Here is a 57,671-nt window from a genome sequence, read left to right as displayed (position 1 = left end):
GCGTTGCTGGCGATGGTACTGAATCGCGAATTGGTTCTGTGAGAAAAGAAGAGGAATAGCCATGACTCACGACAATAAATTACAGGTGGAAGCCATCAAACGCGGCACGGTTATCGACCACATTCCCGCCCAGGTGGGCTTTAAGCTGCTGACCTTATTCAAACTGACCGCGACGGACCAGCGCATCACCATCGGCCTGAACCTGCCTTCCAATCAGCTTGGCCGCAAGGATCTGATCAAGATTGAAAATATATTCCTGACCGAGCAACAGGCGAACCAGCTGGCGATCTATGCGCCGCAGGCCACGGTGAATCAGATAGACGACTATAATGTGGTGCGTAAGCTGACGCCGACGCTGCCCGATCATATCGACGATGTACTAACCTGCCCGAATAGCAACTGCATCAGCCGCAGGGAGCCGGTTGTCTCCTCCTTCGGCGTTAAGCTGCGCGAAGGCGAAGTGCAGCTGAAGTGCAAATACTGCGAAAAAGAGTTTGAGCGGCAGGCAGTATTGCAGAATCACTGATTCCGGCCTTTAATGCTGATAATGAAAAGCGCGCCGGCGCCACACTCGGCGCGTATCGTTGATAGCCGTTGCCTGATACGTAGTGCCGTTCACTTAAGCCGGTTTTTAGGGGAAACACAGGGGGAGGTTCCCGTAGGGACGCCTCACCCCTGTGGTCGCCCCATGTATCTCGATGCTTAAACGATCGGCATTGTTGCCTGATACGGCGCTTTTTTGAATAATGACGCATTCGCGCTATTGATAAACCATGCAAGGAAATACTATGTCACGCACCATCAGCACCGAACGCGCGCCGGCGGCGATCGGCCCTTATGTACAGGGTGTCGATCTCGGCGGTATGATCATCACCTCCGGCCAGATTCCGGTAGATCCGAAAACCGGCCTGGTCGCCGATGACGTTACCGCCCAGGCGCGCCAGTCTCTGGCTAACGTTCAGGCCATCGTGGAAGCCGCCGGCCTCAAGGTCGCCGATATCGTTAAAACCACGGTATTCGTAAAAGATCTGAACGACTTCGCCACCGTGAACGCCGCCTATGAAGCCTTCTTTACCGAACATCAGGCGTCATTCCCGGCTCGCTCCTGCGTCGAAGTCGCCCGTCTGCCCAAAGACGTGAAAATCGAAATCGAAGCCATCGCGGTACGCCGCTAGCCCCATGATGGGGCGTCATGCCGAATGACGCACTATTTAGCGGCACCTTATTGACGGCGGGCCGTCTTCTGCCCGCCTCGCCACAGGCCGACGCGCCGCCTAAGTAAAAAAGCGCGTTAGGCCATATTCTCGCGTCCTTTCCCTTGCGCAGCTCTCCGATCCGTTTTCTCGCCTACCCTAAATTGGGCATGCGCGCAAAATCACGCACTAAGCCAGTGCGAAAAAATAACCGTAACCGGCGAATGCTGGTCACTTAAGCCGATTTTTAGGGGAAACACCGGGGGAGGTTCCCGTAGGGACGCCTCACCCTGGCGGTCGCCCCGTGTATCACGATGCTTAACCGATCGTCATTACCGTAACCGGCGCGCGTTTTTTCAATATGGCGCACTTTATGCATCATCCCGTTATCACTTTTTCAGCGTGATGCCAGAGGACGACAATGATAAAAATGACGCTTCCAACACCGCCTTACTACGACGAGATGCTCTCCGCGCAGGGCGAACAACGCCAACACTACAACTCCTATTGGCAATGGCTGCAACAGACAGATCAACAGGCGATCAGGCAAAAAAAGGAGCAGGCCGAACTGTTGTTCCACCGGGTTGGGATCACCTTTAACGTCTACGGCGAAGAGGGCGGCACCGAACGCTTAATTCCTTTCGACAGCGTCCCGCGCATTATTCCCGCCCACGAATGGCGCCGGCTCGACCTCGGCATTCGCCAGCGGGTACAGGCCTTGAATGCCTTTCTGTACGATATCTATCATCAGCAACATATTCTCAAGGCCGGTATTATCCCCAGCGAACAGGTGCTGGCGAACGAGCAGTATCAGCCCTGTATGCAGGGGGTGCATCTGCACAACAATATTTACGCCCATATCACCGGCATCGATATGGTGCGCAACAGCGACGGTAATTATTACGTTCTGGAAGATAACCTGCGCACCCCTTCCGGGGTTTCCTACATGCTGGAAAACCGCAAAATGATGATGCGGCTGTATCCGGATCTCTTCGCCAGACAGCATATCGCGCCCGTCGAACGTTATCCCAGCTATCTGTTGCAGACGCTGCGGGAAAGCACGCTGGTGGACGACCCCACCGTGGTGGTCATGACGCCGGGGCGCTTTAACAGCGCCTATTTCGAACACAGTTTCCTCGCCCAGCAGATGGGCGTCGAACTGGTGGAAAGCGCCGATCTGTTTGTTAAAGAAGGCGCGGTCTATATGCGCACCACCGAAGGCCCGTGCCGGGTGGACGTCATTTATCGCCGGGTGGACGATGCGTTCCTCGATCCGCTGGCGTTCCGCGCGGACTCCATGCTGGGCGTTCCCGGCCTGCTGTCGGTGTACCGCGCCGGCGGCGTGGTGCTGGCGAACGCCATCGGCACCGGCGTCGCGGACGACAAATCCATCTATCCCTACGTTCCCGAAATGATCCGCTTCTACCTGTCCGAAGAGCCTATCCTGGGCAACATCCCGACCTGGCAGTGCCGCGATCCCAAAGCGTTAAGCCATGTGCTCGGCAACCTGGATAGCATGGTGGTGAAAGAAGTGCACGGCGCAGGCGGGTACGGCATGCTGGTCGGCCCGCGGGCCACGCGTCGGGAAATAGAGGATTTCCGCCAGCGCCTGCTGGCGCAGCCGCACAACTATATCGCCCAGGAAACGCTGGCGCTCTCCACCTGTCCGACCTTTGTGGAGGACGGGCTGGCTCCCCGCCATATCGATTTGCGCCCGTTCGCGCTGTCGGGCGAAGAGATCCGCCTGATACCCGGCGGTTTAACCCGCGTCGCATTAACGGAAGGTTCGCTGGTGGTCAACTCCTCGCAAGGCGGCGGCACCAAAGATACCTGGGTCATGGAGGAGGATGAATAATGCTAAGCCGCACCGCCAGTGAACTCTATTGGATGGCCCGCTACCTGGAACGGGCCGAAAGCCTCGCCCGCGTTTTGGACGTGACCTACAAACTGTCCATGATACCGCGTCATAGCCAGCAGCAGCGCGATTTGGCGCTGCCGCTGAACCTGACCTATACGCATGAGCTGTTTCAGGAGCGCTATGCGCGTTTCTCCATGAACAACCTGCTGAATTTCTTCGCCCTGGACAGCCAAAACCCCAGCAGCATTTATAACTGTATCGAGATGGCCTGGAATAATGCCCACGCCGTGCGCGGCAGCCTCTCGTCGGAAATCTGGGAATGCATCAACACCACCCGCATAGATATTCGCAACCTGCGCTATCAGGGGGTGGATAAAATCGGCATCGACGCCTTCTTCGACTGGGTCAAGGAGCGCGCACACCTGTTCCGGGGCGCGATGTTCGGCACCCTGCTGCGCGGCGACGCGCAAAACTTCATTCGGCTCGGCACGCTGATCGAACGCGCCTACGCCACCGCGCAACTGCTTGATTTGAAAAACCAGCAGTTAAACAGCGACCCGGATCCGGTGCGCGAATACTACCGGCTGGATACGCTGCTGCGCGCGGTCAGCGCGCGCGAGGCCTACCACAGCATCTATCGTCAGCCGATCAGCCGTGAAACCGTGACCGAACTGCTGATATTGCGCGCGGATATGCCGCGTTCGCTGCACGCCTGCGTGGACGATCTGGTGCAGCAGTTGGAGGCCATCGGCAGCAAACGGGCCAAGGTTCCCCGCCGCCTTGCCCATCTGCTGAACGTAGAGCTGCGTTTTTGCACCATGGACGACATAATGAAAGAGGGTCTGGATGTCTATCTAAATAATTTCTTAATTAAAATCAATGAACTGGCTGACAGCATCCGTCACACCTATCTGGAGGCGCTATGAAACTGACCATCAATCACCTGACGCATTACCGCTATGATGAGGAAGTGAAGTTCAGCACCCAGTATCTGCGCCTGACGCCGCAGAGTTCGGCCCGCCAGCGGATTAAGGCGTGGAATCTGACGCTGCCGGCTTCGGCCGTCGCCACCACCGACACCTACGGCAACATCATGCACGTGCTGACCCTGGACGCGCCGCATAGCGACATCACCATCCACGCCCAGGGCGTGGTGGAGATCGCCGATAGCGAGGAACAAGCGGATTGCCGCAGCGAGGGCGATGCGCTTTCGCCGCTGGTGTTCCTGCGCGCAACGCCGCTGACGCAGGCGGATCGCCCTATCCGCGAATTCGCCCGGCGCCATTACCGGCCGCAGTCGCCCGCGGAGAGTCTGATGGCGCTGATGGCGGAATTGCGCGTGAAAATGCCGTATACTCCCGGCGCGACGCAGGTGCAGGATAGCGCGGCCGAGGCCTTCGCCATGCAAAAGGGCGTCTGTCAGGATCATACCCACGTTTTTCTCGCCTGCTGCCGCAGCCTGCAGGTCCCCGCCCGCTATGTCAGCGGCTATGTCTACAGCGCGGATACGCAACATGTGGCCATGCACGCCTGGGCTGAGGCGTGGATCGACGACCGCTGGCAAAGTTTTGATATCACAAATAATACCTGCCGGCTCAATCAGCATTTGCTGTTGGCGGTCGGCATGGATTATCTTGATGCCTGCCCGGTTCGCGGTACGCGGCTCGGCGGCGGATGTGAAGAGATGTTTTCCGAGGCTGAGGTACGCCTGTTTGAACGCCAACAGCAGGTACAGCAGCAACAGTAGATTTTTAACGAGAAGGTGGTTATGACGTACTGTGTGGCCATGCGTCTGTCCGACGGTTTAGTGTTTGCTTCAGATTCCCGCACCAATGCCGGGGTCGATCATATTGCAACGTTCAAAAAACTGCATGTTTTTCATGATGGCGGAAAACGTGTATTGGTGATCCAATCCGCCGGCAATCTGGCCACCACACAGAGCATCATCAGCCTGCTTGGCTCACGCATCGACGCGCAGGAAACGCCGAATCTGTTGCAGACCGACTCCATGTACGACGCCGCAATGCTAGTGGGAGAAACCATTCGCGAAGTGATCTGCCGCGACAGCCAATCCCAGCAGAACGGCAGCAATACCAATTTCGGCTGCAACCTTATTCTTGGCGGCCAGATTAACGGCGAAGAGCCGCGGCTGTTCCATATTTATCCGGAAGGCAACTTTATCGAAGCCACCAAAGACACCCCCTATTTTCAGATCGGCGAGAGCAAATACGGCAAACCGATTATCGATCGGGTGCTGAGCATGGACACGCCGCTTGAACAGGCGATGTGCTGCGCGCTGATCTCCATCGATTCGACCCTGCGCAGCAACCTGTCCGTGGGACTGCCGTTGGATGTGATGATTTACCGCGCGGGCAGTTTCGACGCCGGCGGGCAGCGGCGCATCACCGAAGACGACGACTACTTCGTCAAGATCCGCAAGGCGTGGTCGGAAGGGCTGCTGAATACCTTTCGTCAGCTTCCGCCTTTTCCGATGGCGGAACGCGAATAAAGACAGAGACAGAGACAGAGAATCGACTCTGTCTCAAAAAAATGAGCCAAATCAACCGCCTCTAATCGCATAAAAAATAACCGCCGAACAGCCTTTCAACTGAGTTCCGACTTCTTTGTTTTAGATCAATAAAACGCGTACTTTCTCACGCCAAGAACTACATATAGGGTCTATTATATTAAAAATACCCATATATAGTGGTTATCCACAACATCATCCACAGCGTTCCCCCTTGGTTCATCGCTGTGGTTTTCCTGTGGATAACATCAACAGAGGAACGGAACGTGAAACCAGTAGTGATTAAACGGGATGGCTGCCAGGTACCTTTTGATGAAATCCGCATCAAAGAGGCCGTAGAGCGAGCGGCGCAGGCCGCTGGCATCGACGATTCCGACTACTGCGCAACCGTGGCTGGCGCAGTCGCACAACAAATGCAGGATAAGCGGCGCGTCGATATTCGCGATATCCAAAATGCGGTTGAAAATCTGTTGATGTCCGGCAAGTACAAACAGCTGGCGCGCACCTATATCGAATATCGCCATGACAGGGATATCGCGCGCGAACGCCACGGCCGGCTGAACCAGGAGATCCGCGGGCTGGTGGAACAGAGCAACATGGCGTTACTGAATGAAAACGCCAACAAAGATAGCAAGGTCATCCCCACCCAGCGCGATCTGCTGGCCGGTATCGTAGCCAAACACTACGCCAAACAGTACATTCTGCCGCGCGACGTCGTGCTGGCCCACGAGCGCGGCGAGATTCACTATCACGATCTGGATTACTCCCCCTTCTTCCCGATGTTTAACTGCATGCTGATCGATCTCGACGGCATGTTGACCAAAGGGTTCAAAATGGGCAACGCGGAGATCGAACCGCCGAAATCGATTTCGACCGCAACCGCGGTAACGGCGCAGATCATCGCCCAGGTCGCCAGCCATATCTACGGCGGCACGACCATTAACCGCATCGATGAAATTCTGGCGCCCTTCGTCGCCGCCAGCCATGAAAAACATAAGGCCGTGGCCAAAGAGTGGAATATACCCCAGGCCGATGAGTACGCCCGCACCCGGACGGAAAAAGAGTGTTATGACGCGTTCCAGTCATTGGAATATGAAGTCAACACCCTGCATACCGCCAACGGCCAGACGCCTTTCGTCACTTTCGGCTTTGGGCTGGGCACCCGTTGGGAATCGCGCCTGATCCAGGAGTCGATTCTGCGCAACCGTATCGCCGGATTAGGCAAAAATCACAAAACGGCAGTGTTCCCCAAACTGGTATTCGCCGTTCGCGACGGGCTGAACCGTAAGCCTAACGATCCGAATTACAGCATCAAGCAGCTGGCGCTGGAGTGCGCCAGTAAACGCATGTACCCCGATATTCTGAATTACGATCGGGTGGTTGAAGTAACCGGCTCATTCAAAACGCCGATGGGCTGCCGCAGTTTCCTTGGCGTCTACGAAGAGGACGGCAAACAGATCCACGACGGCCGCAACAATTTGGGCGTCATCAGCCTGAACCTGCCCCGCATCGCGCTGGAAGCCGGAAGGGATGAAGCGCGTTTCTGGACGCTGCTCGACCAACGTTTGGCGCTGGCGAAAAAAGCGCTGATGACGCGTATCGCCCGCCTGGAAAACGTGAAGGCGCGCGTCGCGCCGATTCTGTATATGGAAGGCGCCTGCGGCGTACGCTTAAAAGCGGACGACAGCGTGGCGGAGATCTTCAAAAACGGCCGCGCCTCTATTTCGCTGGGCTACATTGGGATTCACGAAACCATCAACGCGCTGTTCGGCAGTGAGGTTCATGTCTTCGACGATGAAACGCTGCGCGCAAAAGCCGTGGCTATCGTCGCGCGCCTGAAACAGGCGACCGATCGATGGAAAGAGGAGACCGGCTACGGCTTCAGCCTGTACAGCACGCCCAGCGAAAACCTGTGCGACCGATTCTGCCGTTTGGATACCGCCGAATTCGGCGTGATCAAAGGCGTCACGGACAAAGGCTACTACACCAACAGCTTCCATCTGGATGTGGAGAAGAAGGTTAACCCGTACGAGAAGATCGACTTCGAAGCGCCCTACCCGCCCCTGGCGAACGGCGGCTTTATTTGCTACGGCGAATACCCGAACCTGCAGCATAACCTGAAGGCGTTGGAAGACGTTTGGGACTACAGCTACAGCCGCGTACCTTACTACGGCACCAACACGCCGATCGACGAATGCTATGAGTGCGGCTTCACCGGCGAATTCGAGTGCACCAGCAAGGGATTCACCTGCCCGAAATGCGGCAATCACGACTCGTCCCGCGTATCCGTTACGCGTCGGGTTTGCGGCTACCTCGGCAGCCCGGACGCCCGCCCGTTCAACGCCGGCAAGCAGGAAGAGGTAAAACGCCGCATCAAACATTTGGGCAACGGACAGCTCGGTTAATTTATCCAGCGGCATATTTCCGTCGCCCACGCCTCTCCGGCAAGCCGCCGCCGGAGAGGCCGCCTCGCTTGGGCGGGCGCGGCGCATTGAGAGATATCGCCATCAGCCGATCACGGTAGTAAAAACGCCATGAATTATCACCAATATTACCCGGTGGACGTGGTCAACGGTCCCGGAACGCGCTGCACGCTGTTTGTCTCGGGCTGCGTACACCAATGCCCCGGCTGCTACAACAAAAGCACCTGGCGGTTAAACTCCGGCCGGCCGTTTACTCAGGAATTGCAGGACCGCATCATCGCCGATCTGCAGGATACGCAGATTCCCCGGCAGGGCATTACCCTGTCCGGCGGCGATCCGCTGCATCCGCAGAACGTGCCCGATATCCTGCGGCTGGTACAACGGATACGCGCGGAGTGCCCCGGTAAAGATATCTGGGTCTGGACGGGCTACGTGCTCGCCGAGCTGAACGAAGCGCAACAGCAGGTGGTATCGCTGATTAACGTGCTGGTGGACGGCAAGTTTGTGCAGGATCTCAAAGATCCCGCTCTGATCTGGCGAGGCAGCAGCAATCAGGTTATCCACTACCTGCGCTAATCCCCGCCCGGCCGGTCCGCGCTTGCCCGCTATGCATTCTGCCTGCCCAGCGCGCGTAGCTGCCGGGATTCCAAAACCGTCACTCTCGCTTTGGGCTCGGGAGAAAAGGCCTGGTTTACCAGCGCCTGCGCCACCGTTTTCCCCTCGATAGCCCGCCATTTTCCCGGCAAAAGACGAAACAGCGGCGCGGCCAGGCTCTCCAGCAGACGCCGCTCCCGCCTCTGTCCTAATAGAATCGACGGCCTGGCCAGCGCCAGATGCTGCCATTCCTGCTCGCGCAGCGCCCTCTCGGTTTCGCCCTTGACCCGCGAATAAAAAAAGAGCGAATCCGCATCGGCGCCGAGGGCGCTGACCACCAGAAACTGTTTCGCGCCCAGGGCCAGGGCCGCTTTCGCCCCGCCCACCACCAGCGTACCGTCCACATGACGGAATGCCTGCCTGCTGCCCGCCGCCTTGATGGTCGACCCCAGGCAGCAAAACGCGATATCGATGGGGGCGGTAACTTGGGCAAGCGCCGCCAATAGATCCGCGTCATACGGATTCACCACGCGTTCCGACGGGGGCAGAGGCTTACGGGTCGGCGCATAAATCATTTCCACCCGATTGTTCGCCTTCAGAAGCTGCAGCAACTCATTTCCGACCAGCCCCGATGCGCCCAATAGCAATATCCGGCTCATACTTTTCCCCCTGTTGCGCTCTGCCGGCGGCTAACGCCGCCAGTGATGCTTTTTTCCGAATCCCAAACTGTTGTCCGTCATCTTCAATTCCGTCAGTTGTAAACGCCAGATAGGCGCATGCGCCGCTCTGGCGATCGGGAAACGCCGGTTATAATGCGCCCGAGCCTGTCGCTCCTCTTCCCCTTCCAGACGTAGCGCCCGCGCGCGAAACTGAACGCCTTTAATCAGCATGACGTTTTTCGGCTGGCCGCTCACCGTTCCGGCGATTTGCGGCTGCCGGGACATCAGCGCGCCGTGGCGCGTATCTGCTTCCGTCATCACATAAAAAGCCGCCTGACTTTCGTCATAAGTGTAGAAGCAACTCGCGCACCATAAATCCGAATTTTCACCCGCGCATAGCGTCAGCACGTGCTGCTTTTTCAAATAACGCGAGATGGTTTGCAGCGTATTCTCCATGTTCACCTACCCTCCTGTCTCATCGGGGATCGCAGGCGATATTCTGAACGCACCTGTCCGACGGATGCAAGATTTGAACCTGACGGGGCCGCCCTGCCGAACGGCGACGGGAATCACGCCTCAAGCGGCGTTAGCAATCGCTCGCGGCTATTTTTTACCGCGGTTCGCCGATTTCGACCGGCCGGATGCCTTACCCGGCCGGGAACTTTTCGCCATCGGCGGCCGTTTTTTCGCGGCCGGCTGCTGGGCGGCGGCCGGCACGGTAAAACGGGTCAACGCCGGGCGGGCGGCGGCGCGGCCTTTCGTTCCCTGGGCGGCGCGCTCCCCCGGCGCCGGCGCGGGGATCAGGCAGTCGGGCCGGCTGCCGATCAAACGTTTCAGCCCCATCGCGCTCAGCGCTTCGCGCAGCAGCGGCCAGTTAGCCGGATCGTGGTAGCGCAGCAGCGCTTTATGCAGGCGCCGCTGACGCTCGCCCCGCGGCACCACCACGTTCTCGCTTTTATAGTCCACTTTGCCCAGCGGATTCTTGCCGCTGTAGTACATGGTGGTGGCATTCGCCAATGGCGAAGGGTAGAAGTTCTGCACCTGATCCAATCTGAAGCGGTTTTTTTTCAGCCATAGCGCCAGATTGACCATATCCTCATCCCGGGTTCCCGGATGCGCGGAGATAAAATAGGGAATCAAATACTGCTCTTTTCCCGCCTGCTTTGAATAGTCGTCAAACAGCGTTTTAAAACGGTGATAGCTTCCCATTCCCGGCTTCATCATTTTCGACAACGGCCCGGCCTCCGTATGCTCGGGCGCGATCTTGAGATATCCGCCGACGTGATGCTCGGCCAGTTCCTTGATATAACGCGGATCTTTTACCGCCAGATCGTAACGGACGCCGGAAGCGATAAGGATCTTCTTGATGCCTTTCAGGCCGCGGGCGCGTCGATACAGCCTGATGGTCGGCTCATGGTTGGTATCCATATGCGGACAGATTTCAGGATAAACGCAGGAGGCTCGCCGGCAGCTCTGCTCGGCGCGCGGCGACTGGCAGCGCAGCATGTACATATTGGCCGTCGGGCCGCCCAGATCGGAGATAACGCCGGTAAATCCCGGCACATGGTCGCGGATCGCCTCGATTTCGCTGACGATCGACGCCTCAGAACGGCTCTGGATGATCCGCCCTTCGTGCTCGGTGATCGAACAGAAAGAGCAACCGCCGTAACAGCCGCGCATGATATTGATCGAAAAACGGATCATCTCGTAGGCCGGAATCACCGCCTTACCGTAGGAAGGGTGCGGAACGCGCTGAAACGGCAACGCGAACACGGCATCCATCTCTTCGGTGGAGAGCGGGATCGCCGGAGGGTTAATCCAGACGTAACGATCGCCATGCTTTTGCATCAACGCTCTGGCGCAGCCGGGATTGGTTTCATGATGCAATATCCGCGACGCATGGGCGTACATCACCTTATCGCCCTTCACTTTTTCAAATGACGGCAGCAGCACATAGGTTTTTTCCCACGGTTTAGGCTTCGGCGCCCGCACGGTGATTGGCTTCGCCCCATCCGTCCCGGCCATCCCCCCTTCGGCACAGGGGAGATCCTCGCCGTAGGGATTCATTATCGGTTCAATGCGTCCGGGCTTGTCGAGCCGGGTCGAGTCAACGCCCGTCCAGCCGGACAGCGCCGTTTTACGCATCACGGCGGTATTACGCACATCCTGAATATCGCCAATCGCCTCGCCGGCCGCCAGGCGATGCGTAACCTCGGCCAGCGGACGCTCGCCGTTGCCATAGACCAGCATATCCGCTTTGGCATCCACCAGCACCGAGCGCCGCACGGTATCGGACCAGTAATCGTAGTGCGCGATGCGCCGCAGGCTGGCCTCGATACCGCCGAGGATCACCGGAACATCGCTATACGCCTCTTTGCAGCGCTGACTATACGCCAGCGTTGCCCGATCCGGCCTCTTCCCCGCCACGTTACCGGGCGTATAGGCGTCGTCGCGGCGTAATTTCCGATCGGCCGTGTAGCGGTTGATCATCGAATCCATGTTGCCGGCCGTTACGCCAAAATAGAGATTCGGCTTGCCAAGACGCATAAAGTCGTCTTTCGACGTCCAGTCGGGCTGAGAGATGATGCCGACGCGGAACCCTTGCGCCTCCAGCATGCGTCCGACAATCGCCATGCCGAAACTCGGATGATCCACATAGGCATCGCCGGTAACGATGATGACATCGCAACTATCCCAACCCAGCCGCGCCATCTCCGCCTGCGACATGGGAAAAAACGGCGCCGTGCCGTAGCCCCCGGCCCAATATCGCGGGTAGGAGAATAGCGTGCGTTCTGGCTGGATCAGGCTGATTGGCATAAAAGTTCTTCGTCGTCGGAAAATGGGAATGACCACTCATACAAGGGGGCGAGCATTATACGCGGACGGAAATAACGCTGCCGCTCAGAGTGCTTGCGGCATGCGTCGGATCAATATTTGCCGCCGAAAATCGCGCATAACCGTGACGTCGCCCCGATTACGGCGGATATTTTCCCCCCCAAATCACTCCATCTCCGTCGCCGCCATTAGCGCCATCGTTCTCAAGAAAAACGGCGGTGATTCGGCCGGCCGCTAAAAACGACGTACTTCTCAACCGATAAATCGCAATGCGGCATGCCTGCGCGGGCATAAGCGGCCTTTTTAAGGGGAAAACGCTAATGCCGATGTCGCTTTTTGTGCCTTGAACTGAACATATTTCGTTATTAAGTTGCGTAGCTAAACCGATTCTTCTATTTTAGCAGGCATTTCCAATATCCCTGATAAGAGTAATTTATGGCACACAAAATTTGGGTGATGGGCGACGCGGTGGTCGATCTCATTCCGGAAGACGCCGAGCGTTATCTCAAATGTCCAGGCGGCGCGCCCGCCAATGTGGCGGTGGGCATCGCCCGCCTGGAAGGTCGGAGCGCGTTTATCGGCCGGGTAGGCGACGATGTGTTCGGCCATTTTCTGCGCGACGTACTGAATCGGGAACAGGTGGATACGCGTTACATGATTGGGGACAGCGCCCATCGAACCTCCACCGTGGTGGTCAGCCTCGACCAGGATGGCGAACGTTCATTTACCTTTATGGTTCGCCCCAGCGCCGATCTGTTTATACAACCGAGCGACCTGCCCGAGTTCAAAAAAGGCGAATGGCTGCACCTCTGCTCCATCGCCCTATCCCAGGAACCGTCGCGCGGCACGGCTTTTGAAGCGATGAGACGCATCAAGGCCGTAAACGGATGGGTCAGCTTCGATCCCAATATCCGCGAGGACCTCTGGTCCAGCGAACAATCGCTGAAAACCTGCCTCGACCAGGCGCTGGCGCTGGCGGACGTCGTCAAGCTATCGCGCGAAGAGCTGGCGTTTCTCAGCGCCACCGCCGACGTGGAGCAGGGCATCGAAGAACTGATGCAGCGCTATCCGATTAAATTGCTGTTAGTCACCATGGGCAGCGAAGGCGTATGGCTGCATGACCGCCGGCAACGGCAGCATTTCCCTGCGCCCTATGTCACCCCGGTGGACACCACCGGAGCAGGCGATGCCTTTGTCGCCGGCCTATTACAGGCGCTGGCCGAGTATGACGACCTGTCCCAGCCGGCTTCCTGGGACGGCGCGATCGAACAGGCGCAGCTGTGCGGCGCGCTGGCGACCACGGCGAAAGGCGCCATGACGGCCCTGCCTCTCGCCCGGCAGCTCAACTCGACGTCGCTGGCCCGGCCCTAACCTCCACTTCACGCCCGCTTAAGCATCCTGTTTTGTAGGCAGGATCACACTTACAGAAACAGGTTGGTAAATATCCTTGCCAACCTGATCCCCGCCCCTTATTTTCTCTCCGAAAAATCGGTTTAGCATTTTAGCAAAAACGGATTTTTAGCACACCAAAGGTCCCCCCCAAGGATAAGAGAGAATAAAAAATGAAACCAAACCGACTCGCCATAGCCATTGGACTTGTACTCTTCAGCCCCTTTTACGCCTCTGCCGCCGGCTCCGACAGCATCGAAGCCCGTCTGAACGCGCTGGAACAGCGTCTGCAACAGGCCGAACAGCGCGCGCAGGCGGCTGAAGCCAGAGCGGAAGCCGCGGAAAGCCAAACCCGGCAGTTAGCGGCCCGCACCACGCAAACCGAACAGAAAACCCAGCAGGTGGAGCAACGCACCACGGCGCTGGCCAGCCAGAAGTCATTCGCCGACGGGTTTGAATTCCACGGCTACGCGCGCTCCGGCCTATCGGTCAATGATTCCTCCACCAGCTCGAAAACCGATATCGGGCCGGGCATGTCCCCCGCCGGGCAGACCGGCGGCCATATCGGCCGTCTGGGCAACGAAGATGACACCTACGTTGAACTGAAGCTGGAGCACAAACAGAAACTGGACAATGGCGCGACGACGCGCTTCAAGGTGATGATGGCCGACGGCCAGCGCAGCTATAACGACTGGACGGCCTCCAGCAGCGATCTTAACGTGCGTGAAGCCTTTGTCGAACTAGGTTCGCTGCCGACCTTCACCGGCGCCTTTAAAGACACCACGCTATGGGCCGGTAAGCGCTTCGATCGCGACAATTTCGATATCCACTGGCTGGATAGCGACGTGGTATTCCTTGCCGGCACCGGCGGCGGGATTTATGACGTCAAGTGGGCGGATAGCGCCAAGAGTAACTTCTCGCTATATGGCCGTAGTTTTGGTTCGCCGGACGGTTCAAACAGCACGGTTAACGAAGATATTAAAAACTACGTCTTGACCGCCAACAACTACGTCGGCCCGTTCCAATTCATGCTTAGCGGCATGAAGGCGAAGGATAACGAGGCGCGTCCGAACACCAGCGCGGAAGTCACTAACGTCAATGCGGGCGATAAAGGCTATCACGCCATGATCGCCTACCATGGCGACAGCTTCTACGGCCTGCGCGACGGGACATCGAAAACCGCCATTCTCTACGGCCACGGCCTGGGCGGCGAAGTGAAAAACGTCGGTTCAGACGGCAACCTGACCAATGACGCCAATACCTGGCGCTTCGCCACCTACGGCACCACCGCGCTGAGCAAGACCTGGAGCTTCGCGCCATCCATTCTGGCGCAAACCAGCAAGGATCGCTATGTCGAAGGCGATAGCTACCAATGGATCACCTTTAACGCGCGGTTAATTCAGGAGATCACCGAAAACTTTGCGCTGGCCTATGAAGGCAGCTACCAATATATGGATTTGGATCCGAAAGGTTATACCACAGCCAGCCTGGGCAAGCTAAACAGCGTCAGCGGCGGCTTCTACAAGCTGACCTTCGCGCCGACGTTCAAGGTCGGCGATATCGCCAACTTCTTCAGCCGTCCGGAGCTGCGCCTGTTCGCCAGCTATATGGACTGGGATAAACGTCTGGATAACTACTCCAGCGAAGATACCTTTGGCTCCACCGGCTTTAAAGCAGGCGGCGAATGGAACTTCGGCGTCCAGATGGAAACCTGGTTCTAAAACGTCAGCGTAATACCGCAGCGCACGCCGGTTATCGGGCTTTCCGACAACCGGCGGCGAGGATACCTATCAAAGAGGAACAAAATGGACATTAACGCCACAGCGTCAGCGCTGATCCCCCTGCTGGGCGGGAAAGAAAATATCGCCAGCGCCGCCCACTGCGCCACCCGCCTACGGCTGGTGCTGAACGACGATAGCCTGGCCGATAAAAAAGCGATTGAGAATGTTGAAGGCGTCAAAGGCTGCTTTCACAATGCGGGGCAAATCCAGATAATTTTCGGCACAGGGCTGGTCAATAAAGTCTATGCCGAATTTATCAAAGCGGCCGGCGTCAACGAGTCAAGCAAGTCTGAGGCCGCCACGCTGGCGGCGCAAAAACTCAATCCGCTGCAGCGTCTGGCCCGCCTGCTGTCAAACATCTTCGTCCCCATTATTCCGGCGATCGTGGCGTCCGGTCTGCTGATGGGGCTGCTCGGGCTGATTAAAACCTACGGCTGGGCCGACGCCGGCAGCGCGATTTTCATCATGCTGGATATGTTCAGCTCCGCCGCCTTTATCATTCTGCCTATTCTTATCGGTTTCACCGCCGCGCGGGAATTCGGCGGCAACCCCTATCTGGGCGCGACGCTGGGCGGCATCCTCACCCACCCCGCGCTTACCAACGCCTGGGGGGTAGCCGGCGGCTTCCAGACCATGAACCTGTTCGGCCTGGAGATCGCCATGGTGGGCTACCAGGGCACCGTATTCCCGGTGCTGCTGGCCGTCTGGTTTATGAGCCTGGTGGAAAAACGCCTGCGCAAGGTGGTGCCCGATGCGCTAGATATCATTATCACCCCCTTCCTGACCGTAGTGATTTCCGGCTTTATCGCCTTGCTCATCATCGGCCCGGCGGGTCGCATGCTGGGCGACGGCATCTCCTTTGTGCTGAGCACGCTGATTTCCCATGCCGGTTGGCTGGCCGGTCTACTGTTCGGCGGTCTCTATTCCGTCATCGTCATTACCGGCGTTCACCACAGCTTCCACGCCATAGAAGCCGGGCTGTTGGGTAACCCGAACATCGGCGTTAACTTCCTGCTGCCTATCTGGGCGATGGCCAACGTCGCTCAGGGCGGCGCCTGCCTGGCGGTCTATTTCAAAACGCGCGATGCTAAAATCAAAGCCATCGCCGTCCCGGCCGGTCTTTCCTGCCTATTGGGGATCACCGAAGCAGCGATATTCGGTATCAACCTGCGCTTTATCAAACCGTTCCTGGCGGCGCTGGCCGGCGGCGCGCTCGGCGGAGCATGGGTGGTCTTCAATCATGTCAATATGACGGCGGTAGGCTTAACCGGCTTTCCCGGACTGGCGATCGTTCAGGCCGGTTCGATACTGAGTTACCTGTTCGGCATGCTCATCGCCTTTGGCGCCGCCTTTATCATTTCATTCCTGCTGAAATACAAAACGGATAGCAAATAATGATGGAAATCCACTTGTTAAAGCGTATGGCGCACGCCCTGATGTCTAACCCGGCCCGCATCGGCGACGATCCTCACCGTCCGTATTGGCATCTGTCGCCAAACGTGGGCCTACTCAACGATCCGAATGGATTTATCCATCATGAAGGGCGTTACCATCTGTTTTATCAGTGGAATCCGTTAGCCTGCGCTCACGGAGCGAAATTCTGGGGGCACTGGAGTTCCGCCGATCTGGTGCACTGGCGCCATGAACCTGTCGCGCTGGTGCCCGGCGAAAGTTACGAGACGCACGGATGCTACTCCGGCTCCGCCGTGGTTGATCAAGGCGCGATAACCCTGGTTTACACCGGTAATGTGAAATACGACGACGGCTCGCGCACGGCATTCCAATGCCTGGCCAGAGAGAACGCCGACGGCGAATATGACAAGCTGGGACCGGTGCTGGATCTGCCGAAGGGCTATACCGGCCACGTCCGCGATCCGAAAGTGTGGAAACATGACGCGCACTGGTACATGGTGCTGGGCGCGCAGGATAAACAGCTGCAGGGCAAGGTGCTGCTGTTTCGCTCAGGCGATCTGCGCCGCTGGGATAAAATCGCCGAGATTGCCGGTTCCCGGCTCGGCGGACTGGGTGATTTCGGCTATATGTGGGAGTGTCCGGACCTGTTCCGGCTGAACCAACGGGACGTTCTCATCTGCTGCCCGCAGGGCATTCCGGCGCAAGAAGAGCGTTATCTGAATACCTTTCAGGCGGGTTATTTTATCGGGGAGCTGGATTATCAAAGCGGTAATTACCGGCACCATGAATTCAATGAGCTGGATCTCGGCTTCGACTTTTACGCCCCGCAGACGACGCAAAGCGCGGACGGACGGCGCTTGATGTTCGGCTGGATGGCCATTCCCGACGAGAACGAGTTTTTCGTCCCCACCATTGAGCAGGGCTGGATCCACACCATGACCTGCCCGAGGGAGCTGACGCTACGCGAAGGCAAACTCTATCAGCAGCCCGCGCGCGAGCTGCAACAGCTGCGCACGCGGCCCACCTCATGGCAAGGCATCGCCAGCGCCGTGCCGCCGCTCCCGGTAAACAGCGCCGAGGTCATTCTCGCGGCCCAGGAGGAATTTCAGCTGGATATAGCCTCGCAGCTGGGCCTGTGCTGGGACGGAGAACGCCTGACCCTGACTCGGCGCAATCGGCGCACCGGCGAGCCGGAACAGCGCTACTGGCGCGGGGCGCTACGGCAATTGCAGATCTTGTTCGACCGTTCGAGCGTTGAGATTTTCATCAATGACGGCGCGGCGGCGATGTCCGCCAATTATTTCCCGGACGGGGAGGCAATGCTTGCTTTCAGCGGCGCGGGACGATTGACATTGCAGCACTGGCTGTTGGCGCCATGCGTGATAGAATAATATCCCTTTTTTCTGACGGCGGATGGCTCAAGCGGTGAAACAGACCAAACGCGTAACAATCAGTGATATCGCCGCGCTCTCGGGCGTATCCAAATCCACGGCCAGCGTGGTGCTTAATGGCCGCAGCAAAGAGTTCCGCGTTTCTGACGCCACCCGCGATCGCATTATGGCCATCGCCCACGAGCAGCGTTATCAGCCCAGCATTCACGCCCGTTCACTGCGTTCGACCCGCAGCAATACGCTGGGTCTGGTGGTGCCGGAAATGACCAACTATGGTTTCGCCATTATCTCGCGCGATCTGGAAATGCTGTGCCGCGAAGCGGGACTACAGCTCCTTATCGCCTGTACCGATGAAAATCCGAGTCAGGAGCTAATGGCGGTCAACAGCCTGATACAGCGTCAGGTTGACGGCATCATCGTGGCATCCAGCATGCTCAGCGACATCGAGTACCAGAAAATCAACCAGCAATTGCCGGTGGTGCAATTCGACCGGGCGATCGGCGAGTCCGAGCTGCCGCTGGTGATGACCGAGTCGGTGGAATCGACGGCCGAACTCGTCGAGCGCATCGCCCGCCGGCACGGCGATGAGTTCTATTTTATCGGCGGCCAGGCGCGCATCTCCCCGACGCGCGACCGTCTGGCCGGCTTTCGGCTGGGGTTGCAACGCGCAGGCGTGGAGTGCCGCCCTGAATGGGTTATTCATGGCGATTACCACCCTAGCTCAGGCTATGAAATGTTCGCCCGGCTCTGCGCCGAACTGGGCCGGCCGCCGAAAGCGCTCTTTACCGCGGCCTGCGGCCTGCTTGAAGGGGTACTGCGTTATATGAGCCAGCATAATCTGATGGAAAGCGATATTCATCTGTGCAGCTTCGACGATCACTACCTGTTCGACTGCCTACCGTTGAAGATCGACACCATCGCCCAGGATAGCGAACGTTTGGCGGGGAATAGCTTCGACATGATCAGCGCGTTGATTGAGGGGCGTTCTTTAACGCAGGATAAGCGCTATCTCCCGCCCATGCATATCCAGTGGCGGCACCCTGACTCGCGTCAATGAGCCAGGGCTTCCGGCGATGACTATCTCGCCTTCGCCGCCGATTCCGCGCCGACCAGACCCACTTTAAGGTATCCGGCTGCGCGCAGCGCATCCATCACTCTCATCATGGTTTCATAATCCACGCTCTTGTCCGCCTGGAAGAAAATGGTGGTCTCTTTATTGGCGCTGGTGGTGACATCCAACGCGTGGCCCAGCGACTGCTCATTGACGACTTCATCGCCGACATATAATTGCTTGTCGGCTTTCACCGTCAGATAGACCGGCTTTTCAGGACGAGGTTGAGGAGCCGCGGACGAAGCGGGCAGATCGACGCGGATATCAACGGTAGCCAGCGGCGCTGCGACCATAAAAATGATCAGCAGAACCAGCATGACGTCGATAAACGGCGTCACGTTGATATCATGCATTTCGCCGTCATCGCCTAAATCATCATGAAAATGTATCGCCATGGCTTATCCCACCCGCAATTTCTGCGTCGATGAAGCATTTCGTCCGTCGTTGCTGGCCGCGACATCAAGATCGCGGCTCAACAGCAGCAGTATCTGCGCGGCGGCGTCGCCGACCAGCGCTTTATAGCCGGCGATCCAGCGGGCGAACACGTTGTAGATCACTACGGCGGGGATGGCGGCCACCAGACCGATAGCCGTCGCCAGCAGCGCTTCGGCGATGCCGGGCGCGACCACGGCCAGGTTGGTGGTCTGCGTTTGCGCGATGCCGATGAAGCTATTCATGATGCCCCATACGGTGCCAAACAGCCCGATAAACGGCGCCACCGCGCCCACCGTCGCCAGATAGCCATTGCCGCGCCCCATCAGGCGGCCGGTCGCGGCGACGCGGCGTTTTAGACGGAACGCGGCGCGCTCTTTAATCCCTTCATCATGCTCCGAAAGAGCGGACAGCGACAGTTCGTTCTGCGCGTCGGCCAGCAGTTGCCGCGCCACGCTGCCGGCCTTGAACGCGCCGGCCGATTCCGCGGCGTCATCCAGGGTTTTGGCTTGCTCCAGCAGCTGGTACTCATTACGCAGGCGGCGTTTGGCGCCCATCAGTTCGACGCTTTTACTGAAGAAAATCGCCCAGGTGATAACGGAAGCCAGCAGCAGGCCGATCATCACGGTTTTCACCACCAAATCGGCGTGCTGGTACATACCCAGGACGGACAAATCCGTTCTCATCAGGCTTGTCGTGCCGGGCAGGGCGCTGGGCGGCAGGGAGAGGGCGGAGCCTGGAGCGGCGCTTTCAAGCACGGCCGGCGGCGCGACGGGGGCATTTTGCGCCGCCGGGGCGGCAACGGCCGAGGTCGGGGAATCGCCGGCGTTATCGCCGGACAACGGCGCGGCGGCCGGCGCGGCCAGCGCATTTCCACTTAGTCCCGCGGTTAAAAACAGGGCAATCAGCACGCTGCGGGAAAATGCGCTAAATGCGCCACGTTTTTTTTGCCAGGTTGATGATGCCTGCTGGGTAATGTTACTGACAGCCGTATTCACGCTGTGCCTCCACCGTTAATCCATCACAATGACACAATAAATCAGCCTGAAATGATATCAAACCCTGAATTAATTGATAGTTGTTCTCATTATTATTTATGCATCGCCAAAATGCCTTTGATAATGATAACAATTAATATTAATAGGAATAGCTGGTACACTCGGCGTACAAAAAACGTCCGGGAGAAAAAACGCCGTTTACGGCGGCCCGTCAGGGCAGAGGGCAAGACGCCCCACGTAAGTTTTTTGACATCGCGTCAGCGACAACCCATTGGGTGACCGCCAGAGATGGCGGGTCATACAAAAAGGCCATCCTCTCAGGGAGAAAATCCATGTCCACACCCCACGACGCCCCCAAAACCCCCTATCGGCCGGCGCCCCCGCAGCTGGTGCAGGTCAAAGCGATTCGGGACATTACGCCAGGCCTGCGGCGCATTACCTTCAGCGGCGAAAATCTGCATAGCTACCCGCCCGACTGCGAAGGCTGGCACCTGAAAATTCTGTTACCCCGCGCAGGGCAGCTGAAACCGGCCATCCCCACCCTCACCCCCCAGGGGCCGCAATGGCGTGAAGGCGACGTGCCGCCGGCGATCAGAACCTACTCGGTGCGGGCCATCCGGCCGGCGCAGCGCGAACTGGATATTGAATTCGCCATGCACGGCGAAGCCGGAGGGCCGGCGCTGACGTTCGCCCGTCAGGCGCGGCCCGGCGACTGGGTCGGCATCTCCAATCCCGGCGGCCCCAGCCCCATGCTGCCGGAGGCCGCCCACTACTTTATGGCCGGCGACCCCACCTCACTGCCGGCGATCGCCGCGCTGCTGGAAAAAATGTCGCCGGACGCGCGGGGCAAGGTCATTATTCGCGTGGATCGGGAAGCCGACGTTCAGGACCTGGAGAAACCGGCGGGGGTGGAGATCGTCTGGCTATGGGGCGATATCTCCCTAACTGAAAAAATGGTGGCGATATTCGCCTCCTGGGAATTGCCCGTTCAGGACGCCACATTCTGGATCGGCGGCGAGGATCGGCTGATCAAATCGCTGCGTCGCTATATTCGCCGGGAAAAAGGGGTCGATCGCCAGCGCATCTACGCCATTCCTTACTGGCGCCACGGCTACGATGAGGAGAGTTATCACGACCTGCGCCATGAGGTTATGGACAGCCAGGACTGAAACGCAAAGCGCGGCGATCGCCTCCATCATATAGACATCGCCGCGGATAGTTTTTCGGTTCGGAATAACCTCTCCTTTGTCCTCAGAACGTCAATTCAAGCGACGCGCCGATTGTTCGATCGGGTTTCACCTCGGAGAGGTATGTTCCGGTGCGCGTGCTGCCGTAGTAGTTCATCACGCTGTCGTTATTGTCGAACAGGTTCTGCGCGAACAGCGTGGCGCGGCCCTGTTTGAAGTTGTACGCCAACTGCAGGTTGCTTCTCCAGTACGAGGAGATGCGGCCACGCGCATCGTTGTCGGCGTTGGAATAGTAGGAGTCCGAGAAGGTGACGTTGCCGCTCAGTTCGAAACTCCGCAGGAAGCGCCAGGTAGCGCCGACGTTGGCGGTATAGCCCGGCGCGCGCGCCAGTCTGTTGCCCTCCAGGCTGCTGGCGGAAAAGCGCTCGATCTTGGATTTCAATAGCCCGACCGATCCGTTCATCTCAAACGACCAGGACGGCGTCCAGCGCGCGCCCAGTTCGGCGCCGTAGGTCTCCACCTTATCCGCGTTGAGGATCACCTCGGCGCCGTTGACGGTGGTAGGCAGCTGCATGTCCTTATAATCGTTATAGAAAATATTGGTGGTGAGTTCAACGTCGCTATCCTTCAACTGATGGCGGCTGAACAGCTCGTAGTTCCAGACGTATTCCGGGTCGTAGGTATAACTGATGAAGGGCTCATAAAACGTCATCCCGGCGCCGCCGCCGTTGTAGCCGCGCGCGATGCGCGCGCCATAGGTCTGCCCCGGCTGCGGCTTCCAGGCCGCTTCGACCTTGGGCAGAAAGACGTCGTAGGTCTTGTCGAAATCGATCGCCACGTTGCTGCTGCCGCCCACGCGCCTGCGCTCTTCATGCTCGAAGCGCCCGCCCAGCGTCACGTCGACCTGCGGCGCCACCGCGTAGGTGGCTTCGGCGAACGCCGAAAAGGTTTGAGTCTTGTCGTCGAAGGTGTTCATGCCGCCGTAGTAACTGGCCATATTGACGTACTCGTCCTGTTTGGCGTAGAAGTAGCGCAGCCCGACCAGCGCGCGCAGCCGATCGTCGCCGTCGCCGAAGTGCGCCAGCGGCTCCAGTTGGAACTCCTTGCCGTCGATCTCGGCGGCCTGTAGGCCGTCATAGGTGCGGCGATGGTTGTCGAAGTCCGTGTATATCAGCTTGTTTTCCAGTTTGAACGCATCAACGCCCTCCCAGGAGATATCCCAAATGCCGCTGGTGGACCTGGTCTCGAACACCGGCCGCCGCGCCTCATAGCGCGAGCTGGTGGTGGCCTCATTCTGCGGCGCTTCGGTATCATAATGATTTACCGCCAGCCTGGTGGTCAGATCCGGCAAGGCGGCGGGGTTGTACAGCAGTTTGAAACGCGAGGTCGTTATTTCCACCTCGCGCGGATCGCCGACCGGCGCATAGGCGACCATATCGGCGCTGCTGCGCCGCTGCTGGCGGTCGACGCTGACGCGGAACGCCAGCTCGTCGTCAACCAGCGGCCCGGACGCCATCGCCGCCGTCTGCGAATAGTGCCGGTTGCCGATGCCGCCCTTCACCGCCGATTCCCAGTGGAACATCGGATCTTTCGAGGCGATCACCATCGCGCCGGCGATAGAGTTTCGCCCCTGCAACAGGCTCTGCGGACCGCGGAACACCTCGACCCGCTCGATATCCCACAGCGACAGCGGACCGAAGCCGAGTTCGTTATAGCTGAGCGAACGGCCGTCGATCGTCACGTTCATACGGGGACGCGAACCGTTCAGAAAGGCGTGCGCGCCCTGCGCCGGCCCGGTGCCGTCGACGCCGCGGATAGTGGGAAGATCGTTGCCGATGCCGATATCGACGATGTTCGACGTCATCTTGAGCAGGTCCGACGCCGTAGAGACGCCCGGCACCGCTTCGAGCCGGCGGGCGTCGTAGACCTCCACGCTTGAGCCGGTGTCGTAAATCGAGCGGTTGCCCTTCTCGCCGGTGACCACGATGGTGTCAGTCTCCGACTGGGCCGCCGCCGCTCTGACCTCCTCTTCTTCGCCGGCGGCCCGGGCATCGGACACCGGCAGGGCGATGAATCCCAGCAGCAGGGCCGCGACCGAGCCGGCGCGGCGTAAACTCGCCGATTCTTTTTTACTCTCCGAACGCATGCATCGCCGAGCCGAATGTAACGTATTCATCAATAACTCTCCTTTAGCAAAAGTGCACAAAATCTGTTCTGCTCACATAAGAAAAGCGACCGTGATTTTCACTTTACAAACGGCATAGAGGATCCGGCGCCCCAGAGGCACGCGTCGCCATGCCAATGGGCAGGCTTAACCTGCTCTGGCGCCATCGCTTAATTATTAGTCTGCGCGGTCTATCCGCGATGGTCATATAAAACGAGAGACGCGCATCCCCATCAGGCGCCGGGCGTTGCGTCATTTGATGATAAAAGCGGTACAATTATTGTTACGAATAATAATATTTAGCATTAATTAATGCAAATCATTATCATTTAAGAAAAAGTTCAGAAGCGGCGCGATCGGGTCAGCAGCCAGAGCAGATAGAGCCCGCCGACAATACCGGTCATACGCCCGACGGGCGCCGCGACGGTCAAAGGAAGTAATTGCGTCGTCAGATCGGCCAGCAGCAACAGGCAGGCGCCCATCAGCGCGGCGCCGATCACGGGCAGCGCCCGCGAGCGGGTCAGCCGCGCCACCAACTGCGGGGCGGCCAGGGCGATAAAGGCCACCGGCCCGGTGGCGCCGGTGGCCAGCGCCGCCAGGAGCACCGCGCAGAAAATCATCGTCAGGCGGACGCGCTCCACGCGAATGCCAAGCTGGCGGGCGATATCGTCCCCCATCTCTATCATGGTGAGCCGTCTGGCCGACAGAAGAATCGGCGGCAGCAGCGCCAGTACGCCCGTCATGACCGGAATCAGATGCATCCAGGTGCGCGACTGCACCGAACCCGCCAGCCACAGGTTCGCCATCACCGCGTTATCCAGATCGCCCTTCACCAGCAGAAAGCCGTTCAGGGCGCTAAGCGTCGCCCCGACGCCGATCCCGGTAAGAATCAAGCGATGGCCTTTTACCATCCCGCCCTTCAACGACAGCAGATACACCAGCAGCGACGTCGCGATGCCGCCCGTTATCGCGGCGCAGGCGACGGCCATCGGGCCGGTGTTGAACAGAACGATTTGAATCAGCGCCCCGCTGGCCGCGCCGGTGGTGCAGCCGATAATATCGGGAGAGCCCAGCGCGTTGCGCGATACGGACTGGAAGATCGCCCCGGAAACGCCCAGCGCCGCGCCGACGAAAATGGCGGTCAGCGTTCGCGGCAGACGGACATTGCGAATGATGCGGGCGCCTGGGCCGCCATCGCCGCCCCCGAGGATCGCATCCAGAATTTGCGCCGCGCTGAGATTGAAGCGCCCCAGCGTGACGGAAAACGCGGCCAGCGCCAGCAAAAGCACCAGCATCACCGCGCACACCGCCAACGTTCGCGGGGAAACCAGCAGCGACACCCTTCCCCGGCGCCAGAGAATGCCGGCTACGCCGGGCGGCCGGCGGGAAGCGGGCGCGGCGTTCATAGCTGTGCGAGCTTCCATCGCCGCACCAGCGCCACGAATACCGGCCCGCCAATCAGCGCCACCATAATGCCGACGCTGATTTCCCCCGGATAACCCAGCAGCCGACCGAGAATATCGGCCGTTACCAGCAAAATCGCGGAGATCAACATGGAATAAGGCAGGATCCAGCGATAGTCCGACCCGGCCACGAAGCGCGCGAAATGCGGAGCGGTCAGCCCGACGAAGCCGATCGGCCCGGCGGCGGCCGTGGCGGCGCCCGCCAGGACGATAATGGCCAGCGCCGACAGCAGCCATACCCCGACCGCATTAACGCCGAGCGATTGCCCCAAATCCCTGCCGAGCGCCACCATATCCAGCGCTTTGGCCAGGGCCAGCGCCAGCAGCAGGCCGGCCGCCGCCAGAACCGATACCGGAATCAGCACCGGATAACCGCGCCCCTGCAGGGACCCCACGGCCCAGTGGCGGAACTGATTAAACACCGCCTCATCGCTGTTGACGGTAATCAGCTGAGTCAGCGCCAGCAGCACCACCGTCAGCGCCGCCCCCGCCAGCACCACGCGAATCGAATTGATTCCCCGCCAGCCGCCGCCCAGCAGATAGACGGCGCTGCCGACCAGCCCGGCGCCGGCCAGCCCGAACCACATATATCCGGCGACATCGGTGATCCCCAGAAAGGCGATCGCCGCGACGATCGCCACCATCGCCCCAGCATTCACCCCGAGGATGCCGGGATCGGCGAGAGGATTGCGAGTCAGCGCCTGCATGATGGCGCCGGAGACGCCCAGCGCGGCGCCCACCACCATCGCCAGCAGCGTGCGCGGCACCCGCAGATAGCGGACCAGCAGATGCTCGCTATTGCCGGGGTCGAACGCCACCAGCGCCTGCCAGGTCACCGGCGACGGAATGGGCCGCGCGCCGATAAACAGGCTCCATACGGCCAACGCCGCCAGCAGCAGCGCGCCGAACGCCAGCCCGCGGCGGCGAAATCTGAATTTACCGCGGCGGGAGCGGGTTGCGGAGTGAACAACGGAAGGCATGGCGTTTTTTATCCTGTAGCGCCGTCGCATCGGCTACGACGACGGCCCGACTCGCGCCGACCGGTCAAACTGTCTGACGATACCGTCGATAATCTCCCTGGCGCTGAAATAGTCGATGCGAAACGAATTAACGCCCAGCCCATAGACCTGTTTCTTTTTTACCGAGGGCAAATTGGCCAGCATCGGATCCCGCAGAAACGCCGCCGCTTTGTCGTCCCCCGCGCTGAGCAGAAACGTCGTGGAGGCGGTCAACTGGGTCAGATTTTCATACTGCGCCCAGATAAAATCCTGCCGCGGGGCGACGCTGCTTTGCCATGCCGGATCGGGCGCTTCCAGGCTAAAGCCGAGCGCGCTCAGCAGCCGGGCGTGAACCCCGTCGGAGGTGGCGATCGGGTTGCTGGCGCCGGGACCGTTGTAACTGATAATGTTCACCTTGCCCTGCGGCGGGGTGATTTTATCGCGAGCCGCGTTAACCTCGGCGTCGAATTCGGCGATGCGCACGTTGGTCTGCGCTTCAAGACCGACCGCCACGCTAATCTGCCGCGCCAGCGCCTGCCAGGTCTGGCCGCCGTAATCCAGCACGATGGTCGGCGCGATGGCGTTCAGCTCGTCGATCTGCCCGAGCGCGGAGTCCCCGCCCGTGGCGGCGACCACGATCAAATCGGGCGCGACGGCATAGACCGCTTCCAGATCCACGCTGCCCGCCGGCCACAGTTTTTCCACCCGGCGCGCTTGCGCCGTCTTGTCCCACTGGGCAAAGAACCGGCCGTTGGCCGCGGCGGCGCTGGCCGCCAGCGGCGCATCGATCGCCAGCAGCGTTCCGCTGATGGTCACCGAGGTGGACAAAATGCGCTTCGGCTGGGCGGGCAGAACGGTGGTGGTGCCGTCGGCATTGTGAAAGGTTCGCGGCCAGACGGCGCCGGCGTGCGCGGCCTGGACGATAAATCCCGCCAGCGCCGCCAGCATCAGCAGCAGACGTCCCGCATTCGCCCTGCTTTTCTTGTTATTCATCAATCTCCCGACCGCCATCCGCGCCTAAAACAGGCATAATAATAAATGCGAAATGATTCTCAATCGCTAAAAGCAAACTCGCCGCAGTATAATATTCACCCGCAGGCGCCGCAATAGCGCGCCCGCCAAGATGCGATGCAACCGGCGGAACGGATATCCCCCTGGAACAGGAGAAAAACAGGCATGGCAGCAAACCGACCGTTGTGTATCGGCATGTCAATCGCCGTCACCTGGCTGACCGGAAACGGCTGGCGGCGCGCCGACAGCCGGGTGGAAGACATTTATTCGCCCGACTTTTATATCGACCTGGCCAAACGGGCGGAAAACGCGAAACTGGATTTTCTGTTCCGTCCCGACACCCTGTTCATCGATCCGCAAAGCGCGGCGCGTTCGCCGTCCTTCAGCAGTCTCGATCCCAGCGTGCTGCTGGCGGCCATCGCCGGGGAAACCCGCCGTATCGGCCTGGTCTCCACCGCGTCGACGACTTTTTACCCCCCTTATATCGTTGCCCGGCAAATCCAGTCCCTCAACTGGATCAGCCGCGGCCGGGCGGGCTGGAACGTGGTTACCGCGCTGGACGGTCAGCGGAATTTCGGGCTTGACTCCATGCCGCCCTCCCGGGAGCGCTATGAAAAAGCCCTTGAGTTCACGGACGTGGTGCGCCGGCTGTGGCAAAGCTATCCGCACGACGCGCTGGCTATAGACCGGTGCAAGGGCGAGTATGCGCAGGCCGATAGGCTGCGCCCCATCGGCCACCGCGGCCGTTTTTTTAGCGTCGAGGGGCCGCTCAACGTGCCGGACGCGGGCAGCGGCGCCATTCCGCTGTTTCAGGCCGGCGCGTCGGATTGGGGACGCGATTTCGCCGCGCGGATCGCCGACGGCGTCTTCGCCGCCACGCCGGACAGCGCCGCCGGCGTCGAACTGCGCGCCGATCTGCGCCGGCGGGCGCAGGCGCACGGCCGGCGGCCCGATGCGATCCGGCTGCTGCCCGGCCTGAGCCTCTATCTGGGGAAAAACCGGCGCGAGGCGCGCGAGCTGTATCAGGAAACCCATGCCAATCTGGCGCTGGAGCGCCGATACGCCGGTATCAGGGAGATGCTGGGAGTCGACCTCAGCCGGCTGCCGCCGGACCAGCCCATCACGGCGCGGATGCTCCCCGCGCCGCTCGCCCGGACTCGCAGCCAGACGCATGCCGATTTACTACGGCGCCTGATCCTACGGGAACGCCTTACCGTCGGCGAGCTGCTGCAAAGGCCGGAAGTCATCGGCTCCGCGCACTGGCTGGTGGTCGGTACGGCGGAAGATGCCCTGCGGGAAATTATCGCTCGGACGCAAGCCGGCGCGGCGGACGGTTTTATCGCGCTGCCCGGCGGATCGCCGGCGTCGCTCGACTGTTTTTTCGACGACCTGCTCCCCCTTTTGGTGGAACAAGGCCTGTTCCGCCGCGACTACGACGGCGCCACCCTGCGCCAGCATTTGGGCATGGATCCGCCGTCTCAGACGCCAACCGACCGGTGACCGTCATGCGAATAGAAAACGTTTATTTTTTTACTGCGGAGAGATAACCGCTCCTAAATCTCAATAAACAATTAAACTTTATTGAGTTAATTATCATAAATAACAGTATGTTGCTTGGTTTCCCCTACGCGCCTTCCTCGCTGTCATTGCCGCGCGGACGGGAATGACAGAGAGGAAGGGAAGGAATGACGAATAGCCACGCAGGATGGCAAAGTCCGATAAGCGGCGATCGGAGGCGATCGGAGATGATGGTTTTGTCAGATCGAGATACTCGGGGCGACCACGGGGGTGAGGCTTCCCTACGGAAATCTCCCCCCGCGTTCCCCCGACAAAAACGCGCGCGTCTTTAAACGCCGCCGGCGGGGCCCGCAGAGCGAGCCCCGCGCGCGTTACAGCGCGGCGATAGTCGCCCGCTGCTCCAGCAGTTTCGCTTTCGCCGCCGCGTAGCCGTCAAGCTTGGCGCGCTCTTTGGCCACCACCGCTTCCGGAGCGCGCGCCACAAAGCCCTCGTTGGCCAGCTTGCTCTCGATACGGCCGATCTCCGTTTCGATTTTGGCGACCTCTTTTGCCAGACGATCCAGCTCCGCGGCTTTGTCAATCAGACCCGCCATCGGAATCAGCAGCTCGGCGCCGTCCACCAATTTGGCAACGGATACCGGGCCTTTATCGCCCGCCGGCAACAGCGTGATGCTATCCAGACGAGCCAGCGTCTGAATAAAGCCGCGGTTTTCCTGCGCCCGGCGCGCGGCTTCGGGAGCGGCGTCGCGCAGCAGCAGCTCGAGCGGTTTGCCCGGCGCGATATTCATTTCCGCGCGGATATTACGCACGGCGATTATCGCCTGCTTGATCCATTCCAGATCGTTCAGCGCCTGCGTATCTTCCTGCGCGGCGTCGAACTCAGGGAAAGGCTGCAACATGATCGTATCGGCGCTAATGCCTTTCAGCGTTTTCACCCGTTGCCAGATGGTTTCGGTAATAAACGGAATGATCGGATGCGCCAGACGCAGCAGCGCCTCCAGCACCGTGACCAGCGTATGGCGGGTGCCGCGCAGTTCCGCTTCGCCGCCGCCGTTCATCACCGGCTTCGCCAGCTCCAGATACCAGTCGCAGAACTGGTTCCAGGTGAATTCGTACAGAATATTGGCGGCGATATCGAAACGGTAGCCGTCCAGGGCTTCCCGGTACGCTTTCACCGTGCGGTTGAACTCCGCCAGAATCCAGCGATCGGCCAGCGACAGCACTTTTTCGCCGCCCTGCAGACCGCAATCCTGACCCTCGGTATTCATCAGCACGAAACGGCTGGCGTTCCACAGCTTGTTGCAGAAGTTGCGGTAACCCTCCAGACGCTTCATATCCCAGTTGATATCGCGCCCGGTGGAGGCCAGCGCCGCCAGGGTAAAGCGCAGCGCATCCGTACCATGCGGCTCGATGCCGTTCGGGAACTGCTTCTCGGTGCGCTTGCGGATTTTTTCCGCCAGCTGCGGCTGCATCATGTTGCCGGTGCGTTTTTCCAGCAGCGCCTCCAGCGAAATGCCGTCCACCATATCCAGCGGGTCGATCACATTCCCTTTGGATTTGGACATTTTCTGGCCTTCCTCATCGCGGATCAGCCCGGTCATATAAACGGTATGGAACGGCACCTGCGGCTTGCCGTTCTCGTCTTTGATGAAGTGCATGGTCAGCATGATCATGCGGGCGATCCAGAAGAAGATGATATCGAAGCCGCTGACCATCACGCTGCTGGGATGGAACGCCTTCAGCTCCGGCGTCTGTTCCGGCCAGCCCAGCGTGGAGAAAGTCCACAGACCGGAAGAGAACCAGGTATCCAGCACGTCTTCATCCTGATGCAGCGCCACGTCGTCGGAGAGATGATTGTCGCGGCGCACTTCCGCTTCGTCACGGCCGACGTAAACCTTGCCGCTATCGTCGTACCAGGCCGGAATGCGGTGTCCCCACCACAGCTGGCGGGAGATACACCAGTCCTGAATATCGCGCATCCAGCTGAAGTACATATTTTCGTACTGCTTCGGCACGAACTGGATCTGCCCCTGCTCCACCGCCTCTATCGCCACCTTCGCCAGCGGCGCGGTGCGCACGTACCACTGGTCGGTCAGCATCGGCTCAATCACCACGCCGCCGCGGTCGCCGTACGGCACGGTCAAATCATGCGCCTTGATCTCTTCCAGCAGCCCCATATCATCAAAAGCGGCGACGATCGCCTTACGCGCGGCGAAACGTTCAAGACCGCGGAACCGGGCGGGGATCTCGCCGCTGTAGACGGCGCTGGCTTCGCCGTTGGTATCGAAGACTTCGGCTTCCTGACGGATATCGCCGTCGAAGGTCAGAATATTGATCATCGGCAGTTGGTGACGCTTGCCGACCTCGTAGTCGTTGAAGTCATGCGCCGGCGTGATTTTCACGCAGCCGGTGCCTTTGGTCATATCGGCGTGTTCGTCGCCGACGATCTTGATGCGGCGGTTAACCAGCGGCAGAATGACTTCTTTGCCGATCAGGTCTTTATAGCGCGGATCTTCCGGGTTTACCGCCACGCCGGTATCGCCCAACACGGTTTCAGGACGCGTGGTGGCGACCACCAGATAATCCTTGCCGTCGGCGGTTTTGACGCCGTCGGCCAGCGGATAGCGCAGATGCCACATGGAACCTTTGGATTCGCGGTTTTCCACCTCCAGATCGGAGATGGCGGTGCGCAGTTTCGGATCCCAGTTCACCAGACGTTTGCCGCGATAAATCAAATCTTCGTTATACAGGCGAACGAATACCTCTTTCACCGCCTCGGACAGCCCTTCGTCCATGGTAAAGCGCTCGCGCTCCCAGTCCACGGAGTTGCCCAGACGGCGCATCTGGCGGGTAATGGTGCCGCCGGACTCGGCTTTCCACTGCCAGATTTTTTCAATGAAGCCTGCGCGGCCATAGTCGTGCCGGGTTTTACCCTCTTCCGCCGCGATCTTACGCTCCACCACCATCTGCGTGGCGATGCCGGCGTGGTCGGTGCCCGCCTGCCATAGCGTATTTTTCCCCTGCATACGCTGATAGCGAATCATCGTATCCATAATGGTTTGCTGGAAAGCATGACCCATATGCAAGCTGCCGGTAACGTTGGGCGGCGGGATCATGATACTGAAGCTCTCTTTGCTCACATCGCCGTTCGGCTTGAAGTAGCCTTGCTCTTCCCAGTGCTCGTAAAGAGGCTGCTCGATATCTTGCGGGTTATATTTCGTTTCCATTATGCTCAAAATTCAGTGAGTTGGCGGCTTAGCCGTGGTCAATTGAAAGCCGACGCTGCGATAGGCCTTGTAGCGGTCGCGCGCCAACTGTTTCAGGGATTCTTCGTAAGGGACAAAGTCTATCACTTCATGGAAAGCGGTGGCAAAATCTGCGAAATACGGCAACAGGCTGATAAGCAGGTCGCGCGGGGCGTTCCCCCGCCGCTCCGGCCATGCCAGTTCAACCGGCGCCCCCTGACGCGGCCCCTCGCCGGCCAAATTATGCGGCACGAACGCATGCGGATCGCGCCGCCACAGCGCCTCGTCCAGCCGTACCGCCTGCCGTTCATTCTCACAGGCGATCAGCACCCGCTTTCCCGCACGCCAACGTTCCGCCGCCAGATCGCATGCCAACGCCTCAAAGGCGCTGAGCTCATCGCTTTTTTCGTCATGTTCGAGAAGATAGAACGTTGCGTTTTTCATTATTTACACTATTGATAAGGGCCGGAAAAACCGGCCCGTTTATGCCGACGCCATTGATCGCGTCCGACGGATGACCGTTATTCTACGTCATTCAGTCCGGCGCGATTAAGCAGGAACTGCGACAGCAGCGCGACCGGACGCCCGGTCGCGCCTTTGGCTTTTCCCGAGCGCCACGCCGTACCGGCGATATCCAGATGCGCCCAGCTATATTTGCGCGTAAAGCGCGACAGGAAGCAGCCCGCGGTAATCGCCCCGCCGGGACGGCCGCCGATATTCGCCATATCGGCGAAATTGGACTCCAGTTGCTCCTGGAACTCATCGGTCAGCGGCAGACGCCACGCCCGGTCGCCGGACTGCTCGGAAGCGCCCAGCAGCTCGTGCGCCAGCGGATTATGGTTCGACATCATCCCGGTAATATGGTGGCCCAGCGCAATCACGCAGGCGCCGGTCAGCGTAGCGATATCAATCACCACCTCGGGGTCATAGCGTTCCACGTAGGTCAGCGCGTCGCACAGCACCAGACGGCCTTCCGCGTCGGTGTTCAGCACCTCCACCGTCTGGCCCGACATGGTGGTCAGCACGTCGCCCGGCCGGTAGGCGCGCCCGTCGACCATGTTTTCGCAGCCGGCCAGCACGCCAATAATATTCAGCGGCAGCGCCAACTCCGCCGCCATGCGCATCACCCCGTAGACCGTCGCGGCGCCGCACATGTCGTATTTCATCTCATCCATGCTGTCGGCGGGCTTGATGGACACGCCGCCGGAATCAAAGGTCAGCCCTTTGCCGACCAGCACAATCGGCCGGACATCCGGCGACGGATCGCCCTTATATTCGATCACCGACATCAGGGATTCATTCTGGGAACCCTGCCCGACCGCCAGATAGGCATTCATGCCCAGCTCTTTCATCTGCTGCTCGCCAATCACTCGGGTAATGATATTCTGGCTATAGGTATCGGCCAGCTGACGCGCCTGCGAGGCCAGGTAGGCGGCATTACAGATATTGGGCGGCATGTTGCCGAGATCTTTCGCCGCCTTGATGCCGGCGGCGATCGCCAGGCCGTGCTGAATAGCGCGCTCTCCGCTGGTCAGCTCGCGGCGCGTCGGCACATTAAACACCATTTTACGCAGCGGACGGCGCAGCTCGACTTTATTGCTTTTCAGCTGATCGAAGGTATAGAGCGACTCTTTCGCCGTTTCCACCGCCTGGCGCACTTTCCAGTAAGTATTGCGGCCCTTAACGTGCAGTTCGGTCAGAAAACAGACCGCTTCCATCGACCCGGTTTCGTTCAGCGCGTTGATGGTTTTCTGAATGACCTGCTTGTATTGACGTTCGTCCAGTTCCCGCTCTTTGCCGCAGCCAATCAGTAAAATACGTTCCGAAAGGATGTTGGGTACATGATGCAGTAGCAGTGACTGCCCCACTTTGCCTTCCAGCTCACCCCGGCGGAGCAAAGCGCTGATATAGCCGTCGCTGATTTTATCAAGCTGCTCGGCAATCGGGGACAAGCGGCGCGGTTCAAACACGCCGACGACAATGCAGGCACTGCGTTGTTTTTCCGGGCTACCGCTTTTTACGCTGAACTCCATGTACTCTCCTGAATCTAAAAGACAAAGACGGGATCAACGGCTAGAATGTGACACTCCGTAATACTTTCCCGCCGTTGCGTTAACATAATCTGTGTTAATCTTAACGACGTAACGAATCTGCTTCGATCAGTATAAGCAGGTTCTGATAAAACACCCCAAACACAGTATGTTGTAATACAGTTTTAGCTACGAAGGTTGCCACAAATGAGTATAAATGGCGAGTTAGCGAAGAAACTATCGGCTTTCCTGCAAAAAGACAAGTTTTCACAGGCGTAATTAAGCGTGATTATCACTCGATATCTGGTACGGGAAACATTTAAAAGCCAACTGGCCATCCTTTTCATTCTGTTACTGATTTTCTTTTGTCAGAAATTGGTGCGGATATTGGGCGCCGCCGTTGACGGCGATATTCCGACCAATTTGGTTATTTCCCTACTGGGATTAGGCGTGCCTGAAATGGCGCAGCTCATCTTGCCATTAAGTCTGTTTCTCGGGTTACTTATGACGTTCGGCCGTTTGTACGCGGAAAGCGAGATCACCGTGATGCACGCCTGCGGCCTCGGCAAAAGCGTGCTGCTTAAGGCGGCGCTGCTGCTCGGGCTGCTGACGGCGGCGGCGGCGACCGTCAACGCGCTATGGCTCGGCCCCTGGTCTTCACGCCATCAGGAAGTGGTGATGGCCGAGGCGAAAGCCAACCCGGGCATGGCGACGCTGGTGGAGGGGCAGTTCCAGTCAGCCCAGGGCGGCAACGCCGTACTGTTCGTCGGCAACGTCAAAGGTTCGGAATTCGAACACGTCTTTCTGGCCCAGTTGCGGCCCAGGGGCAACGCGCGCCCTTCCGTCGTCGTCGCCGATCGCGGACACGTCACGCAGAACGACGACGGCACCCAGGTCGTGACGCTGGACAACGGCGCGCGCTATGAAGGCACCGCGTTGCTGCGCGATTTTCGCATCACCGACTTTACCAACTACCAGGCGGTGATTGGCCATCAGTCCGTCACGCTCGATAACAGCGATGTCGAGCAGATGGATATGCCGACGCTCTGGCGTTCGGATAGTCATGACGCCCGCGCCGAATTCCACTGGCGTCTTACCCTTATCCTCTCCGTCCTGATCATGGCGCTGATGGTCGTACCGCTGAGCGTCATCAATCCGCGCCAGGGCCGGGTGCTGAGCATGCTCCCCGCCATGCTGCTCTATCTTATCTTCTTCCTGCTGCAAAGCTCGCTGCGATCCAACGCCGGCAAAGGGAAAATAGACCCGATGATCTGGATCTGGACGACAAACCTGGCATATATCGGCATCGCCGTGCTGTTGAATATCTGGGATACCGTGCCGATGCGCAGAATACGCGCCCGTTTGACACTGAGGGGGGCGGCCTGATGTTTGGCGTACTCGACCGCTATATCGGTAAAACGATTTTTACCACCATTATGACGACGCTGTTCATGCTGGTGTCGCTTTCCGGCATCATCAAGTTCGTCGACCAGCTGCGCAAGGTCGGCCAGGGAAGCTACTCGACGCTCGGCGCCGGGCTTTATACGCTGCTCAGCGTGCCGAAAGATATCGAAACCTTTTTTCCGATGGCGGCGCTGCTCGGCGCGCTGCTTGGGCTGGGCCAGCTTGCGACCCGCAGCGAACTGGTGGTTATGCAGGCGGCGGGATTTACCCGCCTGCAAATCGCCTCCGCGGTCATGAAAACCGCCATCCCGCTGGTACTGATCACCATGGCGATCGGCGAGTGGGTTTCGCCAAAAGGGGAACAGCTGGCGCGCAACTACCGCTCGCAGATGATCTCCGGCGGCTCAATGATCTCGACGCAGAACGGCCTTTGGGCCAAAGACGGCAACGACTTCATCTTTATTGAGCGGGTGGTGAACGACAAGGAGCTCTCCGGGGTCAACATCTACCGCTTCGATAATCAAAACAAACTGCTCTCGGTGCGCTACGCCGCATCCGCCCTGTATGAGGATAACGCCTGGAAACTTTCCCAGGTTGATCAATCCGACCTGGTCGACGGCAAACAGATCGGCGGCAGCCAAACGCTGAGCGGCGAATGGAAAACCAACCTGACCCCCGACAAGCTCGGCGTGGCGGCGTTGGAACCGAGCGCCCTCTCCATCAGCGGATTGTACAACTACGCCAGCTACCTCAAACAAAGCGGACAAGAGTCGAGCCGCTACGTCTTGAGCATGTGGAGCAAAATCTTCGCGCCGCTCTCCGTCGCCGTTATGATGCTGATGGCGCTATCCTTCATCTTTGGCCCGCTGCGCAGCGTTCCCGCCGGTCTGCGCATCGTCATTGGCATCAGCTTCGGCTTCCTGTTCTACCTGCTCAATGAAATCTTCCGCCCCTTGAGTCTGGTCTACGGCATTCCGCCGGTATTAGGAGCCATTCTGCCCAGCGCCGTGTTTATGATAATCAGCATCGCGCTGCTGTTAAAACGCCGTTAGGCGAAGCCGAATGGCCAAAACCCAAGGCGCCGCTCGGCGCCTTTTTTGCGACCACGGCGCACCTACATCCTGAAAATAGGATAACACTTTGCCAAAGATGATTTTTTCAGCACTTAAACCGGCAGCGGATGGATTAGAGTTGCGCACGAGTCGGCAAACGGTATAATGCACCCGTTTTCCGCATACCCTTCGTGCCGAAGTGGCGAAATCGGTAGACGCAGTTGATTCAAAATCAACCGTAGAAATACGTGCCGGTTCGAGTCCGGCCTTCGGCACCAACAGTATGTAAATAGGCCTCAACTGAGGTCTTTTTTTATGTCTGAAATCCAGTAGTTATCTCCCTTTCCCGCTATATTAACTCTCTCAGGGTCAACCGACTTCAATGTACATCTACCAACAGTTGTTGGTACAGATGATGGTATTTCCGGTTCGATAATGCATATACCAACAGGGAGGGCCTAAACATGGCGCTTACTGATATCAAAGTCAGAACAGCCAAGCCTGCCGATAAGCAATACAAGCTTACCGACGGCAACGGCATGCACTTGCTTGTTCACCCTAATGGCTCAAAATACTGGCGCCTACAGTACCGCTTCGGCGGTAAACAGAAGATGTTGGCGCTGGGTGTTTATCCTGATGTCTCTCTGGCCGATGCACGAGCGCGGCGTGATGAAGCGCGTAAGCTACTGGCGAACGGCAGTGACCCTGGTGATAAAAAGAAATCTGATAAGATTGAACAGAGCGAGGCGTTGACCTTTCGAGACGTTGCCATTGAATGGCATGCCACCAATAAAAAGTGGTCGGAAGAGCATAGCCGTCGCGTACTGAAAAGCCTGGAGGATAATCTCTTCTCGGTTATCGGCGAACGCAACATCGCTGAACTCAAAACCCGTGACCTGTTAGCGCCTATCAAGGCGGTTGAACAGTCTGGACGTCTTGAAGTCGCCTCACGCCTTCAGCAACGCACCACCGCAATAATGCGCTATGCGGTACAGAGCGGATTAATCGACTACAACCCGGCACAGGAAATGGCAGGGGCAGTGGCGTCCAGCAATCGGCAACATCGTCCTGCACTGGAACTAAAACATACTCCCGAACTGCTTCAGCGCATCGATAACTACACTGGCAGGCCGTTAACCCGTTTGGCGGTCGAGTTGACGCTATTGATCTTTATCCGCTCCAGCGAACTGCGCTTTGCCCGTTGGTCAGAGATCGATTTTGAAACTGCAATGTGGACCATCCCTCCTGAGCGTGAGCCCATCGAAGGTGTAAAACATTCTCATCGTGGCTCTAAGATGCGCACTCCGCACTTGGTACCACTGTCCCGACAGGCGCTGGTTATCCTGAAGCAAATACAGCAATTCAGTGGCGGCCATGAACTGATCTTTATTGGCGATCACGACCCACGTAAGCCAATGAGTGAAAATACAGTGAATAAGGCGCTGCGGGTAATGGGGTATGACACCAAGGTTGAAGTTTGCGGCCACGGTTTTCGCACTATGGCTTGTAGTTCGCTGATTGAATCGGGATTATGGTCGAGGGATGCGGTAGAACGGCAGATGAGCCATATGGAACGTAACTCTGTGCGAGCAGCGTATATCCATAAGGCGGAGCATCTGGACGAACGTAAGCTGATGCTGCAATGGTGGGCGGATTTTCTGGATGCGAATCGGGAGAAGGCGGTGAGTCCGTTTGATTTTGGGAAGTTGACGGCGGATTAATATGTAGTAGTAGATGGCGAACAGATTACCTCCCTATCGGCATAACAGAAGCCACTGGGGTGCCTAAAAATTATTCGCTATTAAGAATAGTAAACGAAAACTGAGTTGCGTTGATATAACAGATTCCCAGTTTCCCCATCTTAGATTTATTCAAGCGTGGAAACTGGGCGCTTAATGTTAATCGGGATCTTACCCCTGAACAGGTATCTCTAACTCAAAGCCTCCCTGAATGATGAAGTCTCGAAGCAATTCAGCAGTCTTGATATTCACCTTAAAAAGAGGAATGGCTTGCCCTTCGAGTGCTTCGAAGTAGGACTTAGCTTTTTGCTTATCGATCGTTGGGGACGTCATGAAGCTAAAATCTGGCTCACCTAACTGGGATCGTTTTTTGCTATGAACTAGCTGATAATTAATCTAAAAAAATATCTCCTCCTGTCAAGACCACCTGAATGACCTCCCAGTGGGCAAATGTCATAAATAGCTGGTTTGAGATCCATCATTGCATGCGGTGACCGTTGCTGTAGACAGCCTGAGATTGGATTCTCCTGTCTTTAACTGCGAACCTCCCCAAAATTTCAGGGGAGGCTTATCACGCGGATTGTAAATTTACCGGCAGGTTAGCGACTGGAGGTAGTGTCGCCCTTTCTCTTCATCATACAAGCCTTCCCATTTTGCAATAATCAGAGGAGCAAGCGCGTTGCCGACGACATTCAACGCTGTCCGTCCCATATCCATTATTCGATCGACGCCTGCAATTAACGCCAGTCCTTCAAGAGGAAGCCCGGCGCTTGATAATGTCGCCAACATAATGACAAACATAAACCCCGGCACGCCCGCCGCGCCTTTGGACGTTACCACCATTGTCAGAACTAATAATATCAATTCTTGCAGCCCTAAGTGGATACCATAAAGCTGTGCGATAAAAAGCGTAGCATTGATGCCATGCAGGCGAGCGACATGAGACACGGTCATACCGGGTTCCATAGTCTGCTGAATAATGGCAATTTTTTCCTGCGGTGTACGACGCAGACGCCGCTCAGGTCCTGATAACACTTCAACCATCTTATTATTCTGACTGGTGTTAAACATAGTTCCAAAACTACCTCTTATTTTAAGAGAGGCGAAGTGTCTGGTGATCTATGGGGCTAATCTAGGGATGCTGATATTGTGCTTGCCACAGGTAGTGACGCTAATAAAATCATGCTATTTTAATAAGTGCTATTAACTTTTATTAAAGGGTGATGCTCATGGGACAACCAGCGAAACAGACGATCAGTGCTCAGATACCCGCCGAACTTGCTGCTGCGGTTGAAAGCCTGGCTATTGAACTGGATAGATCCAAAAGTTGGGTGATTAAAGAAGCGCTGACCGCAATGATTGAAGAGAGAGAACGGAGGCATCAGCGGGTTTTGAAAGGTCTTGCTGATGTCGATGCGGGAAGAGTCGTAAGCCATGCAGATGTGATCGACTTCGCCAACAAACTCAAAAAGTCATAATCAATGGAAATACGTTGGACGCAAAAGGCACAGGATGACCTGGAACGTATTTATGGGTTTGCCAGTCAGTACAGTCGGCAACATGCTGACGAGGTGTTAGATCGCTTGATCATCGGCACCACGGGGCTTGCTGACCACCCGAGAATCGGCGTATCTCAGGTAAGATATGAACCACGCGAGGTGAGAAAAATCTTGTTTGATGATTATGAAGTTCACTATGAAATTCAGCACGATACTATTTATATCGTCGATCTTTGGCATACACGAGAAAACCGTTAAATTTCGTTGTCTTCGATAGAAACCCCACCAAACTTTAAAAATTGCTTATCGTAGGAACAGCAAGCTCAATGAATAATTTGAGTACGTTAGCACTTCTCTCCATCTGTAACCCTGCCTTTGCTGCTGTACTTAAAGCAGCAAGATGAATACATAAAAACACTATTTTGTGTTTTTTACTCAATCGTGTGTTTTAATGGTGTGAGTTCTATATGGAGTATTGCACTATGCCGCAGAATAAGATCAAGCAACTTCGCACCCAGCTATCCATCACTCAACGTGAGCTGGCAGAAAGAGTGGGAACTAGCCAGCAGCAGATTCAGCGTATAGAGGCTGGTAAGGTTGCCGCCAAACTAGGCTTGGCGCAGGCGATATGCGCTGTTTTGAATAAGCCGTTAAGCGCAGTGTTTCCCGACGGTGATGAAGTGCTGAAGGAATTCCGTACCTATCGTAGTCAAGCTGATGAATATTTGAATCATTTTGCAGCCAAAGGCATTGAGATCGATAGCAGTGTTTGGTCTGTAAAACTCTATCTTAGGGGGCACCAAGATCCGCTCTGGTTAGCGATATCTGCGGCTGATAAACGTCGATTCTATGCTTATTTTCAGGAGAAAACGTATCCGGGAGTAGAACGCTTTTTTGTGTTCGACTCAGACCAGTATCGCTATGCGTTAAATACTCGTGAAGTAATATTTCACCAATTCCTATTTGAACCTGTTGCCCCCATTTACAGTAATGGAGATGAGAATAGGGATGAAGATTTCTATTATAATGTCCACATTACCCTGGAAAATGGTGGCCCGATTATCGGACTGAGTGTTGAGCCAGATGAACCTGAAGATGAAGATATTGAGGACATCGGTCAGTTAGGTTCATTCTTTGAGATATTGGAGTGTGACCCAGAGACAGCGGAACGTTATGTGATCACCGATATGGATGGTGAGGACGCCTTTATCCGCATTGGCTCAATCGCTATGGTGAAGGTTTCGCTTGATGCGTTAGAGCCTGTTGAAGATGGCGAAGATGAAGTTTAATTAATTGATTTATATCGTTTTTAAAATAAACGAGGCTGAGTATACAATCAAATAGCTCTTGTTTTTAACAATTATATTTATCAGTTGCTTACGTTGTAAAATTCGAGTCCGGCCTTCGCACCATTGTATGAAAATTAAGTCACCTTAGGGTGGCTTTTTTTATGTCCATAATCGTCCAGTAACGTCCATATCACACTGTAAAATAACGATTTTAATTCCACACTCCTCTCTGCGATTTTGTCTATTTTATCCACACTGGCCTTTTTTCGTCCATTGATACCCAAATGATTTGGGGGTCAAGATGAGGGGTCAAGATAAGGGTCAATTCACTTTGATTATGAGTTGCCCCCAAATTATGGCGCTGACCGACGTTGTTGCCCGTACCGCCAAGCCGCGCGAGAAAGCCTACAAACTCGCGGACGCGCATGGTCTGTATCTTTTGGTGAGTCCCAACGGCTCTAAGCGCTGGTATCCCCGGCGTGAAGCACTCGCAACGGTTATTCCACAAAAACTGTCATTACCAGGGATGGCCCACTAGGGCTGCATACTATGCGCGATCGTAACGCCACATTCGAACCGCGACTGGTGAAGAAAAACTTGACTGTATTGTGATAAAAGTCCGGCAGGACGGGCCGCGCCATCAACAAATCCGTATTCCTGACCCTGGGTGTCGTCTGCGCTTTCTCCTGCCACTTTCGCGGATGCCGCCGTTACGGCTCAAATCAGCCATCGGCTATTACTCCCCATTACAGGGAGTAAATATTACAGGGAGTAAATATTTCTTACTTCATTACGCCGCCAGCGCACTAAACCGGGCGGTATAGAATGGCGTCAATTTCAATGTCGAACCCCATTAGGTTCGATTGCGTCAGCGTACGCGCCGGCGGGGGGGCGCCGACATATTGCGCGTAGATGCCGTCGAATTCTTTGGCGTCGGCGGGGTTGCGGAGGAACACCCCGACCCTGACGGCGTTCTTCAGCGAGAGGCCGGCGGCGTTGGCCGCGGCCTCTAGGTTATCCAGCGCCATGCGTGCCTGGAAGGCGAAGGGCTTATCGCCATGGCGCACATTGGCGCGGTCGCGCGGCGTCTGTCCGGCTAGAAAGACGAGTTCTCCTGCCTGTAACGCGACGCTATAAGTGCCTGCGGGCAACGGCGCGCGGTCGCTGCTGAATGCCTTGATGCTCATTTCATCTCTCCTGATGCTCAGGCGCGGTAACGCGTGATAAGTTCGGCCAGCCGCTCGACGGCCTGCACGGCGGCGGCATGGTTCTGTGAAAAGTTCAGACGAATGCTGTCGGTGCGGTGCGGGCTGAATTCAGTCCCCGGGGTGACGGTGACCGCGGCCTGGGCGCGCAGATGGCGTACAAAGTCATGCAGCGACACGGCCAACGGCGGCAGCTGTGGGAAAAGGTAACTGCCGGCTTCCGGAGTACGCACTGTCACGCCCGGCACGGCGCGGAAGACGTCCAGCAGGTCGTCGCGGATGGCCTGGTGCAACCGGATGCGTTGCTCCATCCACCCTTCCGGCTCGGCGAACCAGGTGTTGAGTACGGCCTGCGAATAGCCCGGCGCGCGCAGCGAGACGATGGCCTGCAACTTTTCCATGCGCTCGATCAGGTGCGCCGCGCCAAAGGCCACGCCGAGACGGTAACCAGAGAGCGATTCGGTTTTCGAGGGCCCCATGATGGTCACCACGTTGTCCGCATTGATATCAGTGGCGCGCAGATGCGTGTAGTTCACGCCCGAGTACAGCAGGCGCGAATAGAGCTGATCGACGATCACCGTGGCGCCGTAGCGGTTAGCCAGCCCGGCGATCCGGGCGATTTCAGCGGCGGAGTAAATCACGCCGGTGGGGTTGTTGGGGTTGGAGAACAGGAAGGTCTTCGCGCCGGCTTTAAAAGCATTTTCCAGCTCATCAAGGCGAATACCTGCGCCATCCTCGGTGGTGAGGTAATCCATCTCCACCGGCACGATCTCGGCGCTGAGGAACTCCACCAACTTGCGGTTGGCGAAATAGTCTGGACGCATAATCGCCACTTTGTCGCCGGCCATCGCGCAGGAGGCTATCGCCAAAAACAGCGCCCCCTGCGTGCCCGGCGTGAGGATCAGCTCGCGTGCGCCGTCCAGCGATTTGCCGGTGAAAGCCGCCAGCCGCTCGGCCAGCACGGCCCGCAGCTCGCCGCCGCCGCGATACTCCGTATAAGCCTGACTGCCGCCGCGCGCCTCCCCGGCCACAAAGGCTTCGATGGCGCCCGGCGTGGGGGCGAAGGCGGTGGGATTGACATCGCCATGAGAAAAATCCACCGCCGTGCCCGCCAGCCTGTCGCCGATGCCATCGGCATCGCCGGCGGCCTGCCGCACCTCTTGTCCCGGTGCATGATCGGTTCCCAGTTTGGCGAATTTCTCTGCTATCGGATTCATAATACGTTTTCCTTCAGATGTTGTCTGGCTTCCCGCAAAGCGTCAGAGGGGAGGCAGGGATCCGGAAGGACAAAGTCGGCGGAAGCCAGCCAACCTTCCAGATAGTGAATGTCGGGGGCTCCGGCGCAGAAAGCCGGGTCCACCAGAAGTTGACGGTGCAGCGGGATATTGGTCGCAATCCCCTCCGCCCGCGTTTCGGCGAGCGCTACGCGCATGCGCGCTAGCGCTTCCTCGCGATCCTGACCATAGGCGATAAGCTTGCCGATCATGGCGTCGTAATGCGCGGGCACGGTGTAGCCCGAAAACACGTGCGAATCGACGCGAATGCCCGGACCGCCCGGCGCCACCCAGCACGTCAGGGTACCCGGCGAGGGCATGAAACTTACCGGGTGTTCGGCGTTGATACGGCATTCGATGGCATGCCCGCAACAGCGGATATCCGACTGCCGCCATGGCAGCGGCTCGCCGGCGGCCACACGAATCTGCGCCTGTACGATGTCGACACCGGCGGTCAGCTCAGTGACCGGATGCTCCACCTGCACGCGCGTGTTCATTTCAATAAAGTGGAAGGTTCCCTCCTCATACAGAAACTCGAAGGTGCCTGCGCCGCGATAGCCCAGCAAGCGGCAAGCCTGCGCGCAACGCTCGCCGATGGCCGCGATGACCGCCGGCTCAATGCCCGGCGGCGGCGACTCCTCGATGACCTTCTGATTGCGCCGCTGCATCGAACAATCGCGCGCCCCTAGCCATATCGCGCTGCCGTGATGATCGGCGAGCACCTGGATCTCCACATGGCGGGGATGCGTCAGATAACGTTCCATAAACACCGATGAATTACCGAAGGCCGCGCCCGCCTCGGCGCGCGTCATGTCCACCGCCGCCAGCACCTCGTCCTCGGCATCCACCCGGCGCATACCGCGCCCGCCGCCGCCGCCGGCGGCTTTGATCAACAGCGGAAAACCGATGCGCCGCGCCTCGGCAAGGATCGCGTCGGCGTCACCGGCAATCACCCCCTCGCTGCCCGGTACGCAAGGCACGCCGGCCTGCTGCATCGCCTGCTTGGCAAGCACTTTATCGCCCATGGTGCGAATGGTGGCGGAGGCCGGGCCGATGAAAACCAGCCCGGCCGCCTCCACCTGCGCGGCGAAATCGGCATTCTCGCTGAGGAAGCCGTAACCCGGGTGTATCGCCTGCGCACCGGTGAGACGGGCCGCCTCGATCAGCACATCGCCTTTCAGGTAGCTCTGACGCGCCGCCGCCGGGCCGATGCAGATTGCATCATCGGCCTGACGCACATAGAGCGCGTCACGGTCGGCTTCGGAAAATACCGCGACCGTCTCAATGCCCAGACCATGGCAGGCGCGCTGGATGCGCTGCGCGATCTCGCCGCGGTTGGCAATCAGGATCCTCGTGAACATGCCCTATCCCCTGGTAATGATGAACAGCGGCTGGCCCTGGCTCACCATCTCACCATCGGTGGCGAGCACCTCGGCCACACAGCCCTCACAGTCGGCCACGATCTGATTCATGATCTTCATCGCCTCGATGATGCCCAGCGGCGCACCGGGCGCCACCCGGGTTCCCGTCTCGCACAGCGGCGCGCCGCCGGCGCTGGCGGCGCGGTAGAAAACGCCATCAACCGGCGCGCACACCTGCCGCGCATCCGTCGCCGCAACGCAGGCGACATCATCCGCGACCGCCTGCGCCGTATCCGCCGGTACGGCTATCGGTACGCCGTCCTGCCGCTGGATGCGGATAACAAACTGCGACGTTTCAACCTCAAGCGTTTCGATGCCTTCCTCGGCCACCAGCTGCAATAGCGATTCAACCCGACTGAATTCCACCTGCATTTTCAGTTTTCCTCCGGCAATAGGGTGAACAAGGCCATACCGTAATCCACACGACTCCCCGGCGCGGCCAGCACCTCGCTGATGCGCCCGGCGTGCGGCGCAGGCACCGCCACGCGGCGTTCGCCAAGCTGCACATTCGCCAGCACCTGCCCGGCAGCCACAACGTCGCCCGCGCGCACCGGCGTTGCTACCGCTTCCAGTACGCCGAGCGCGCTGGCGCGCAGCGTGACGCCGGGCGCTACTGCCGCTACCGGTGCGCAAGCCTGAGCCTCGCCCATGCAAATTTTCACCCGTTCCCCCTCGGCGCCGATCTCCACTTGCCCGATGCCGAGGCGGCGCTGCGCGCGCGCCAGTTTGCGGATCGTTGCGATATCGCTCCATCCGTTTGCGGCACGCTCCGGCAGAGCGCCCAGCGCCGCCGCCACCATTTTCCGCAACATCTGACGTGTGCGCTCGGCCGGCTCATCGCGCCATTTCCAGGGCTCGCCCTCATCCATATAGGCGCGCCGCCCCATTTCCAACTGCAGAAAATGCACGCCGTGCGCCGGATCGGCATAGTGGCGCGTGATATAGCCGCCCTTGAAACGCGAGTTGGCCGACCACGTCAGACCGCTGTCACGCGCCACCTCTGCGCTGGCTTCAAGAATCGCCGGCGCGCAGGAGACTCCGTCGTTGTTCCCCAGATTAAGCGTGGTTAACACCCCGTCGAACAGCATGGGCAACTCGCTCTCGATGGAATGCGCCTCCCATACCAGTACCTGCCCATGCTGCGCCACCAGACGGGCGATTTCCTGCTGTAACGCCGTGTGATACGGCTGCCAGTACGTCTCGATGCGCGAGGCGATCTCGGCCTTGTCCGGCTCATCGGCGGCATCCGCATAGATCGGTTCGTCATGAAAGGTGAAGGTCGGGCACAGCGTGGTGGTCTTCCGCCCCGGATACAGGTTGCTGCCGTCGCAGGCGCGGTTCAGGTCGATCACATAGCGCGAGTAATTAGCCTGTAGCACCGAAGCCCCCAACCCGGCGGCCAGTTCATAAAGACGCGGCAGGTGCCAGTCGGTATCGGGTACGCGGCGGGCCTGCGGGCTCATGCGCGCGGCAAGTTCCGGCGGCAGGTATTCCCCGCAGTGCGGGATGGAAATAAGCAGCGGTGCATGCCCTTGTCTAAGGGTAAAGATGGGAGGAGTCATGTTCTTATCCTTGTGTCATAGATTTTAATTGGCTACGACGCTGCGCCCAGATACCGGCATCCACCAGATTGTCCGGCTGGCGCCCATGCAACGCATCGATCACCTGCCGCGCGCACTGGCTCGCCGTAGCGATCAACGCCTCACGCGAAGAACCGGCCACATGCGGCGTGAGCAACACATTGGGCAGTTCGCACAGCGGCGATTCCGGGGGCAGCGGTTCGCATTCGAACACATCCAGCCCTGCACCAAACAGCCGTCCGTTCCCCAGCGCCGCGACCAGCGCCGCCTCGTCAATCAGACCGCCGCGCGAGGTATTGACCACAATGGCGTCCGCTTTCATGCAGGCCAGCGCGGCCGCATCCAGCGTGTGGGCGGTATCGGCGCGCAGCGGACGGTGCAACGACACCACATCGGACTCGCGCAGCAGCGCCTCAAGGCTTGCCATGCGCTGCACGCCGAGCGCAGCGAATTCATCGGCGCCCGCGCGCGGCGACCACGCCAGCACACGCATACCCAGCGCCTGCGCGGCCATCCGCGCGAGTAAGCGCCCGGTGCGCCCCCAGCCGACAATGCCAAGCGTTTTGTCATAGAGCGAGAGCATCTCTGCGTCGTACTTGAAACGCCAATTCCCGGCCCGCGTCGCCGCGTCGGCCGCCGCCGCGCGGCGTGCCGTGGCGAGCATCAGCATCAGCGCGTGTTCAGCCACCGCGCGTACATTGGCGTCCGGCGTGTAGGCCACCGGAATGCCGGCGGCGTGGGCATGAGCGACGTCGATCTTATCGGTGCCGGTGCCATGATTGGCGATCAGTTTGAGGTTCGGCGCCGCGTCGATCAGTTGCGCCGGGAAACGATCGCGGACGATCACCGCGTCGGCCGTGCCGATTACCCCGGCCAGCGCCGCCAAACCCGGCTCCGGCGGGTACACCACATTGATGCCAGCCGCCTTGAGTAGCTCACAGCCGATCGGATGGATCGGCTGGGCAATCACACAGTTGCTCATCACGCCATCTCCTTCGCAGCGACCGCGCCGGCGCCGGCACGCTGCGCCAGCATCCGACCGAGGACGCCGGCGGCGTCGCGGAAATCATTCATATTCAGGGCCTCTTCAGGGTTGTGACTGCCATTCGCATTGCGCACAAACAGCATGGCCGTCGGGATGCCCCGGTTGGCGAAGACCGCGGCATCGTGGCCGGCGCCGCTGGGCATCACCCGATAGGGCGTCTTCAGCGCCGTCGCCGCATCGCTCAGCGTCTCCTGTAGCACAGGATCCATCACCGCCGGTTGACTGCCCGACTGCTCGCCAAGCATAAAGCTCACGCCGTATTCAGCCTCCAGCCCCTTAACCACGGCATGGATCTCGCGGTTCATCTGTTGCAGCGTTTCCGGATGGCGTGAGCGGATGTCGATGCAAAAGCGCACCTGTCCGCAAACCTTGCTGAAGTCAGCCTGCACCGCATCGGTGTTGACCTTACCCAGAGTCAGCGTCAACTCATGGCCCTGCGCTTCCATTTCCGCCCAGCGCTGCTGTAGACGAGCCACCAATCCGGAGAAAGCCACCACCGCATCCTGACGGAACAGACGCGGCGTGGCGCCGGAATGCGCATAACGGCCGATCACCTGCGCCTCGCGGTAGCGTAGACTGCCGCAAATGCCGCTGACCACGCCGAGCGGAACCCCATCGCCCAACAGGACCGGCCCCTGTTCGATATGCAGTTCGGTAAAGCTATCGATCCGCTCCGGCTGTAGATAGCCCTGCCCGACCACCGCCTTTTGCGGCTCGCCGCCCAGGCGCTCTATATGCTCTGCCAGGGTCGCGCCCGTATCCACACGGCGGCTCTGCAACGCGGAGGACTCCAGAATGCCGAAAGCCGCTTTACTGCCCACATAGGACACCGGGAACCAGGCGCTTTCCTCGGCGCGGATACCGACCACGCACACCGCGCGCCGGGGCCGCGCCCCGGCGCGCGCCCATGCCGAGAGGATCGCCATGCCGGCCACCACGCCGGCGGCGCCGTCGAAGTTGCCGCCGCAAGGCACCGAATCCAGATGCGAGCCGGTCATCACCACCGACGCCGCCGGATCCGAGCCCGGGTAGGTAATATAAAGGTTGAGCGCCGCATCGCGCTGAACCGTCAGTCCCAGTCGCCGCGCCTCGGCGGCCATCAATTCGTGCGCCCGCTGCTCGCCGGCGCCATAGGAGTCACGGGTGATGCCGCGCCCGTCGAAGCCGCAGTCCCGCAGCGCGGTAAAAAGTTTTTCAGCCAGTTCCATGTCCGGCGCTAAATTAAGATTGTTCAACACATTCACTCCAAAACGACGGCGGCGGGATCCCAGTGGCGCCCCGGCACCGCGGCGATGAGCTGCTGGGTGTAAGGCGCCTCCGGCGCATGAAAAATCTGCGACGGCAGGCCCTGTTCGACGATGCGCCCACGGTGCATGACCAGCAAACGGTCGCAAATGTGAGCCGCCACGCGCAGATCGTGCGTCACGAAGATCAGCGCCAGATTCATCTTGCGCTGTACATCGCGCAGCAGGCGCAGCACCTGGGCCTGTACCGACACATCGAGCGCAGACACCGATTCATCGGCCACAATGAGCTGCGGTTCCAGCGCCAGGGCGCGGGCGATACCGATGCGCTGCCGCTGTCCGCCGGAAAATTCATTGGGATAACGAGAAAAGGCGGAACCCTCCAGTTCCACCAAATCCAGCAGTTCGCGCGCCCGGGCTTCCGCATCCCGTCGCGACACCCCGTTGGCCATCGGGCCGTCGCAGAGGATCTTGCCCACCGTCTGGCGCGGATTGAGCGAGGCGAAGGGGTCCTGGAAAATCATCTGGATCGAAGAGCGGAGCGGGCGAAACTGCGATTCCGAGAGCCTGGCGATATCCTGACCGTGGAACAGCATCTGCCCGCTATCGATATCGGTAAGCTTTAGCAGGCAGCGGCCGATGGTCGATTTGCCCGAGCCTGATTCCCCGACGATGCCCACCGTCTCGCCGCGCATCACGTTGAACGACACCCCGTCGACGGCGTGCACCACGCGCCCTGGTTTGAACCAACCGCCGCCGCTGCGATAGGTCTTGCGCAGTTCGCGCACTTCCAATACCACCGGGTTCTGTCCCGACGGCATGTCATGCGCTTCGGCGCGGCCGCGCGGCACCGAGCCGATCAGGCGGCGCGTGTAGGGATGCCGCGGGCGATTGAGTATGGCGTCCGCCGGCCCCTGCTCCACCAGCAGGCCCTTTTCCATTACCGCGACATGATCGGCGATCTCCGCCACCACGCCGAAATCGTGCGTCACGAACATCACCGCCATGCCCTTTTCGCGCTGGATACGCGCAATTAATTCGAGGATCTGCGCCTGTGTGGTGACGTCCAGCGCGGTGGTCGGCTCATCGGCGATCAGCAGTTTCGGCTCCAGCGCCAGCGCCATGGCGATCACCACTCGCTGGCGCTGCCCGCCGGAGAGGCGGAAAGGCCAACTGTGGCGGATCTGTTCCGGATCCGGCAGGCCGACGAATTCCAGCAGCTCGAGCACGCGGCGATCCGCTTCGTCCCCCGGATAGGCTTTGTGCACGCGCATCACCTCGGCGATCTGATCGCCTACCGTCATCAACGGGTTGAGCGCCGAAAGCGGCTCCTGAAAAATCATCGCCATATCCTTGCCGCGCATGGCGCGCAGCGTTTCCTCTGATTGACGCAGCAGATCCACGCCGCCCAGCAGGATCTCGCCGCTCTCCGGCGTGAGATAGGATGGCAGCAGGCCCATGATGGCATTCGCGCTCATGGACTTTCCGGAGCCGGATTCGCCGACCACGCAGAGGATCTCCCCGGCATGGATGTCGTAATTGAGACCCTGCACGGCATAGGGGCGATCGCCGCCGCGCGGCAGCGCGATGGAAAGATTACGGATGGAAAGCAATGGCTCTTGGCCGTCGGCGCGCTGCGGCGCCGCAATTCCGTTATCACTCATGATTTAACGCTCCGCTCAGGCGCCGCGCTTACGCAGCTGGGGGTTAAGGGCATCGTTGAGACCTTCGCCGATAAGATTGATCGCCAGCACCGTGAGCATGATAAACAGACCCGGCCACAGGCTCATCCAGGGCGCTTCACGCAACATCGTGCGGGCGGCCCCGATCATGAAGCCCCAGCTCATATAGTTGCGATCGCCCAGTCCCAAAAAGGACAGCGAAGATTCCACCAGGATTGCCGTGGCCGTCATCAGCGAGGCGGTGACGATGATCGGCGAGGCGGCATTGGGCAAAATCTGCGTGAAGATGATACGCGCCGGCACCTGCCCGATGACGACCGAGGCCTGTACGAATTCACGCTGCTTTAGACTCATGAATTCGCTGCGCACCAGGCGCGCCACCGGCGGCCAGGAGACCACCGCGATGGAGGCGACGATGGAAAGCGTGGAAGGCTTGAAGATCGCCACCAGCACCAGCGCCATCGCCAGATGCGGAATGGTCTGAAAGAACTCGGTGAAACGCATCAACACATCGTCGAGCCAACGGCCGTAGTAGCCGGCGATGGCGCCGATGAAGATCCCCACCACCACCGCCACGGCGGTGGAAACGATGCCGATAAGCAGCGATACGCGCGCGCCATAGGCCAACCCGGCGGCCAGGTCGCGGCCGAGCATATCGGTGCCCAGCGGGTAATCCGCATTGGTGAAGGGCGGGATCAACGGATCGGCCACCATCATCCAGGGCGAATCGGTATAGAAGAACGAGGCGAAGAGCGCCATAAGGATCACCAGCAGCAGGATCACCAGTCCGACGGCGGCCCCACGGTTGGACAGGAAATGGATAAAGAATGTTTTCATGAGATCAACCTTACTGAATCCGAGGATCGATAAAGCGATAAATAAGATCGGTGATGAGATTGAAGACCACCACCATGGTTGAGGTCATCAAGAACACCCCGAGCAGGAGTTGATAATCGCGCTGGATCAACGAATCGAACATCAGTCGGCCGATGCCGGGCCAGCCGAATACCGTCTCGGTGAGCACCGCGCCGCCGGCCATCTGGCCGAGCTGGATGCCGGCGAAAGTCACCACCGGCAGCAGCGCATTGCGCAACGCGTGGCGACGGATAATCTCCCCCACCGGCACGCCCTTGGCGCGCGCCGTTTTGATGAAATCCTGGCCGAGCACCTCAAGCATCGAGGCCCGCACCAGCCGGGCGTACACCGACATAAAGAAACAACCCAGCGAAAGCGTCGGCAGGATCAAATGCTGAGCCACATCCTTGACGCGCGCCCAGCCATGCAGACCGCTGGCCACGGTTTCCATGCCGAAAGCGGGCAACCAGCCGAGTTGCAATGAAAAGAAGATGATGGCCAACAGCGCCAGCCAGAATTGCGGGGTGGCGTACACCACCAGCGCCAGCGTCATGATCACGCTGTCTAACCATTGATGTTTGCCGCGGTATCGCGACCGCGAGGCGACCACGCCGGCGAGCACGCCGAGGATCACCGAAAACAGGAAAGCGCAGACCATCAGCAGAAGCGTGGCCGGCAGCCGATCGAGGATCAGATCCAGCACCGGCAGCCCTTCCCGGTAGGAAAAGCCCAGATCGAAATGGGCCACTCCCTTAAGATAAGTGCCGAGCTGAACGTACAGCGGCTGATCCAGCCCGAACTGATGGCGCAACTGTTCGACATAGGCCGGATCGGAGGATCCGGACTCGCCGGCCAGCACGGCGGCGGGGTCCCCTGGTGCCAATCGGATCAACATGAAATTGATGATCACCACGCCAAGCACAACCAGGATCGCCTTTCCCAGACGAGCAACCAGGAAGGACAATGTATTCATATAATCAGATCCCCAAAGCAGTGACTCATGGCCCCGCGACGCCATACGCGTTACGCGCCGCGGGGAGTAATACAGGAACTATGCAATATCAGAACGATGCATGCCGCTTCGGCTTATTTGTCCATCCAGACATCGGCAAAGGTGTCGTTCACGCCGGTGGCGCTGGTGATCATGTTATGCACCTTTTGGCTGTACAGCGTGGGGATCACCAGTTCGAACAGATAGCCGTTGGCCACGTCCTCAACCAGTTGCTTCTGAATAGTGGAGTAAAGTCTCTGGCGCTGCTCGTCCGAGGTGGAGGCGGCCGCCTCATCCCACATTTTGTCGAGCGCCGGATTGCGGTAGCCCTGGTTGTTGACGAAGGCCGATCCCTTGACGATGTTGCGCGTCAGGTACAGGCGCGCCACGCCGAGCGCCGGGTCGCCGTACTGCGAGGTGTAGCTGAAGGTCAGGTCGAAGTCGAAGTTCGAAACGCGCTTGGCCCAGGTGCCGGCATCGGCCGACTCGATCTCGACTTGAAAACCAAGCTGCTGGAGACATTGGCGGGTGTATTCAGTAAGGCGATCCCATGCGGCGCCATACGGATAGGCGAGGATCTTGATCGGCGTTTTGGCGACATCGACGCCGGATTCTTTGATCAGCTCACGCGCCTTCTTGATATCGAATGGGTACTGGCGCACGTTCGGATCGTAGAATGGCGTAGCCGAGGAAATAGGGCCGGTAGCGACCTTGCCCAAACCGAAGAAGATATTCTTGACCACGAAATTACGGTTGGTCGCCATCATCACGGCCTGACGAACCTTGATGTTGTCAAAGGGTTTGCGATCGAAGTTCATCTGGATGTAGGCCTGCTTGGCGAACATCTCCCAGCCCTGGGTGGAGTACTGTACGCCAGGCAGCTTGCTCAGACGGGCGACATCGACGCCGTCGATATCGTTGGCGCTAACCATCTGCACGTCGCCGCGTTCAAAGGCCAGCGCTCGCGAAGCGGCATCCGGGATGACGTTGAAGACCACGCGGTCCAGATAAGGCTTGCCCTTCTGCCAGTAGTTGGGGTTGCGCTCAAGGATCACGTAGGAGCCTTTTTTCCATTCCTTAAACATGAAAGGGCCGGTGCCGATCGGATGCTGGTTGGCGGGATTACTCTTATAATCCGTGCCGTCATAGATGTGCTTGGGCACCATCGGCATATTGTCGCTGACAAAGGATTTCAGGAACGGGGCTAATGGCTCCTTGAGACGGATCTCCACCTTGGTCGGCGAGAGCGCCTTCACTGAATCGACGAATTGCTCGATAATCACACGCGCCCTCGGGTGTTCGGAACGCAGGAATTTATCGATGGAAAACACCACGTCATCCGCCGTGAAGGGCTCGCCATCGTGCCACTTGACGTCGCTTTGCAGCTCGAAAGTGTACACTTTGCCATCTTCCGAGATGGTCCAGGACTTAGCCAGACTCGGTATCGGCTTAAGATCCGGCGTCCAGCGCAGGAGGCTTTCATAAATTTTGCCGGCCACAAGCTGCGTCGGCGATTGCTGGTTGAGTCCCAACATCAGCGTGGGCGGCTCCGGCGTCACGACGGTGCGCAGCACCCCGCCGCGCACCGGTTCGCCAGCCTCACTCATGGCGCTCAGGCCGACACAGAGCGCCAGCGCGCCGGCCAATCCTTTCAGAAGGCCGACTTTGCGGCCTGGAAGATGAATGCTAGACATAATTGGGCTTTCTCATTAAAGGTTAAAGGAAGGAAAAAACATCATCAGCATCCGCACGGCCATTACGGCGCGCGGACCTCAATCCCTTCGGCCAACAGGGCCGTTCGGATGCTGGCGGCAAAGTTCGCCGCACCAGCCTGATCGCCATGGATGCACAGGGTGTCGGCGTCGATCGGCACACGTTTGCCGGACAGTGCCGTGACCGTGCCGGTACGCACCATCTGCAGGACCTGTGCAATAGCCTGATCGACGTCTTCGATCATCGCCTGGGGAAGATTGCGCGGCGTGATCGTGCCGTCGTCCTGATAGCTGCGGTCGGCATACACTTCGTAAACCACGGGCAGACCACGTTCGCGCGCGGCTTGCGCCATGTTCGCATTGGCCACGTACACCGGCAGCGTGGCGTCAATGTCATACACCGCCTGCGCCACGGCGCCGGCAATTTCGGGCTGGCGCGCCGTCATGCCGTAGAGCGCGCCATGCGTCTTCACATGGTGCAGGCCGCCGCCCTGGGCGCGGGCCACGCCATACAGCGCGCCCACCTGATAAGCCACCAGGGCGTACACCTGATTCGGCGCCAGCGCCATCTCGCGGCGGCCAAAGCCCTGAAGATCGGGCAGGCCGGGATGCGCGCCGATGGCCACATTGCAGGCCAGCGCGCGACGCACCGTTTCCAGCATCACATCGGGATCGCCGGCGTGAAGCCCGCAGGCGATGTTGGCCGAGCTGATGTATTGCATGAGCAGCGCGTCGTCGCCCATGTTCCAAGCGCCGAAACTCTCGCCCATGTCGCAATTGATATCGATTGATGCCACTGTCGCCTCTCCTAGGTGTTGCACTTCTGCCTATTGCATTGCCGCCCGTTGCGTCGTCAACGGGCGCCTTACCCCAATCCCGTTCAACGGCCCAGCGCTTGCGCCGCCTTCTCCGCCAGCGCGGCCAGCTTGCGGCAACGCGCCAGCCACAGCGTCTCCGCCGCATCCTGTTCGATGTGCGAAAAACGCAACGCCTCGCCGGGCACGCGCTGCGCCAGCGCCGGCAGATCCACGCCGGCCACCGTGGCAATCTTCGGGTAGCCCCCGGCGCTCTGACGATCCGCCATCAGGACGATAGGATTGCCATCCGGCGGCACCTGAACGGTGCCGAACACCGTCGCTTCGGAAACCACTTCCAGCGGGGCGCGCAGGCCTAAAGGGCGCCCCTGCAAGCGAAGTCCCTGACGATCAGACTCCGCCTGCATGACAAAATCATTGGCCGTCAGCGCCGACTGCGCCGCCGCATCGAAGGCCGCCCAATGCGACCCGCGCACCATGCGTAGCGTCGTCTCCTCTGACGGCGCGCTATCGGCGCCGACTTCCGGCGCCAGCAGCACCGGCAACGCGCTTTGCACCATACGCATTTCGATCGGCAGCCTGTCGCCGACGGGCGCAAATTCCACCGCATCGCCGGCGGCCAGCGCGCGCCCGTCAAGGCCGCCGAAGCCGGCGCGCAGATTGGTGCTGCGGCTGCCCAGCACCGGCGTGATGCTCGGTACGCCGCGTACCGCGATATACAGACGCGCGCCGCGCTGGCGCGGCCCTACTTCCAGCAGCGTGCCGCGCCGCAGTAGGATGGCGCGGTCATACGGCAGCGCTACGCCGGCGGCGCTTACCTGCATGCGCGCCCCGCACAGGGCGATCAAGGTATTTTCCGTAAAGCGCAGACTCGGCCCGGTGAGCGTACATTCGAGCACGGCGGCATCCGGCGCATTGCCCACCAGCGCATTGGCCAGGGCGTAAGCCCATTCGTCCATCGGTCCCCCGACCGGTACGCCATATTTCTGGAAACCGCGCCGCCCGCCATCCTGAAAAGTCGTCAGCAGCCCCGGACGCTCGATATGCATGACATTCATGGGCGCGGCTCCAGCAGGGTGACGAACTCCTCGGCGGATACCGGACGGAAACGGATGCGATCGCCCAGGCGCAGACGAACCGGCGGATCGTTGGCCAGATCGAACATATTCCACGGCGTGCGGGCGATAACCTGCCAGCCACCCGGCGAGGCGTTCTGATAAATCGAGGTCAGGCCGTTGGCGATCGCCACTGAACCGGCTTCCACGCGCGTGCGCGGGGTGGCCCGACGACCGATGCCGAGGCGATCGTCCACCGGACCTGAAAATGAATTGCCGGGCGAGAAAAAGAAGGCATACACCGTCATCTCGCGGCCGCTGTGCAGCGCGACCACTTCCTCGGCGGAAATACCGGCAAATTGCGCCACCTCGTCCAGATCCGGCCCGAACTCGCCGCCATAGCAGGCCGGGATCTCAATCTGTCGCGCAGCAGTTTGCATTACCATCAATTCCTCACTGAGTAGCTCACGCAGCAGCGTCATAAGTTGCAGCGAAGGCAAACCCCGCGCGCCGTCAAATACCTCCGGCCGGTACTGCACCGCCACCGTGGTAAAGGCCGGCACCACCTCTTCCACGCCGGGCAGCGCCGCTGCCGCCACCCGCGCCGTAACGGCATGAACCCATGCGATGATCTCGTCATCGAGATGCTCGCCGACGCGGATCAGCATGCAGCGCTCACCCACCGGCTCCAGCACACAGTCTTTGGCGCTGAATATATTCATAACGCCGCTCCTCAGTCCCGCACCAGCGTGGCGCAGGCTTCAACGATGAGTTCGCAGGCGCGTTCGAGCTGTTCATCGGCCAGCGCATAGCTCACGCGTAAATACGGCGCCAGCCCGAAAGCGGTACCCGGCACCACGGCCACGCCGACGCGATCAAGCAAGTAGCGAGTCATCTCTTCATCATTGGCGATGATGTCTCCGGCCGGCGTTTTCATGCCAATGGCGCCGGCGCAGTTTATATACAGGTAAAAAGCCCCTTGCGGCGCTTGCGGTACACGCAGCGCCGGAAGCGCCCGACGCAGAATACGCAGCGCCAGATCGCGGCGTACGCGCAGACGCTCGCGCCAGTCATCAAGAAAATCCTGCGGGCCATCCAGCGCAGCCTGCGCCGCCACTTGGCTGATGGAAGAGGGATTGCTGGTGCTTTGCGACTGTAGGAGCGCCATCGCCTTGATCAGCCATTCAGGCCCGCCCGCATAGCCCAGACGCCAGCCCGTCATCGCATAGGTCTTGGAGACACCGTTAATGGTCAGGGTACGATCGCGCATATCCGGCGCGGCCTGCGCAAAAGAGACGAATTCGCCCTCAAAGACGATCTCCTCATAAATATCGTCGGCCATCACCATCATCGCGGGATGCTGGCGCACCACGTCGGCCAGGGCGCGCAACTCGTCGGCGCTATACAAGGCTCCAGAGGGATTGCAGGGCGCATTCAGGATCAACCAACGCGTGGAAGGCGTCACGGCAGCGGCCAGCAACGCAGGCGTGAGTTTGAACTGAGCGGCTTCGTCCGGCGTTACCTGTACCGGCACGCCGCCGGCGATTTTGACCATCTCGGAGTACGACACCCAGTACGGCGCCACCACG

The 57,671-nt window shown here is 59.1% G+C and carries 50 protein-coding genes, 1 tRNA gene and 2 pseudogenes (2 of these 53 cut by a window edge); 25 read left to right on the top strand and 28 right to left on the bottom strand.

The window, feature by feature from the left end:
• The 9 genes from pyrB to nrdG form a co-directional block, all read left to right on the top strand.
• Positions 1–42 carry the 3' end of an aspartate carbamoyltransferase gene (pyrB, locus tag VSX58_RS08295; RefSeq protein ID WP_327617670.1) on the top strand. 894 nt of this gene lie to the left of the window's left edge, so 42 of the gene's 936 nt are visible here — the last part of the coding sequence; its start codon lies beyond the left edge, outside the window; the stop codon is at positions 40–42.
• Between the two features lie 19 nt (positions 43–61).
• A complete protein-coding gene (gene pyrI, locus VSX58_RS08290; protein WP_327617669.1) occupies positions 62–526 on the top strand; it encodes an aspartate carbamoyltransferase regulatory subunit in 465 nt (154 codons plus the stop codon).
• Positions 527–788: 262 nt separating this feature from the next.
• Positions 789–1,175, top strand: a complete 387-nt coding sequence (ridA, locus tag VSX58_RS08285; protein ID WP_327615177.1) for a 2-iminobutanoate/2-iminopropanoate deaminase — start codon at positions 789–791, stop codon at positions 1,173–1,175.
• A gap of 439 nt (positions 1,176–1,614) precedes the next feature.
• Entirely contained in the window at positions 1,615–3,048 is a 1,434-nt protein-coding gene (locus VSX58_RS08280; protein WP_327615178.1) for a circularly permuted type 2 ATP-grasp protein, read from the top strand.
• On the top strand, positions 3,048–3,977 hold the full coding sequence (locus VSX58_RS08275) for an alpha-E domain-containing protein (RefSeq protein WP_327615179.1): 930 nt from the start codon (positions 3,048–3,050) through the stop codon (positions 3,975–3,977). Before VSX58_RS08280 ends, VSX58_RS08275 begins: the two co-directional genes overlap by 1 nt.
• Positions 3,974–4,798, top strand: coding sequence for a transglutaminase family protein (locus VSX58_RS08270; protein ID WP_327617668.1), 825 nt, complete (start codon positions 3,974–3,976; stop codon positions 4,796–4,798). Before VSX58_RS08275 ends, VSX58_RS08270 begins: the two co-directional genes overlap by 4 nt.
• A 21-nt stretch (positions 4,799–4,819) precedes the next feature.
• On the top strand, positions 4,820–5,560 hold the full coding sequence (locus VSX58_RS08265; RefSeq protein ID WP_327615181.1) for a proteasome-type protease: 741 nt from the start codon (positions 4,820–4,822) through the stop codon (positions 5,558–5,560).
• 284 nt (positions 5,561–5,844) lie between these two features.
• On the top strand, positions 5,845–7,983 hold the full coding sequence (nrdD, locus tag VSX58_RS08260; RefSeq protein WP_327617667.1) for an anaerobic ribonucleoside-triphosphate reductase: 2,139 nt from the start codon (positions 5,845–5,847) through the stop codon (positions 7,981–7,983).
• Between the two features lie 129 nt (positions 7,984–8,112).
• Positions 8,113–8,577 (top strand): anaerobic ribonucleoside-triphosphate reductase-activating protein, encoded by a 465-nt coding sequence (gene nrdG / locus VSX58_RS08255; RefSeq protein ID WP_327615183.1) that lies wholly within the window; start codon positions 8,113–8,115, stop codon positions 8,575–8,577.
• A gap of 29 nt (positions 8,578–8,606) precedes the next feature.
• Here nrdG and VSX58_RS08250 read toward each other — a convergent pair whose 3' ends face one another.
• The 3 genes from VSX58_RS08250 to VSX58_RS08240 all read right to left on the bottom strand — a co-directional run bounded on the left by VSX58_RS08250 (position 8,607) and on the right by VSX58_RS08240 (position 12,071).
• The gene (locus VSX58_RS08250) at positions 8,607–9,254 is read right to left on the bottom strand and encodes an NAD(P)H-binding protein (RefSeq protein WP_327617666.1); all 648 of its coding nucleotides are present in this window, start codon (positions 9,252–9,254) and stop codon (positions 8,607–8,609) included.
• 30 nt (positions 9,255–9,284) lie between these two features.
• On the bottom strand, positions 9,285–9,716 hold the full coding sequence (locus tag VSX58_RS08245) for a YhbP family protein (RefSeq protein WP_327615185.1): 432 nt from the start codon (positions 9,714–9,716) through the stop codon (positions 9,285–9,287).
• A gap of 141 nt (positions 9,717–9,857) precedes the next feature.
• Entirely contained in the window at positions 9,858–12,071 is a 2,214-nt protein-coding gene (locus tag VSX58_RS08240) for a YgiQ family radical SAM protein (protein ID WP_327617665.1), read from the bottom strand.
• A gap of 453 nt (positions 12,072–12,524) precedes the next feature.
• Between VSX58_RS08240 and VSX58_RS08235 the strand changes: the two genes are divergently transcribed.
• From VSX58_RS08235 to VSX58_RS08215, 5 genes are all read left to right on the top strand, one after another.
• Positions 12,525–13,460, top strand: a complete 936-nt coding sequence (locus VSX58_RS08235) for an aminoimidazole riboside kinase (RefSeq protein ID WP_327617664.1) — start codon at positions 12,525–12,527, stop codon at positions 13,458–13,460.
• A 191-nt stretch (positions 13,461–13,651) separates the two neighbouring features.
• Positions 13,652–15,199 (top strand): carbohydrate porin, encoded by a 1,548-nt coding sequence (locus VSX58_RS08230; RefSeq protein WP_327617663.1) that lies wholly within the window; start codon positions 13,652–13,654, stop codon positions 15,197–15,199.
• Positions 15,200–15,283: 84 nt separating this feature from the next.
• On the top strand, positions 15,284–16,654 hold the full coding sequence (locus VSX58_RS08225; RefSeq protein WP_327617662.1) for a sucrose-specific PTS transporter subunit IIBC: 1,371 nt from the start codon (positions 15,284–15,286) through the stop codon (positions 16,652–16,654).
• Positions 16,654–18,063, top strand: a complete 1,410-nt coding sequence (locus tag VSX58_RS08220; RefSeq protein WP_327617661.1) for a glycoside hydrolase family 32 protein — start codon at positions 16,654–16,656, stop codon at positions 18,061–18,063. Before VSX58_RS08225 ends, VSX58_RS08220 begins: the two co-directional genes overlap by 1 nt.
• A gap of 34 nt (positions 18,064–18,097) precedes the next feature.
• Complete coding sequence (locus VSX58_RS08215; RefSeq protein WP_327617660.1) at positions 18,098–19,120, top strand: LacI family DNA-binding transcriptional regulator; 1,023 nt, start codon at positions 18,098–18,100, stop codon at positions 19,118–19,120.
• A gap of 20 nt (positions 19,121–19,140) precedes the next feature.
• Here the strand turns inward: VSX58_RS08215 and exbD are convergent, their stop codons facing one another.
• Together exbD and exbB are read right to left on the bottom strand one after the other, a co-directional pair.
• Positions 19,141–19,569, bottom strand: coding sequence for a TonB system transport protein ExbD (gene exbD, locus VSX58_RS08210; protein ID WP_327616007.1), 429 nt, complete (start codon positions 19,567–19,569; stop codon positions 19,141–19,143).
• A gap of 3 nt (positions 19,570–19,572) precedes the next feature.
• A complete protein-coding gene (exbB, locus tag VSX58_RS08205) occupies positions 19,573–20,604 on the bottom strand; it encodes a tol-pal system-associated acyl-CoA thioesterase (RefSeq protein ID WP_327617659.1) in 1,032 nt (343 codons plus the stop codon).
• 332 nt (positions 20,605–20,936) lie between these two features.
• Between exbB and VSX58_RS08200 the strand changes: the two genes are divergently transcribed.
• Positions 20,937–21,773 (top strand): siderophore-interacting protein, encoded by an 837-nt coding sequence (locus tag VSX58_RS08200; RefSeq protein ID WP_327617658.1) that lies wholly within the window; start codon positions 20,937–20,939, stop codon positions 21,771–21,773.
• An 82-nt stretch (positions 21,774–21,855) separates the two neighbouring features.
• Here VSX58_RS08200 and VSX58_RS08195 read toward each other — a convergent pair whose 3' ends face one another.
• The 4 genes from VSX58_RS08195 to fepB form a co-directional block, all read right to left on the bottom strand.
• Positions 21,856–23,967 carry a TonB-dependent receptor gene (locus tag VSX58_RS08195; RefSeq protein WP_327617657.1) on the bottom strand — a complete coding sequence of 704 codons (2,112 nt, stop codon included), beginning with the start codon at positions 23,965–23,967 and terminating at the stop codon, positions 21,856–21,858.
• 329 nt (positions 23,968–24,296) lie between these two features.
• A complete protein-coding gene (locus VSX58_RS08190) occupies positions 24,297–25,379 on the bottom strand; it encodes a FecCD family ABC transporter permease (RefSeq protein ID WP_327617656.1) in 1,083 nt (360 codons plus the stop codon).
• Positions 25,358–26,398, bottom strand: a complete 1,041-nt coding sequence (locus VSX58_RS08185; protein ID WP_327617655.1) for a FecCD family ABC transporter permease — start codon at positions 26,396–26,398, stop codon at positions 25,358–25,360. Before VSX58_RS08185 ends, VSX58_RS08190 begins: the two co-directional genes overlap by 22 nt.
• A 33-nt stretch (positions 26,399–26,431) precedes the next feature.
• Positions 26,432–27,409 (bottom strand): Fe2+-enterobactin ABC transporter substrate-binding protein, encoded by a 978-nt coding sequence (fepB, locus tag VSX58_RS08180; protein WP_327617654.1) that lies wholly within the window; start codon positions 27,407–27,409, stop codon positions 26,432–26,434.
• 183 nt (positions 27,410–27,592) lie between these two features.
• On the opposite strand from fepB, the gene VSX58_RS08175 reads away from it, so the two are divergent.
• The gene (locus VSX58_RS08175; protein WP_327617653.1) at positions 27,593–28,927 is read left to right on the top strand and encodes an NtaA/DmoA family FMN-dependent monooxygenase; all 1,335 of its coding nucleotides are present in this window, start codon (positions 27,593–27,595) and stop codon (positions 28,925–28,927) included.
• Between the two features lie 389 nt (positions 28,928–29,316).
• On the opposite strand, the gene VSX58_RS08170 is transcribed toward VSX58_RS08175, so the two are convergent.
• From VSX58_RS08170 to pepA, 3 genes are all read right to left on the bottom strand, one after another.
• Positions 29,317–32,172, bottom strand: a complete 2,856-nt coding sequence (locus tag VSX58_RS08170) for a valine--tRNA ligase (RefSeq protein ID WP_327617652.1) — start codon at positions 32,170–32,172, stop codon at positions 29,317–29,319.
• 12 nt (positions 32,173–32,184) lie between these two features.
• Positions 32,185–32,634 carry a DNA polymerase III subunit chi gene (locus tag VSX58_RS08165; RefSeq protein WP_327617651.1) on the bottom strand — a complete coding sequence of 150 codons (450 nt, stop codon included), beginning with the start codon at positions 32,632–32,634 and terminating at the stop codon, positions 32,185–32,187.
• A gap of 77 nt (positions 32,635–32,711) precedes the next feature.
• Positions 32,712–34,223 (bottom strand): leucyl aminopeptidase, encoded by a 1,512-nt coding sequence (gene pepA, locus VSX58_RS08160; RefSeq protein ID WP_327617650.1) that lies wholly within the window; start codon positions 34,221–34,223, stop codon positions 32,712–32,714.
• Positions 34,224–34,505: 282 nt separating this feature from the next.
• Here pepA and lptF point away from each other — a divergent pair, with 282 nt between their 5' ends.
• From lptF to VSX58_RS08140, 4 genes are all read left to right on the top strand, one after another.
• Entirely contained in the window at positions 34,506–35,606 is a 1,101-nt protein-coding gene (lptF, locus tag VSX58_RS08155) for an LPS export ABC transporter permease LptF (protein WP_327617649.1), read from the top strand.
• Entirely contained in the window at positions 35,606–36,676 is a 1,071-nt protein-coding gene (gene lptG / locus VSX58_RS08150) for an LPS export ABC transporter permease LptG (RefSeq protein WP_327617648.1), read from the top strand. Before lptF ends, lptG begins: the two co-directional genes overlap by 1 nt.
• A 193-nt stretch (positions 36,677–36,869) precedes the next feature.
• Positions 36,870–36,954: transfer RNA gene (locus VSX58_RS08145), tRNA-Leu, on the top strand.
• A gap of 186 nt (positions 36,955–37,140) precedes the next feature.
• Entirely contained in the window at positions 37,141–38,397 is a 1,257-nt protein-coding gene (locus VSX58_RS08140) for a tyrosine-type recombinase/integrase (protein ID WP_327617647.1), read from the top strand.
• Between the two features lie 606 nt (positions 38,398–39,003).
• Here the strand turns inward: VSX58_RS08140 and VSX58_RS08135 are convergent.
• A complete protein-coding gene (locus VSX58_RS08135; protein WP_327617901.1) occupies positions 39,004–39,459 on the bottom strand; it encodes a cation:dicarboxylate symporter family transporter in 456 nt (151 codons plus the stop codon).
• Positions 39,460–39,644: 185 nt separating this feature from the next.
• Between VSX58_RS08135 and VSX58_RS08130 the strand changes: the two genes are divergently transcribed.
• From VSX58_RS08130 to VSX58_RS08110, 5 genes and pseudogenes are all read left to right on the top strand, one after another.
• A complete protein-coding gene (locus tag VSX58_RS08130) occupies positions 39,645–39,893 on the top strand; it encodes a CopG family ribbon-helix-helix protein (protein WP_103808671.1) in 249 nt (82 codons plus the stop codon).
• 3 nt (positions 39,894–39,896) lie between these two features.
• On the top strand, positions 39,897–40,172 hold the full coding sequence (locus tag VSX58_RS08125; protein WP_327617646.1) for a type II toxin-antitoxin system RelE/ParE family toxin: 276 nt from the start codon (positions 39,897–39,899) through the stop codon (positions 40,170–40,172).
• A gap of 224 nt (positions 40,173–40,396) precedes the next feature.
• The gene (locus VSX58_RS08120) at positions 40,397–41,203 is read left to right on the top strand and encodes a helix-turn-helix transcriptional regulator (protein ID WP_327617645.1); all 807 of its coding nucleotides are present in this window, start codon (positions 40,397–40,399) and stop codon (positions 41,201–41,203) included.
• 355 nt (positions 41,204–41,558) lie between these two features.
• Positions 41,559–41,675, top strand: a pseudogene (locus tag VSX58_RS08115) (Arm DNA-binding domain-containing protein); the annotation flags it as partial.
• A gap of 11 nt (positions 41,676–41,686) precedes the next feature.
• Positions 41,687–41,806 (top strand): annotated as a pseudogene (locus tag VSX58_RS08110) (transposase); the annotation flags it as partial.
• Between the two features lie 203 nt (positions 41,807–42,009).
• On the opposite strand, the gene VSX58_RS08105 reads toward VSX58_RS08110, so the two are convergent.
• From VSX58_RS08105 to VSX58_RS08035, 15 genes are all read right to left on the bottom strand, one after another.
• Positions 42,010–42,390, bottom strand: a complete 381-nt coding sequence (locus VSX58_RS08105; protein WP_327617644.1) for a RidA family protein — start codon at positions 42,388–42,390, stop codon at positions 42,010–42,012.
• A gap of 17 nt (positions 42,391–42,407) precedes the next feature.
• A complete protein-coding gene (locus VSX58_RS08100; protein ID WP_327617643.1) occupies positions 42,408–43,625 on the bottom strand; it encodes a pyridoxal phosphate-dependent aminotransferase in 1,218 nt (405 codons plus the stop codon).
• Positions 43,622–45,043 carry an acetyl-CoA carboxylase biotin carboxylase subunit gene (gene accC, locus VSX58_RS08095; protein ID WP_433913808.1) on the bottom strand — a complete coding sequence of 474 codons (1,422 nt, stop codon included), beginning with the start codon at positions 45,041–45,043 and terminating at the stop codon, positions 43,622–43,624. Before accC ends, VSX58_RS08100 begins: the two co-directional genes overlap by 4 nt.
• Positions 45,044–45,046: 3 nt before the next feature.
• Positions 45,047–45,475 (bottom strand): acetyl-CoA carboxylase biotin carboxyl carrier protein, encoded by a 429-nt coding sequence (locus VSX58_RS08090; protein WP_327617642.1) that lies wholly within the window; start codon positions 45,473–45,475, stop codon positions 45,047–45,049.
• A gap of 2 nt (positions 45,476–45,477) precedes the next feature.
• The gene (hutG, locus tag VSX58_RS08085) at positions 45,478–46,665 is read right to left on the bottom strand and encodes an N-formylglutamate deformylase (RefSeq protein WP_327617641.1); all 1,188 of its coding nucleotides are present in this window, start codon (positions 46,663–46,665) and stop codon (positions 45,478–45,480) included.
• Between the two features lie 4 nt (positions 46,666–46,669).
• Positions 46,670–47,665: a hydroxyacid dehydrogenase gene (locus tag VSX58_RS08080; protein ID WP_327617900.1), complete on the bottom strand. Its 996-nt coding sequence runs from the start codon at positions 47,663–47,665 to the stop codon at positions 46,670–46,672.
• Complete coding sequence (locus VSX58_RS08075) at positions 47,665–48,966, bottom strand: Zn-dependent hydrolase (protein ID WP_327617640.1); 1,302 nt, start codon at positions 48,964–48,966, stop codon at positions 47,665–47,667. Before VSX58_RS08075 ends, VSX58_RS08080 begins: the two co-directional genes overlap by 1 nt.
• 2 nt (positions 48,967–48,968) lie before the next feature.
• On the bottom strand, positions 48,969–50,636 hold the full coding sequence (locus tag VSX58_RS08070) for an ABC transporter ATP-binding protein (RefSeq protein ID WP_327617639.1): 1,668 nt from the start codon (positions 50,634–50,636) through the stop codon (positions 48,969–48,971).
• Positions 50,637–50,651: 15 nt separating this feature from the next.
• Entirely contained in the window at positions 50,652–51,491 is an 840-nt protein-coding gene (locus tag VSX58_RS08065) for an ABC transporter permease (protein ID WP_327617638.1), read from the bottom strand.
• Between the two features lie 10 nt (positions 51,492–51,501).
• Positions 51,502–52,482 carry an ABC transporter permease gene (locus tag VSX58_RS08060; RefSeq protein WP_327617637.1) on the bottom strand — a complete coding sequence of 327 codons (981 nt, stop codon included), beginning with the start codon at positions 52,480–52,482 and terminating at the stop codon, positions 51,502–51,504.
• A gap of 113 nt (positions 52,483–52,595) precedes the next feature.
• The gene (locus VSX58_RS08055; protein WP_327617636.1) at positions 52,596–54,194 is read right to left on the bottom strand and encodes an ABC transporter substrate-binding protein; all 1,599 of its coding nucleotides are present in this window, start codon (positions 54,192–54,194) and stop codon (positions 52,596–52,598) included.
• Between the two features lie 62 nt (positions 54,195–54,256).
• The gene (locus VSX58_RS08050) at positions 54,257–55,009 is read right to left on the bottom strand and encodes a LamB/YcsF family protein (protein WP_327617635.1); all 753 of its coding nucleotides are present in this window, start codon (positions 55,007–55,009) and stop codon (positions 54,257–54,259) included.
• Between the two features lie 83 nt (positions 55,010–55,092).
• Positions 55,093–56,085 carry a 5-oxoprolinase subunit C family protein gene (locus VSX58_RS08045; protein ID WP_327617634.1) on the bottom strand — a complete coding sequence of 331 codons (993 nt, stop codon included), beginning with the start codon at positions 56,083–56,085 and terminating at the stop codon, positions 55,093–55,095.
• Entirely contained in the window at positions 56,082–56,804 is a 723-nt protein-coding gene (pxpB, locus tag VSX58_RS08040; protein WP_327617633.1) for a 5-oxoprolinase subunit PxpB, read from the bottom strand. Before pxpB ends, VSX58_RS08045 begins: the two co-directional genes overlap by 4 nt.
• 11 nt (positions 56,805–56,815) lie before the next feature.
• A protein-coding gene (locus tag VSX58_RS08035; protein ID WP_327617632.1) for a pyridoxal phosphate-dependent aminotransferase crosses the window boundary here: on the bottom strand, positions 56,816–57,671 show its 3' portion. Its footprint extends 374 nt past the window's final position; only the last 856 of its 1,230 coding nucleotides appear in the window; its start codon lies beyond the right edge, outside the window; the stop codon is at positions 56,816–56,818.

Origin of the sequence: Brenneria populi, assembly GCF_036016195.1 — a bacterium.
GTDB lineage: Bacteria > Pseudomonadota > Gammaproteobacteria > Enterobacterales > Enterobacteriaceae > Brenneria > Brenneria populi.
This window is presented reverse-complemented; position numbering and strand designations above follow the sequence as displayed.

What these genes read in the sequence shown, in the direction of transcription:
- accC (WP_433913808.1), bottom strand. Translation starts at nt 45,043, where the DNA reads ATGTTCACGAGGATCCTGATTGCCAACCGCGGCGAGATCGCGCAGCGC.
- VSX58_RS08280 (WP_327615178.1), top strand. Translation starts at nt 1,615, where the DNA reads ATGATAAAAATGACGCTTCCAACACCGCCTTACTACGACGAGATGCTC.
- VSX58_RS08190 (WP_327617656.1), bottom strand. Translation starts at nt 25,379, where the DNA reads ATGGAAGCTCGCACAGCTATGAACGCCGCGCCCGCTTCCCGCCGGCCG.
- VSX58_RS08090 (WP_327617642.1), bottom strand. Translation starts at nt 45,475, where the DNA reads ATGCAGGTGGAATTCAGTCGGGTTGAATCGCTATTGCAGCTGGTGGCC.
- VSX58_RS08140 (WP_327617647.1), top strand. Translation starts at nt 37,141, where the DNA reads ATGGCGCTTACTGATATCAAAGTCAGAACAGCCAAGCCTGCCGATAAG.
- nrdG (WP_327615183.1), top strand. Translation starts at nt 8,113, where the DNA reads ATGAATTATCACCAATATTACCCGGTGGACGTGGTCAACGGTCCCGGA.
- VSX58_RS08265 (WP_327615181.1), top strand. Translation starts at nt 4,820, where the DNA reads ATGACGTACTGTGTGGCCATGCGTCTGTCCGACGGTTTAGTGTTTGCT.
- exbD (WP_327616007.1), bottom strand. Translation starts at nt 19,569, where the DNA reads ATGGCGATACATTTTCATGATGATTTAGGCGATGACGGCGAAATGCAT.
- fepB (WP_327617654.1), bottom strand. Translation starts at nt 27,409, where the DNA reads ATGAATAACAAGAAAAGCAGGGCGAATGCGGGACGTCTGCTGCTGATG.
- VSX58_RS08080 (WP_327617900.1), bottom strand. Translation starts at nt 47,665, where the DNA reads ATGAGCAACTGTGTGATTGCCCAGCCGATCCATCCGATCGGCTGTGAG.
- VSX58_RS08065 (WP_327617638.1), bottom strand. Translation starts at nt 51,491, where the DNA reads ATGAAAACATTCTTTATCCATTTCCTGTCCAACCGTGGGGCCGCCGTC.
- VSX58_RS08100 (WP_327617643.1), bottom strand. Translation starts at nt 43,625, where the DNA reads ATGAATCCGATAGCAGAGAAATTCGCCAAACTGGGAACCGATCATGCA.
- VSX58_RS08135 (WP_327617901.1), bottom strand. Translation starts at nt 39,459, where the DNA reads ATGGTTGAAGTGTTATCAGGACCTGAGCGGCGTCTGCGTCGTACACCG.
- VSX58_RS08125 (WP_327617646.1), top strand. Translation starts at nt 39,897, where the DNA reads ATGGAAATACGTTGGACGCAAAAGGCACAGGATGACCTGGAACGTATT.
- lptG (WP_327617648.1), top strand. Translation starts at nt 35,606, where the DNA reads ATGTTTGGCGTACTCGACCGCTATATCGGTAAAACGATTTTTACCACC.
- VSX58_RS08045 (WP_327617634.1), bottom strand. Translation starts at nt 56,085, where the DNA reads ATGAATGTCATGCATATCGAGCGTCCGGGGCTGCTGACGACTTTTCAG.
- VSX58_RS08055 (WP_327617636.1), bottom strand. Translation starts at nt 54,194, where the DNA reads ATGTCTAGCATTCATCTTCCAGGCCGCAAAGTCGGCCTTCTGAAAGGA.
- ridA (WP_327615177.1), top strand. Translation starts at nt 789, where the DNA reads ATGTCACGCACCATCAGCACCGAACGCGCGCCGGCGGCGATCGGCCCT.
- VSX58_RS08230 (WP_327617663.1), top strand. Translation starts at nt 13,652, where the DNA reads ATGAAACCAAACCGACTCGCCATAGCCATTGGACTTGTACTCTTCAGC.
- VSX58_RS08250 (WP_327617666.1), bottom strand. Translation starts at nt 9,254, where the DNA reads ATGAGCCGGATATTGCTATTGGGCGCATCGGGGCTGGTCGGAAATGAG.
- VSX58_RS08175 (WP_327617653.1), top strand. Translation starts at nt 27,593, where the DNA reads ATGGCAGCAAACCGACCGTTGTGTATCGGCATGTCAATCGCCGTCACC.
- hutG (WP_327617641.1), bottom strand. Translation starts at nt 46,665, where the DNA reads ATGACTCCTCCCATCTTTACCCTTAGACAAGGGCATGCACCGCTGCTT.
- VSX58_RS08130 (WP_103808671.1), top strand. Translation starts at nt 39,645, where the DNA reads ATGGGACAACCAGCGAAACAGACGATCAGTGCTCAGATACCCGCCGAA.
- VSX58_RS08060 (WP_327617637.1), bottom strand. Translation starts at nt 52,482, where the DNA reads ATGAATACATTGTCCTTCCTGGTTGCTCGTCTGGGAAAGGCGATCCTG.
- pyrI (WP_327617669.1), top strand. Translation starts at nt 62, where the DNA reads ATGACTCACGACAATAAATTACAGGTGGAAGCCATCAAACGCGGCACG.
- VSX58_RS08240 (WP_327617665.1), bottom strand. Translation starts at nt 12,071, where the DNA reads ATGCCAATCAGCCTGATCCAGCCAGAACGCACGCTATTCTCCTACCCG.
- VSX58_RS08165 (WP_327617651.1), bottom strand. Translation starts at nt 32,634, where the DNA reads ATGAAAAACGCAACGTTCTATCTTCTCGAACATGACGAAAAAAGCGAT.
- VSX58_RS08185 (WP_327617655.1), bottom strand. Translation starts at nt 26,398, where the DNA reads ATGCCTTCCGTTGTTCACTCCGCAACCCGCTCCCGCCGCGGTAAATTC.
- pxpB (WP_327617633.1), bottom strand. Translation starts at nt 56,804, where the DNA reads ATGAATATATTCAGCGCCAAAGACTGTGTGCTGGAGCCGGTGGGTGAG.
- VSX58_RS08225 (WP_327617662.1), top strand. Translation starts at nt 15,284, where the DNA reads ATGGACATTAACGCCACAGCGTCAGCGCTGATCCCCCTGCTGGGCGGG.
- VSX58_RS08275 (WP_327615179.1), top strand. Translation starts at nt 3,048, where the DNA reads ATGCTAAGCCGCACCGCCAGTGAACTCTATTGGATGGCCCGCTACCTG.
- VSX58_RS08270 (WP_327617668.1), top strand. Translation starts at nt 3,974, where the DNA reads ATGAAACTGACCATCAATCACCTGACGCATTACCGCTATGATGAGGAA.
- VSX58_RS08220 (WP_327617661.1), top strand. Translation starts at nt 16,654, where the DNA reads ATGATGGAAATCCACTTGTTAAAGCGTATGGCGCACGCCCTGATGTCT.
- VSX58_RS08170 (WP_327617652.1), bottom strand. Translation starts at nt 32,172, where the DNA reads ATGGAAACGAAATATAACCCGCAAGATATCGAGCAGCCTCTTTACGAG.
- VSX58_RS08200 (WP_327617658.1), top strand. Translation starts at nt 20,937, where the DNA reads ATGTCCACACCCCACGACGCCCCCAAAACCCCCTATCGGCCGGCGCCC.
- VSX58_RS08070 (WP_327617639.1), bottom strand. Translation starts at nt 50,636, where the DNA reads ATGAGTGATAACGGAATTGCGGCGCCGCAGCGCGCCGACGGCCAAGAG.
- pepA (WP_327617650.1), bottom strand. Translation starts at nt 34,223, where the DNA reads ATGGAGTTCAGCGTAAAAAGCGGTAGCCCGGAAAAACAACGCAGTGCC.
- VSX58_RS08235 (WP_327617664.1), top strand. Translation starts at nt 12,525, where the DNA reads ATGGCACACAAAATTTGGGTGATGGGCGACGCGGTGGTCGATCTCATT.
- VSX58_RS08120 (WP_327617645.1), top strand. Translation starts at nt 40,397, where the DNA reads ATGCCGCAGAATAAGATCAAGCAACTTCGCACCCAGCTATCCATCACT.
- VSX58_RS08105 (WP_327617644.1), bottom strand. Translation starts at nt 42,390, where the DNA reads ATGAGCATCAAGGCATTCAGCAGCGACCGCGCGCCGTTGCCCGCAGGC.
- VSX58_RS08195 (WP_327617657.1), bottom strand. Translation starts at nt 23,967, where the DNA reads ATGAATACGTTACATTCGGCTCGGCGATGCATGCGTTCGGAGAGTAAA.